The sequence below is a fragment of the Spirillospora sp. NPDC048823 genome (assembly GCF_043198445.1).
In the GTDB taxonomy this organism is placed as follows: domain Bacteria; phylum Actinomycetota; class Actinomycetes; order Streptosporangiales; family Streptosporangiaceae; genus Spirillospora.
The window spans coordinates 447,293-501,531 of the sequence record NZ_JBICUT010000003.1; the positions used below are offsets into that span (position 1 = coordinate 447,293).

Annotated in this window: 61 protein-coding genes, 1 tRNA gene and 1 pseudogene (2 of these 63 running past the window's edge); 23 read left to right on the forward strand and 40 right to left on the reverse strand. The window is 71.1% G+C overall.

Translation table 11 applies throughout. From position 1 onward, the window contains the following. The 15 genes from ACGFK0_RS09600 to ACGFK0_RS09670 all read right to left on the reverse strand — a co-directional run. A protein-coding gene (locus tag ACGFK0_RS09600; protein ID WP_392902280.1) for a hypothetical protein crosses the window boundary here: on the reverse strand, positions 1-472 show its 5' portion. The gene continues 23 nt to the left of window position 1, outside the view; the window shows 472 of its 495 coding nt (coding positions 1-472); its start codon is at positions 470-472; its stop codon lies beyond the left edge, outside the window. A 2-nt stretch (positions 473-474) separates the two neighbouring features. Beyond that, positions 475-633, reverse strand: coding sequence for a hypothetical protein (locus tag ACGFK0_RS09605; protein ID WP_392902282.1), 159 nt, complete (start codon positions 631-633; stop codon positions 475-477). A 172-nt stretch (positions 634-805) separates the two neighbouring features. Further along, complete coding sequence (locus tag ACGFK0_RS09610; protein WP_392902284.1) at positions 806-994, reverse strand: hypothetical protein; 189 nt, start codon at positions 992-994, stop codon at positions 806-808. A gap of 91 nt (positions 995-1,085) precedes the next feature. Then, positions 1,086-2,348 carry a hypothetical protein gene (locus ACGFK0_RS09615; RefSeq protein ID WP_392902286.1) on the reverse strand — a complete coding sequence of 421 codons (1,263 nt, stop codon included), beginning with the start codon at positions 2,346-2,348 and terminating at the stop codon, positions 1,086-1,088. Next, positions 2,332-2,589, reverse strand: coding sequence for a hypothetical protein (locus tag ACGFK0_RS09620; protein WP_392902288.1), 258 nt, complete (start codon positions 2,587-2,589; stop codon positions 2,332-2,334). Before ACGFK0_RS09620 ends, ACGFK0_RS09615 begins: the two co-directional genes overlap by 17 nt. Before the next feature lie 108 nt (positions 2,590-2,697). Next, a complete protein-coding gene (locus tag ACGFK0_RS09625; protein ID WP_392902290.1) occupies positions 2,698-3,021 on the reverse strand; it encodes a WhiB family transcriptional regulator in 324 nt (107 codons plus the stop codon). A 3-nt stretch (positions 3,022-3,024) separates the two neighbouring features. After that, complete coding sequence (locus tag ACGFK0_RS09630) at positions 3,025-3,234, reverse strand: hypothetical protein (RefSeq protein ID WP_392902292.1); 210 nt, start codon at positions 3,232-3,234, stop codon at positions 3,025-3,027. Then, positions 3,231-3,470: a hypothetical protein gene (locus ACGFK0_RS09635; RefSeq protein WP_392902294.1), complete on the reverse strand. Its 240-nt coding sequence runs from the start codon at positions 3,468-3,470 to the stop codon at positions 3,231-3,233. Before ACGFK0_RS09635 ends, ACGFK0_RS09630 begins: the two co-directional genes overlap by 4 nt. Beyond that, positions 3,467-3,772: a hypothetical protein gene (locus tag ACGFK0_RS09640; protein WP_392902296.1), complete on the reverse strand. Its 306-nt coding sequence runs from the start codon at positions 3,770-3,772 to the stop codon at positions 3,467-3,469. Before ACGFK0_RS09640 ends, ACGFK0_RS09635 begins: the two co-directional genes overlap by 4 nt. Positions 3,773-3,849: 77 nt before the next feature. Then, on the reverse strand, positions 3,850-4,230 hold the full coding sequence (locus tag ACGFK0_RS09645) for an RRQRL motif-containing zinc-binding protein (protein WP_392902298.1): 381 nt from the start codon (positions 4,228-4,230) through the stop codon (positions 3,850-3,852). 412 nt (positions 4,231-4,642) lie between these two features. Further along, positions 4,643-4,891, reverse strand: a complete 249-nt coding sequence (locus ACGFK0_RS09650) for a hypothetical protein (protein WP_392902300.1) — start codon at positions 4,889-4,891, stop codon at positions 4,643-4,645. A gap of 73 nt (positions 4,892-4,964) precedes the next feature. Further along, the gene (locus tag ACGFK0_RS09655; protein ID WP_392902302.1) at positions 4,965-5,390 is read right to left on the reverse strand and encodes a hypothetical protein; all 426 of its coding nucleotides are present in this window, start codon (positions 5,388-5,390) and stop codon (positions 4,965-4,967) included. Between the two features lie 45 nt (positions 5,391-5,435). Beyond that, positions 5,436-5,744 (reverse strand): hypothetical protein, encoded by a 309-nt coding sequence (locus ACGFK0_RS09660; RefSeq protein WP_392902304.1) that lies wholly within the window; start codon positions 5,742-5,744, stop codon positions 5,436-5,438. 2 nt (positions 5,745-5,746) lie between these two features. Then, positions 5,747-5,869, reverse strand: coding sequence for a hypothetical protein (locus tag ACGFK0_RS09665; protein ID WP_392902306.1), 123 nt, complete (start codon positions 5,867-5,869; stop codon positions 5,747-5,749). 109 nt (positions 5,870-5,978) lie between these two features. Continuing rightward, positions 5,979-6,248: a hypothetical protein gene (locus ACGFK0_RS09670; RefSeq protein ID WP_392902308.1), complete on the reverse strand. Its 270-nt coding sequence runs from the start codon at positions 6,246-6,248 to the stop codon at positions 5,979-5,981. Between the two features lie 1,019 nt (positions 6,249-7,267). Between ACGFK0_RS09670 and ACGFK0_RS09675 the strand changes: the two genes are divergently transcribed. The 3 genes from ACGFK0_RS09675 to ACGFK0_RS09685 are packed head-to-tail and all read left to right on the forward strand — an operon-like array spanning position 7,268 to position 8,904. After that, on the forward strand, positions 7,268-7,489 hold the full coding sequence (locus tag ACGFK0_RS09675; protein WP_392902310.1) for a hypothetical protein: 222 nt from the start codon (positions 7,268-7,270) through the stop codon (positions 7,487-7,489). After that, the gene (locus ACGFK0_RS09680; RefSeq protein WP_392902312.1) at positions 7,486-8,037 is read left to right on the forward strand and encodes a DUF6879 family protein; all 552 of its coding nucleotides are present in this window, start codon (positions 7,486-7,488) and stop codon (positions 8,035-8,037) included. Before ACGFK0_RS09675 ends, ACGFK0_RS09680 begins: the two co-directional genes overlap by 4 nt. 18 nt (positions 8,038-8,055) lie before the next feature. Then, complete coding sequence (locus tag ACGFK0_RS09685; RefSeq protein WP_392902314.1) at positions 8,056-8,904, forward strand: helix-turn-helix domain-containing protein; 849 nt, start codon at positions 8,056-8,058, stop codon at positions 8,902-8,904. Between the two features lie 29 nt (positions 8,905-8,933). Here the strand turns inward: ACGFK0_RS09685 and ACGFK0_RS09690 are convergent, their stop codons facing one another. Together ACGFK0_RS09690 and ACGFK0_RS09695 are read right to left on the reverse strand one after the other, a co-directional pair. Further along, a complete protein-coding gene (locus ACGFK0_RS09690; protein WP_392902317.1) occupies positions 8,934-9,131 on the reverse strand; it encodes a hypothetical protein in 198 nt (65 codons plus the stop codon). Between the two features lie 18 nt (positions 9,132-9,149). Continuing rightward, a complete protein-coding gene (locus tag ACGFK0_RS09695; RefSeq protein ID WP_392902319.1) occupies positions 9,150-9,659 on the reverse strand; it encodes a hypothetical protein in 510 nt (169 codons plus the stop codon). Positions 9,660-10,139: 480 nt separating this feature from the next. Between ACGFK0_RS09695 and ACGFK0_RS09700 the strand changes: the two genes are divergently transcribed. After that, positions 10,140-11,291 (forward strand): hypothetical protein, encoded by a 1,152-nt coding sequence (locus tag ACGFK0_RS09700; RefSeq protein ID WP_392902321.1) that lies wholly within the window; start codon positions 10,140-10,142, stop codon positions 11,289-11,291. A 41-nt stretch (positions 11,292-11,332) separates the two neighbouring features. On the opposite strand, the gene ACGFK0_RS09705 is transcribed toward ACGFK0_RS09700, so the two are convergent. Both ACGFK0_RS09705 and ACGFK0_RS09710 read right to left on the reverse strand, forming a co-directional pair. Next, positions 11,333-11,863 carry a hypothetical protein gene (locus ACGFK0_RS09705; RefSeq protein WP_392902323.1) on the reverse strand — a complete coding sequence of 177 codons (531 nt, stop codon included), beginning with the start codon at positions 11,861-11,863 and terminating at the stop codon, positions 11,333-11,335. Positions 11,864-12,453: 590 nt separating this feature from the next. After that, positions 12,454-13,440, reverse strand: a complete 987-nt coding sequence (locus ACGFK0_RS09710) for a DUF6994 family protein (RefSeq protein WP_392902325.1) — start codon at positions 13,438-13,440, stop codon at positions 12,454-12,456. A 439-nt stretch (positions 13,441-13,879) separates the two neighbouring features. Here ACGFK0_RS09710 and mbhE point away from each other — a divergent pair, with 439 nt between their 5' ends. From mbhE to ACGFK0_RS09750, 8 genes are all read left to right on the forward strand, one after another. Next, entirely contained in the window at positions 13,880-16,738 is a 2,859-nt protein-coding gene (mbhE, locus tag ACGFK0_RS09715; RefSeq protein ID WP_392902327.1) for a hydrogen gas-evolving membrane-bound hydrogenase subunit E, read from the forward strand. Further along, positions 16,735-17,190 carry a Na(+)/H(+) antiporter subunit C gene (locus ACGFK0_RS09720; RefSeq protein WP_392902329.1) on the forward strand — a complete coding sequence of 152 codons (456 nt, stop codon included), beginning with the start codon at positions 16,735-16,737 and terminating at the stop codon, positions 17,188-17,190. The genes mbhE and ACGFK0_RS09720 overlap by 4 nt, the downstream gene beginning before the upstream one ends. Then, positions 17,187-18,707, forward strand: a complete 1,521-nt coding sequence (locus tag ACGFK0_RS09725; RefSeq protein ID WP_392902331.1) for a Na+/H+ antiporter subunit D — start codon at positions 17,187-17,189, stop codon at positions 18,705-18,707. The genes ACGFK0_RS09720 and ACGFK0_RS09725 overlap by 4 nt, the downstream gene beginning before the upstream one ends. Next, the gene (locus tag ACGFK0_RS09730) at positions 18,704-19,240 is read left to right on the forward strand and encodes a Na+/H+ antiporter subunit E (RefSeq protein WP_392902333.1); all 537 of its coding nucleotides are present in this window, start codon (positions 18,704-18,706) and stop codon (positions 19,238-19,240) included. The genes ACGFK0_RS09725 and ACGFK0_RS09730 overlap by 4 nt, the downstream gene beginning before the upstream one ends. Continuing rightward, positions 19,237-19,503: a monovalent cation/H+ antiporter complex subunit F gene (locus ACGFK0_RS09735; protein WP_392902335.1), complete on the forward strand. Its 267-nt coding sequence runs from the start codon at positions 19,237-19,239 to the stop codon at positions 19,501-19,503. Before ACGFK0_RS09730 ends, ACGFK0_RS09735 begins: the two co-directional genes overlap by 4 nt. Further along, positions 19,500-19,829, forward strand: a complete 330-nt coding sequence (gene mnhG / locus ACGFK0_RS09740) for a monovalent cation/H(+) antiporter subunit G (RefSeq protein WP_392902337.1) — start codon at positions 19,500-19,502, stop codon at positions 19,827-19,829. Before ACGFK0_RS09735 ends, mnhG begins: the two co-directional genes overlap by 4 nt. Positions 19,830-19,982: 153 nt before the next feature. After that, complete coding sequence (locus ACGFK0_RS09745) at positions 19,983-20,810, forward strand: Scr1 family TA system antitoxin-like transcriptional regulator (protein ID WP_392902339.1); 828 nt, start codon at positions 19,983-19,985, stop codon at positions 20,808-20,810. Beyond that, complete coding sequence (locus ACGFK0_RS09750) at positions 20,807-21,016, forward strand: DUF397 domain-containing protein (RefSeq protein WP_392902341.1); 210 nt, start codon at positions 20,807-20,809, stop codon at positions 21,014-21,016. Before ACGFK0_RS09745 ends, ACGFK0_RS09750 begins: the two co-directional genes overlap by 4 nt. Positions 21,017-21,047: 31 nt before the next feature. On the opposite strand, the gene ACGFK0_RS09755 is transcribed toward ACGFK0_RS09750, so the two are convergent. From ACGFK0_RS09755 to ACGFK0_RS09790, 8 genes are all read right to left on the reverse strand, one after another. Further along, positions 21,048-21,914: a siderophore-interacting protein gene (locus ACGFK0_RS09755; RefSeq protein ID WP_392902343.1), complete on the reverse strand. Its 867-nt coding sequence runs from the start codon at positions 21,912-21,914 to the stop codon at positions 21,048-21,050. A 195-nt stretch (positions 21,915-22,109) separates the two neighbouring features. Continuing rightward, positions 22,110-23,378 (reverse strand): ABC transporter substrate-binding protein, encoded by a 1,269-nt coding sequence (locus ACGFK0_RS09760; RefSeq protein WP_392902345.1) that lies wholly within the window; start codon positions 23,376-23,378, stop codon positions 22,110-22,112. Beyond that, complete coding sequence (locus ACGFK0_RS09765) at positions 23,375-24,493, reverse strand: branched-chain amino acid ABC transporter permease (RefSeq protein WP_392902347.1); 1,119 nt, start codon at positions 24,491-24,493, stop codon at positions 23,375-23,377. The genes ACGFK0_RS09760 and ACGFK0_RS09765 overlap by 4 nt, the downstream gene beginning before the upstream one ends. Continuing rightward, positions 24,486-25,376 carry a branched-chain amino acid ABC transporter permease gene (locus tag ACGFK0_RS09770; protein ID WP_392902349.1) on the reverse strand — a complete coding sequence of 297 codons (891 nt, stop codon included), beginning with the start codon at positions 25,374-25,376 and terminating at the stop codon, positions 24,486-24,488. The genes ACGFK0_RS09765 and ACGFK0_RS09770 overlap by 8 nt, the downstream gene beginning before the upstream one ends. Next, positions 25,373-26,233 carry an ABC transporter ATP-binding protein gene (locus tag ACGFK0_RS09775; protein ID WP_392902352.1) on the reverse strand — a complete coding sequence of 287 codons (861 nt, stop codon included), beginning with the start codon at positions 26,231-26,233 and terminating at the stop codon, positions 25,373-25,375. Before ACGFK0_RS09775 ends, ACGFK0_RS09770 begins: the two co-directional genes overlap by 4 nt. Then, positions 26,230-27,045, reverse strand: coding sequence for an ABC transporter ATP-binding protein (locus tag ACGFK0_RS09780; protein WP_392902354.1), 816 nt, complete (start codon positions 27,043-27,045; stop codon positions 26,230-26,232). Before ACGFK0_RS09780 ends, ACGFK0_RS09775 begins: the two co-directional genes overlap by 4 nt. Positions 27,046-27,388: 343 nt before the next feature. Next, on the reverse strand, positions 27,389-27,694 hold the full coding sequence (locus ACGFK0_RS09785; RefSeq protein WP_392902357.1) for an MTH1187 family thiamine-binding protein: 306 nt from the start codon (positions 27,692-27,694) through the stop codon (positions 27,389-27,391). 16 nt (positions 27,695-27,710) lie between these two features. Next, positions 27,711-28,103 (reverse strand): hypothetical protein, encoded by a 393-nt coding sequence (locus ACGFK0_RS09790; protein WP_392902359.1) that lies wholly within the window; start codon positions 28,101-28,103, stop codon positions 27,711-27,713. Positions 28,104-28,167: 64 nt separating this feature from the next. Between ACGFK0_RS09790 and ACGFK0_RS09795 the strand changes: the two genes are divergently transcribed. Beyond that, positions 28,168-28,941, forward strand: a complete 774-nt coding sequence (locus ACGFK0_RS09795) for an enoyl-CoA hydratase-related protein (protein WP_392902361.1) — start codon at positions 28,168-28,170, stop codon at positions 28,939-28,941. A 278-nt stretch (positions 28,942-29,219) separates the two neighbouring features. Here the strand turns inward: ACGFK0_RS09795 and ACGFK0_RS09800 are convergent. Further along, positions 29,220-29,293 (reverse strand) — tRNA-Ile (locus ACGFK0_RS09800). 179 nt (positions 29,294-29,472) lie between these two features. Here ACGFK0_RS09800 and ACGFK0_RS09805 point away from each other — a divergent pair. The 3 genes from ACGFK0_RS09805 to ACGFK0_RS09815 are packed head-to-tail and all read left to right on the forward strand — an operon-like array spanning position 29,473 to position 32,423. Further along, on the forward strand, positions 29,473-30,159 hold the full coding sequence (locus tag ACGFK0_RS09805) for an LppX_LprAFG lipoprotein (protein WP_392902363.1): 687 nt from the start codon (positions 29,473-29,475) through the stop codon (positions 30,157-30,159). Positions 30,160-30,173: 14 nt separating this feature from the next. Beyond that, entirely contained in the window at positions 30,174-31,766 is a 1,593-nt protein-coding gene (locus tag ACGFK0_RS09810; protein ID WP_392902365.1) for an MFS transporter, read from the forward strand. Between the two features lie 42 nt (positions 31,767-31,808). After that, positions 31,809-32,423 (forward strand): hypothetical protein, encoded by a 615-nt coding sequence (locus ACGFK0_RS09815; RefSeq protein ID WP_392902368.1) that lies wholly within the window; start codon positions 31,809-31,811, stop codon positions 32,421-32,423. A 4-nt stretch (positions 32,424-32,427) separates the two neighbouring features. Here ACGFK0_RS09815 and ACGFK0_RS09820 read toward each other — a convergent pair whose 3' ends face one another. The 6 genes from ACGFK0_RS09820 to ACGFK0_RS09845 all read right to left on the reverse strand — a co-directional run bounded on the left by ACGFK0_RS09820 (position 32,428) and on the right by ACGFK0_RS09845 (position 40,820). After that, the gene (locus tag ACGFK0_RS09820) at positions 32,428-34,395 is read right to left on the reverse strand and encodes a hypothetical protein (RefSeq protein ID WP_392902370.1); all 1,968 of its coding nucleotides are present in this window, start codon (positions 34,393-34,395) and stop codon (positions 32,428-32,430) included. A gap of 54 nt (positions 34,396-34,449) precedes the next feature. After that, complete coding sequence (locus ACGFK0_RS09825) at positions 34,450-35,733, reverse strand: adenylosuccinate synthetase (RefSeq protein ID WP_392902373.1); 1,284 nt, start codon at positions 35,731-35,733, stop codon at positions 34,450-34,452. 4 nt (positions 35,734-35,737) lie between these two features. Continuing rightward, positions 35,738-36,709 (reverse strand): hypothetical protein, encoded by a 972-nt coding sequence (locus ACGFK0_RS09830; RefSeq protein WP_392902376.1) that lies wholly within the window; start codon positions 36,707-36,709, stop codon positions 35,738-35,740. 39 nt (positions 36,710-36,748) lie between these two features. After that, complete coding sequence (locus tag ACGFK0_RS09835) at positions 36,749-37,786, reverse strand: molecular chaperone DnaJ (protein WP_392902379.1); 1,038 nt, start codon at positions 37,784-37,786, stop codon at positions 36,749-36,751. After that, entirely contained in the window at positions 37,783-38,616 is an 834-nt protein-coding gene (locus tag ACGFK0_RS09840) for an NUDIX domain-containing protein (RefSeq protein WP_392902381.1), read from the reverse strand. Before ACGFK0_RS09840 ends, ACGFK0_RS09835 begins: the two co-directional genes overlap by 4 nt. A gap of 209 nt (positions 38,617-38,825) precedes the next feature. Continuing rightward, on the reverse strand, positions 38,826-40,820 hold the full coding sequence (locus ACGFK0_RS09845; protein ID WP_392902384.1) for an amino acid permease: 1,995 nt from the start codon (positions 40,818-40,820) through the stop codon (positions 38,826-38,828). A gap of 359 nt (positions 40,821-41,179) precedes the next feature. Between ACGFK0_RS09845 and ggt the strand changes: the two genes are divergently transcribed. From ggt to ACGFK0_RS09860, 3 genes are all read left to right on the forward strand, one after another. Next, a complete protein-coding gene (ggt, locus tag ACGFK0_RS09850) occupies positions 41,180-43,066 on the forward strand; it encodes a gamma-glutamyltransferase (RefSeq protein WP_392902386.1) in 1,887 nt (628 codons plus the stop codon). Between the two features lie 30 nt (positions 43,067-43,096). Next, a complete protein-coding gene (gene cutA / locus ACGFK0_RS09855; protein ID WP_392902389.1) occupies positions 43,097-43,459 on the forward strand; it encodes a divalent-cation tolerance protein CutA in 363 nt (120 codons plus the stop codon). Positions 43,460-43,603: 144 nt separating this feature from the next. Beyond that, positions 43,604-44,488 carry an oxygenase MpaB family protein gene (locus ACGFK0_RS09860; RefSeq protein ID WP_392902391.1) on the forward strand — a complete coding sequence of 295 codons (885 nt, stop codon included), beginning with the start codon at positions 43,604-43,606 and terminating at the stop codon, positions 44,486-44,488. A gap of 19 nt (positions 44,489-44,507) precedes the next feature. Here the strand turns inward: ACGFK0_RS09860 and ACGFK0_RS09865 are convergent, their stop codons facing one another. Then, complete coding sequence (locus ACGFK0_RS09865; RefSeq protein WP_392902393.1) at positions 44,508-46,040, reverse strand: DHA2 family efflux MFS transporter permease subunit; 1,533 nt, start codon at positions 46,038-46,040, stop codon at positions 44,508-44,510. Between the two features lie 116 nt (positions 46,041-46,156). On the opposite strand from ACGFK0_RS09865, the gene ACGFK0_RS09870 reads away from it, so the two are divergent. Continuing rightward, positions 46,157-46,738, forward strand: coding sequence for a MarR family winged helix-turn-helix transcriptional regulator (locus tag ACGFK0_RS09870; RefSeq protein ID WP_392902396.1), 582 nt, complete (start codon positions 46,157-46,159; stop codon positions 46,736-46,738). A 4-nt stretch (positions 46,739-46,742) separates the two neighbouring features. On the opposite strand, the gene ACGFK0_RS09875 is transcribed toward ACGFK0_RS09870, so the two are convergent. From ACGFK0_RS09875 to ACGFK0_RS09895, 5 genes are all read right to left on the reverse strand, one after another. Next, positions 46,743-47,042, reverse strand: a complete 300-nt coding sequence (locus ACGFK0_RS09875; protein ID WP_089312530.1) for a metal-sensitive transcriptional regulator — start codon at positions 47,040-47,042, stop codon at positions 46,743-46,745. 85 nt (positions 47,043-47,127) lie between these two features. Continuing rightward, positions 47,128-48,243 carry an alanine dehydrogenase gene (ald, locus tag ACGFK0_RS09880; protein ID WP_392902399.1) on the reverse strand — a complete coding sequence of 372 codons (1,116 nt, stop codon included), beginning with the start codon at positions 48,241-48,243 and terminating at the stop codon, positions 47,128-47,130. A 200-nt stretch (positions 48,244-48,443) separates the two neighbouring features. After that, the gene (locus ACGFK0_RS09885) at positions 48,444-49,253 is read right to left on the reverse strand and encodes an SAM-dependent methyltransferase (RefSeq protein ID WP_392902401.1); all 810 of its coding nucleotides are present in this window, start codon (positions 49,251-49,253) and stop codon (positions 48,444-48,446) included. A gap of 116 nt (positions 49,254-49,369) precedes the next feature. Beyond that, the gene (locus ACGFK0_RS09890) at positions 49,370-50,542 is read right to left on the reverse strand and encodes a glycerate kinase (protein WP_392902403.1); all 1,173 of its coding nucleotides are present in this window, start codon (positions 50,540-50,542) and stop codon (positions 49,370-49,372) included. 126 nt (positions 50,543-50,668) lie between these two features. After that, complete coding sequence (locus ACGFK0_RS09895; RefSeq protein ID WP_392902405.1) at positions 50,669-52,114, reverse strand: NCS2 family permease; 1,446 nt, start codon at positions 52,112-52,114, stop codon at positions 50,669-50,671. Between the two features lie 221 nt (positions 52,115-52,335). On the opposite strand from ACGFK0_RS09895, the pseudogene ACGFK0_RS09900 reads away from it, so the two are divergent. From ACGFK0_RS09900 to ACGFK0_RS09910, 3 genes and pseudogenes are all read left to right on the forward strand, one after another. Continuing rightward, positions 52,336-52,647: pseudogene (locus ACGFK0_RS09900) on the forward strand (PucR family transcriptional regulator); the annotation flags it as partial. 30 nt (positions 52,648-52,677) lie between these two features. Then, complete coding sequence (locus ACGFK0_RS09905) at positions 52,678-53,973, forward strand: helix-turn-helix domain-containing protein (RefSeq protein ID WP_392902408.1); 1,296 nt, start codon at positions 52,678-52,680, stop codon at positions 53,971-53,973. Positions 53,974-54,072: 99 nt separating this feature from the next. Beyond that, a protein-coding gene (locus ACGFK0_RS09910) for a copper resistance protein CopC (protein ID WP_392902410.1) crosses the window boundary here: on the forward strand, positions 54,073-54,239 show its beginning. Its footprint extends 424 nt past the window's final position; only the first 167 of its 591 coding nucleotides appear in the window; the start codon lies at positions 54,073-54,075; its stop codon lies beyond the right edge, outside the window.

Genomic DNA, 54,239 nt, shown 5'->3' on the forward strand with positions numbered 1-54,239 from the left:
CCATGTTGAGCAGCCACCACCAGACCTGGACCATCAGGAACGGCACGCCGCGCAGAGGGCGCTCCAGCGCCCACGCCTTCCAATAGGCCCACGCGGTGATCGGCAGGCACACCAGCCGGAACCACCAGATCTGCCCGGTGCGCAGCGGCCCGTTCTCGGGTGCGCCGGCGCCGTGCCGGGCGTAGGCGGCCAGCTTGGCCAGCCCGGGCCGGTCGTCCCAGATGTCGGGCGGGTGGGCACCGGCCACCATCCGGGAGAACAGCCTCCCGATCCGGCCACCGGCACCCCTCTGCGAGGTCGCCTCGGCGGCACCGCCCGCGGCCAGTTCCGGCGCGTCACCGGCGGGCATGCCGCCGATCGGCACGCGTCGGGTGTCGCCGGCGCGATGGGAGGTGTCCACGGCGGGCGGGGGCGGGCCGTCCGCAGGATCTGCGGCCCGGCCCGCCCCTTCCACGGTGTGCGGGTTGGCCACCACTACTTGCCGCTTTCCTTGCTGTCGCCGGAGGTCGCCCACAGCGCGGCGGCGGTGCCGGTGGCCAGCGCGACGACCAGGAACACGCCGTTGAGGTTCCACTCGTAGGCGACGATCGCGGCGACGAACCAGAACACCGGCAGCCAAAGCAGCTTGAACATCACAAGATCTCCTTTTCGGGTTGATGGAAGAGACAACTTCGTTTCTGAGCAGCACGAAATGACCGGGCGGGGCACGAACGCCCCGCCCGGTCTTCGGGCTTGGTTGGTGGTTGCGGCACCTCGACGCCGGGTGCATCAAGGCACCCGGCGCCGGTTCAACTCCTGTCGGTGATCAGCGCGGCGGTCTGGGGAGCTGAACCCGCCAGGTCTGCCCGTCGGCGTAGCCGCAGTTTCCCCGGAAGGTTTCGATCCAGGTGCCTTCCGAGTCGTGGTGGACCTCGGTGACCTCATCACCGGAGGCGAGAACATCGCCTTGGCGCAGATCCTGGCCGCGGACGGGCTTTGTCTTGATTTTCTCCATGGGCCTCCAGATGGATTGGCGAGGGTGGCCGGTTCGCTGTTCACCCGGTTCCACGCTCGCCGTCGCTTGGCGAGGGATTGCCGGTGTCGGATTACCGGTGTCGTCCGGTGCCGTTCTCGATGGCTTTCGGTGTGATTTTCCGAATGGCCGCCGCTCTGGCAGTGCTGATGCTCAGCGCGTATGCGATCTCAGAAATCTTCATGGGTTTCCCGGAGGCTTGCTCGACCTCGGCGACGATGCTCGACATCCGCTCGTCGCTGACGTTGTGGCCCCGCTCCAGGATCTTTCCCGCGGTTTCTGTGATCTTTCCCGGATCTTTCCCAGGACCGGCATCGCCCCAGGTCACGTCCAGGACGGTGCTTTCTGGAATCTTTCCCGCCGCTTTCTGGTCGTGCCCGCCGAGCAGTTCGGTCAGGGGGTCGGTCCCGGAAATGGCGTCGTTCGCGGTGCTGGCCATCATCGCCTTGGCGGCATCGACCAACAGACGGCGGGAAGCGTTCTCGTCCAGGCCGGTTTCGCAGGCCCGTTCGATCGCCTCGACGGGCAGGGTGCCGTCCCGGCACGCGCGCATGATCGCCGCCCGCACCTTCTTGGCTTTCGCGCCTTTGTACCCGGCATCCTCTTGGGCGGCTTCCACCACTCGGGAAACCGCCTTGATCTTCTCCGACCGCAGCACCAGGGCGGAGGAGACCGGGGAGCGGTGCCGCAGCCGGTACATGTTCGCCTCACGCCATGCGCCGGGATTGGTCAGGCACAGCACCATCGGGACGCGTTCCACGCCGATGGCGGCGTCGATCCGCGCCCGCAATAGCCAGGCCACACTCTCGGCGAAAACGGCAAGGGTGACTGCCATCAGCGCGTGCGCGGCCACGAACCAATTGATCCAGTCGAACCAACTGCCGCCTTCAGCAGCGCCACTGATCGCGCGGCCGTACCAGGCGCCGATTCCGGCGCTGACCACCACCAGCACGATCCCGTAGACCCGGGTGACCAGCTGGCCGCGGGACTCCTTGACCGCCAGCACCAGCGACAGCGCCACCAGCACCGTGCCGGCGACGTCGAAGCCCACCGGCAGCAACTCCGCCAGATGCCTGGGCTCCCCGGCCTTCAGCAGCGCCGTTCTGGCGTTGGTGTAGGACACCCACATCAGCACCACGTACAGGGCGCCCACCACCACCAGGACGGCCTTACAGGCCCATTCGCCGCGCCTACTTAGGGCGATTCGCCCAACACCGGGCAGCCCGGCCGCCTCGCGGCCGGAGCCTCCCGGCCGGGCATCGCCGCGGCTCTCACCATCAGGGCCGTCCTCGCCGGGGCCGGTCGGCCAGTCGGGTCTCTCATCCATGCTGTCCATCGGGGTCCGGGGCTCCTTCCACGAAGAATCCGGGGGTGAAGGGTTGTGCGGTGCGGGGCGCGGTTCGGGCTGTGCAGGCCCGCCTGGCCAGGGCGCGGTAGCGGCGTGCGGCCCGCGCCGCGATCTCGTAGTCGGGCACCGTGACCGCCATCCCCGCCACCCGGGCGTAGCTGTCGGCCCGCGCATTCAGAGCCCGCGCGATCAGGTCCAGCTCGGCGGCGGTGAACACGGAATCGGTCATGGTCGTCTCCCTGAGGAAAGGGTTCTCGGTGCAGAAGAAAGGCAAAAGGAGGAAAGGAGGAAAGGAGGAAAGGAGGAGGCACCGCCCGGGGGCGGTGGGGCGCGGCGGTCAGGTCTGCTGCCGCTCGCGCTCACGGCGAAGAGCGCGGCGCTGCCCGGGGCCGGCGCCGCCGAAGACCCCGTACTGGTCGTTGCGCAGGCTGAAGCTCAGCGCCCACTCCAGGCACTGGTCCTGCACCGGGCACGCCCGGCAGATCCGCTTGGCCTGGGCGAGCGTGTGTCTATCGGTGGGGTCGCTGAAGAACACCTCGACACCGATCTGGGCGCACAGCGCGTCCTTGGTCCAGGCGGGGACCTCCAGGCGCAGGTCAACCCGGCCAGGGCCATCCCACGGGCTATGGCCGCGCCTTTGGCAGTGGCGCAGGGCAGGCATCGGTCACCTCCTCAACAGGGGAGTTCTCGGCCCGGCGTCGGGCGGCGGTCGATCGGCGGACTGGGGTAGCGGGGGGCTTGAGCCGCCGCCTCTCACACGCCGCTCCTGTTCGCCGATCCGGGCGAGTTCACGGGCCGCGGCGAGACGGGACTGGTGGCTGTGGCCGTTGCGGGCCTGCCACGCGAGCTGCTTCTTGCGGGCCTTGGAGGTCATCGCCGTCTCCACCGGTTGTGAATCTCGGTGACCAGGCTCGCCGGGAGTTTCGTGCCGCCGCTGTGCACGACGCCGGTTCCTGGCTCGAACAGGGCGGTCAGGCCGGACGGGCGGTGGTCAACGCGGGCGCAGCCGTTCTGCAGCAGCTCGACCGTGTCGCCGGCGGGCCGATCGGTGACGACGTGACCGGCGCCTCGCGAATCGGCCTCGTAGCCGAAACCGGCGCTGGGGCTCATGAGATCCGCCCCATCGCCTCAGACAGCGCGGACTCGATCGTGTCGTGGAACCTGACGTTGGCCGGGGCATCCGGCGGGGCGGCGTGCGGGCCGCGGACGTAGAACCGCCGGTCCCGCAGAGGCGTGCAGATCTGCCCGTACTCACCGTCCACGGTGATGTACTCGGCGTGCATGAGGTCTCGGCCCTCGATGTTGAAGTACGGGCACCGCAGAATGTTCAACACACCGGTGTCGTCGTCACGCAACGCCTCGGGCGCGTCGCGAACAGTGCGCGTGATCCTTCCGTTGAAAGTGGTCCCCACTGCTGTCCTCCTTGACATATGGCTGTCGGCTCTCGGGCGTGGTGGTTGAGGGGCGGCGGTGGCCTATGCGGCGGTGGTCAGGCGGCGTCGCGTTCCCAGTCGCTCGCGCAGTCCAGGCAGCAGCCCAGCCGCCGCGGCAGCACGTAACCGGCATCGGTGCGGCAGCGCGGGCAGATGCGCCGCGCCTTGAGGGCTTTGGCCAGCGCGGCGCGCTGCGCCACGGTCGGGACGCGTTTGGGCAGCGCAAGCCGCCGGTCATACAGGTAGGCCACCCCGAGCCCGCGCCGCCGGTGCCACAGCACCTGAGCCACCACGTCCTGGCCGCCGGGACGCAGCCCGGCGGCGGCGAGCTGGCGACGCGTCGCCAGATGCGGCGGCGCCAGCCGCCACGGATAGGTGGGGATGCCGTACCGGTCCCCGCACGGATCCCAGAACCGCGCGGAGCTACGCCGCGCCATCGGCGCGATGCCCGGTCGTGTGCCGGGCGGTTGGGGTCCAGCGGTGTCCGCAGCCGCAGCGATGCCGCCCGTCGGGCAGCACCCGCACACTGCGCACGCTTCCGCAGTTGCCGCACCCACCCGCCCCCACGCCGGTTGCGGCGCCGGTTGCGGCGCCGGCCGGAAAGACGAGAGCCGCCGGGACGGAGTGCGGGCCGGTCACCGCGACCGGCATCGTCATCGGTTTCGTCATCGCGCACAGCGCTCCCTTCTCCCCACGCGGGGATCGGATGACGAAGGGTCCGGGCGTCTGGCACCGGGTGAGACGGCCCCACCCCGGCGCGAACACCTGTCGCGGCGGGGTGGGGACGCCCGGACTCGGGGTCAGCAGTCCCGTTAGCGGCCGCTGCAGGAAAATGCGGCGGCCACTCGGTCAGAGGGTCACGTGCGTGCCGTCAGCGCGCTCGATGGTGATCGGGCAGCTGCAGTTGCCCGCGCACGAGGCGCCGCACCGGTGGCAGGCCACGCAGTACGGCCCCACCACCTCGCAGTCGCAGCAGTGCTCGGGCACCGCCTCACCGGAACCGCCGCACAGCATGCACTCCGGGTCCTCGCCGTAGCAGGAGCACTCCTGCGGCCCGTCCGCACAGACCACACACGGGTCTGTCTGGGCAGAGTCCATCTCGTTCGTCCTCTCAGATAGGCGGCTTGGATGCGGACACGGGGATTGGGTGGCGAGTGGTCGGCTGTGCCGGTCAGTCGTGTGCGGCCTCCAGGCCGCGGACGGTGGACTGGGCCTCGCCGAGCAGGCGGCCCAGCCCGGCCGCGGCAGCGGACGCCTCCCGCGTGACGCTGGCCAGGGCCCGGGCGGCGGCGTCGGCGTCGCCGCCGTACCGTCCGTAGGACGAGTGCTCCCGGGCCTGGCCGCTGGTCACCTGGTCGTTGATGAACTGAGCCATCTGCTGCAGGGCCTGCGGCAGCTTCGCCGCCGCGGCCGACAGCTCACCCAGCACGCTGTAGACGTCGCTGGGGTAGGCCAGCCCATTCGGGCTCATGGTCGTGTAGTTGAGCAGCCGGAACGCGGCATCGATCCCCGCCGCGACCGCGCGTGTGCGCTCGTGGTCGTGCGGGCCGTCGGCGGTGATCGGCCGATCGTGCTCGGCCGCCCTGATCTCGATCATCGGTGGTCGTTGTCCTTTCAGACATGGGGGCGGGGGCGCGGCAGGTCAGCGGCCGTGCCGCGGCCGGTAGGCGCGGCGGCGCAGGGCCGCCCGCAGCCGCGCAACGGCGATGCGCGCACCACCGCCCGGGCGGGCGTGCCGGGGGCCGGCCGGGAACACCTCGGCGAGCAGCCGCTGGGCGGCGCGGCGGGCGCAGCCCGGGCAATAGATCCGGCCGCTGGTGGTCCGGGAGACCAGCCAGTCGTCCACGTCCGACAGCAGGGTCCGCGCGCAGCAGGTGTCGCACAACGCGAACCATTCGCCCAGGCGGGAGTAGTCCAGCTTCCCGTCGGGGAACCGCAGCGGGATGATCACGGCTACTTCTTCCTCCCGGCCTCGTAGGCATCCCGCACGCTCTTGCCGTGCTCGGCGTCGCGGACGCTCTTGGGCTCGCCGTTGGGCCACGTCGAGGACTTGCCCTGGGTGGGGTTGTCGGCCATCGTTTGGACTTCCTTCCTGTTGGGAGGGGCCCGGGACGTCACTGCTTGGTCGTTGGGGCGTCCTGGGTCTGGGGGAACTCTGCAGAGCCCTAGCCTTCGGCCTGGCCGGTCAACACCACGTCGCGGTAGCCGCGCACGCCGCTGCCGCACCGGTTGGGGTAAGGGCCGAGACCTCACCGACCGCGCACCGGTCACCGGGCAGATCGGCCAGCGCCGCCACATCGGCGGCCTCACCGGACAGCCACACCTTGACCAGCCGGGGCCGTGGGCGCTCACCGGTCGCCTCCCGTCCCGTCGTCGCAGGGACCGGTGTCGCCGGTGCCGACGTCGGCTTTGGCGACCGGATCAGCGACATGTCCAGGTAGGCGGTGCTGCCCATCAGACACTCCTTTGCAGAAACGAACTCACGGAACACGTCAGCGCCCCGGCCGGGACCCTGGGGAGGGAAGACCCGGCCGGGGCGCTGAGAACAGAAGAAGTAGAGGGAGCCAGTGGCGCCCCTGGGCAGTCCGGGCTACAGCCGCACAATCGGGGGTCGGGACACCGAACGTCCGGAGAACGGCCGCTGAGCCACACAAGTGCGGCGTGCCGCCAACGCGGCCGCTTCCCGCAGCGAGGCTTGCCAGCGGGCGGGGGAGACGTCCAGCTGGACCCGCTGCCCACTCCCCGGGCACCGGTGCGGTCTGGACGTCGCGTCCAACGGGCCGCGTCGGACCCCACCGGAGCACTCGTCCTGACTGGCCGACTCGTAGCCGTGCGCCACCAGCATTCCTCTCCGCCAGAGCCGCATCCGGCGGCAGTCACCGCACCGAACCAGCGGACGCTGCCCCGGAACCAACGACAACCAGTCGGGACTCAGCGAACTCGCCAGGATCGGCGGACGCCCGTTATGCCTGGTCAACAGACCTCCTACACGCCAGAACCATCACCACGGACTTGCCTTCTCCGCCCACCACGGACGATCACCCGGCCATCGGCCGGGGTCGGCCGTGGCGCGCGGACAGCACAAGTCGCTGTTCGAAACAGTCGCACTGCCCTGACCAGGGACATCCGGGGACTTGAAGGAGCATCGGCCCGGACACGGAAACCGTTGACCCTGGTCACCAGTGCGTTATGGGGGTTGTCAAGAAGCCGTGAGTGTCACGGCGTCCAGTGAGGGCTTCTCTAGGTCCTCGGCTGTCCACCTTGATCTCTGCGTGCTCCAATGCTCTGGCATGATCGCGCATAAGTCAAGCAATGCGCCAATTATGCAGCGAGCATGTAGACTGATGCATGCCAGGTTCCGCGTTCACCGCAGGTGAGCCCCGTCCGATGCAGCAATCAGGACGGGGCTCATTGCGTCAACCGGCGCAAGTTGCGAGCATGAGAAGCGGTGACGCAACCTGAGGAGGAAGCGCTATGGAACGACCGCTGGACCTTGAGTACATGTGGAAGGACAAGGGCTCAGGTGGTGGTGGATGCCCCGCCCTCTACTCCGTGCGGCAAGTCCCTGGTGGCTACGTCGTCCAGGGCAAGAAGATCAACGAGGCGACTCGCGCCCTACTCCGGCAACTCGCCGATGACGAGGACGCCGTCTACGTCCCCGCGAACGTCCTCGACCGTCTCAAGGATCTGGCATGACAGACGGCCGTGTCATCACACCCGAAGAGTTCGGGCAGGTGATCCACGACTTCGAACACACGATGTTCCGACTCGAGCTCCAAGACAGCTACCTCGAGGCCGAGGAGGCCGGAATCTTCGCCGCGTTCCTGCGTGGAGAGCCGGAGCCGCCGACGACGGTCCCCGAGTTGCGGGAGTGGTATCGCCGCGTCGACGACCACGTCCGCCAGGGCAAACGCGTAGAGCGTGTCCGTGTCCACCGCGACCCGCCTACCGACTACCAGCGGTTCGAACGCTGGATGGACCCGTGGAACCGCAAGGCAGGCGAAACCATGCGGTACCTCACCCGGCCCCGCGCACATGAGATCGGGCTACTCCCTGCGGCAGGCAACACAGATTGGTGGCTGCTCGATTCGTACCGCCTCATCGCGATGCGGTTCGACGACGAAGGCCACCGAATCCGAAACGAACTCATCACGGACCCGGAGGTCGTGATCAAGGCGTGCAAGTGGCGGGACCTGGCCGTCCACCACAGCGTCCTGGCCGAGAACCAGGATGTGGCCGCCTAACAGAAGGAAACATCATCCGTGGATTCAGTACGAGAATGGCTGACCCAGCCAGAAGGTCTGGCGACCCGCCTGCACGCCATGCGCGCGCATGCGGGTTTGACCGGAAAAGACCTCGCTGACGCGCAAGGCTGGCAACAGTCCAAGGTCTCCCGAATCGAGAACGGCAAGCAGATGCCGTCCGATGAGGACATCGAAGCATGGGCAGAGACCTGCGATGCTCGGAATGCAGTAGGCGAACTTCTCCGGCTTCGTGACGAAGCACAAGCCGCGCATGTCACGTTCCGAAGCCGGATGCGCCAAGGACAGGAGAAGGTACAGGAGGACTACAACCAGCTGGTCACGGACTCGCGCCTGATCCGCCACTTTGAGACCGCCTACGTGCCTGGCCTGCTCCAGATTCCGGACTACTCCCGGCGAGTGCTCCGCGAGATGATCTCTCTCCACAACCTGGAGATAGACGATGTCGACGCCGCCGTCGCAACTCGGCTCCAGCGACAGCAACTGCTGTACGACACATCGAAGAGCTTCGAGTTCCTGCTCGCGGAGCCGGTGCTCCGGTGGCTGATTTGCCCGCCGGCGGTTATGCGCAGCCAACTCGACCGCCTCCAGACAGTCATCGGGCTGGATCGTGTGCGATTCGGGATCCTGCCGATGGGTGTGGAGTTGGCGACCACCCCGCAGAACAGTTTTCAGATCTACGTCACGGATCAGGCGGTCGTCGCTCTGGAGACGTTCGTCGGTGAGGACTTCGCGCGTGGTGAGGTCGCGGCCCACTATGAGAGAGTGCTGGACCTCCTCTGGGAGGAGGCCGTGACCGGAAACGAGGCACGAGAGCTGATCGTCGCGGCAGCCCAACAGCTCGATTAGCCGATTGAGAAGGATGAGGGGCTCGTGTATCACGCGGGCCCCTCAGTATGTGGCATGCCCAGCCCTGGGGCGATCAGGAGCTGTGCCTCCTGGAGCTTCTTTGCTCGTTCGGTCTCGTTTTTCTCGTATCGGGTGCTTTCGGGGAGGTCTTCAGCCTTCGCATTGCTCTCGCCGTGGTGCTCGTCGCCTGGTACCTGCTGCGCCGACACGGTGGCGAGATCAACCATGATCGATAAAGCGCGGCGTCAGGGCTTCATCTCATTGCGGATGCTGGCCCTGAACCTGTCGTATACCGCGACAAGTTCGTCGACAGGTCCAGCTAGTGCGACCCTCTTCTGGATGGCGGCCCCATCGTCGCTCTTGCCCTCATCGTGAAGCTTCTGGTGGTACGGGACGATGTCCATTACGAGCATCCGGTGGATCTTGTGGATGAGCCGTGACAGGTCGTCAAGGTGCTTCTCGACGTCATCGCTCGCAAGGACCCGCGCCTGGCTGATCAACCGGTCAAGTTCCTCATCTGAAGGCTCTGGAAGATCCGCGAGCGGAGTCGAGGCCCGATTCCTGGCGTTGTCCACCAGTTGGGCGGTTACCCGCAACAGATCACCGTAGAGCGCGAGTTGCTGCGCATAGGTCTGCTCCATGCGGCTGCTCTTTCGTCGCATGCGTTCTGCGAGCCATGGCCCTACGAAGGCCCCTCCCAGCGTGCCGATCAAGGTGGCACCGGTGCCGATCAACGCCACCACAGTCGCGTCCATGTCTTAACCCCTTAATTTTCCTGTGACGGACAGGATCTCACCGGCGAACTTGACCTGTCACGATTTCCCAATCTCTACACGGGCCATACAGGTGCGGATCAGGCGTCTCGCCTCTGGGGGTCTCTGTCCGAGGCGGGCGCGCTGCGGGCCTGGTACATGCACAGCGAATGATCGCCTGATGCTCGGGGCGCCTGGCTTCTACCGGCTGAGGCAACCGGGACCATGCCCGAAGCCCGCGCCGTCCGTGTGACGGACGCGTTGAGGAACGACGGCCCCCTTCACGCGCATCCACGACGGAACCTCCCTAATGCGGTTCGTCCAGTCGACCCGGGTCGCCGTAGCGGTGGGTTTCGGGCAGTGCCTGTCCAGAGGGGGCAGGGGCAGGAACATCTACCGTCCTGGTCGTATGGACGGTCAAAAATCTTCGTGTAAGGCTCGGGGCTGACGACACCTGTCAAGTGAGAGGTTGGTCGGTTTCCCATGACCAGTCCTCAGCACCCCGGTGGCCGTAGGGCTGGTGGCCTCACCCGACCCACGGGGGGAGAAGCGACGGCGGAGTATGTCCCGGTTCTGCAGGCCCGCCAGGGGGAGTTGTTAGCGCTAGGCAAGCTTGATCGTTCTGAGATGCCGCAGGTGCATCCAGTACTCGAAGCGGTTTGCTACAAGGACAACATGCCGTTACGGCAGACCACGATGCGGCTGGCGGAGCTGGTGACGGCAGAGCTACTCAAGGGGACGGTTCCCGCTGTGGACTGCGTTCACCTCGACCGACGGTACGGCCTGAGCGGGGATACGCCGTTGCAGAGTGTTAGCGAAGACCTAGCCCTGATGATGATCCCGATGCGTCCTGTCGTCCGAGTGGCTTCGGGTGGCCTGATCGAACGGGTGTTGCTGGCCGCCGCCGAGGCGGCGGATGTTCATGGGGAAGGCGCTTTGGTCCGGGTCGTGGCAACTAGTCGGCTATCGAGCCAGACCGAAGTGCACAGGCGGTCGAGAGAAGAGGAGTTGGTGGATCGAGTCGCCACGGTGGTCGAACGGTTGGGAGGTCGAGCTGAGCAACTTGATTTGCTCGTTGACTTCGGCGCGATCGGTGGACGCCTTGAGGTGGAGGGGGCTGTGCATAGCCTTCACCAAACGCTGGCCGCGTTGGCCGGCTGGCCGTGGCGCCGGATCGCGGTGGCGGCGGCCGCCTTTCCAGACCGGATCACCAGCGTCCCGCTCGGGCAGTGCGTGGCATTCCCGCGGTTGGATGCCGATCTCTGGCGCCAATCGGTGACGGGAGCGCCCGAGTTGTCGGGCCGCTTGGGGTTCGGAGACTACGGCGTGGCCGGAACCAGCCTCCCACGGGACGGGTTCCCCAAACCCAACCTTCGCTACACCGCCCACACATGCTGGCACACCTACCGTTACCCCTCGGCCCCAAACGGCGGTTTCTCCACCTTCTACGACCTGTGCCGCGATGTAACAGAAGCCCTGTGGTGGTCCGGCGAGGACTACTCGTGGGGCGACGGGCAGATCGCTCTCCGCGCCCGGCGAGTCGGCGGCCCCGGCGGCGCAGCCCAGTGGCGAGCGTTCGCGTTGTCGCATCACGTGTCGATGGTGCTCGCCGAACTCGCCGGCGAGGCCCGATAATCGCAAGGGCGCGAAGCCGGGCGGCCGTTGCCTGAGGCCCGTCAGTTGGTCTCTTCGTGGGCGTGTGTTTCGGTGCCGGGCAGGCCTCGGGCTTGGACAGCCTCCATCCAGCTCACAGCGGTTGCGGCGACTTGTGTCAGGCTCGCATAAAGGTGTTTGGCGGCCTCATCGCGGCATCGGCCGCCCCCATCTGCGACCTCACGTGCGACCTCTCCGACATGCTCGACCAGCATCGCCAGGCGAAGCGGGTCAGGCAGGTATGCCGCCCCAGCCGTCCCCCTCTGATCTGCCGGGCCGCTGGACCGTTGCTGTCGATCCAGCTCCGCGGCGATGTCGCCAGTGGCGCCAGCGAAGCGGCGGCCTGCAGCCTCAGCCCGCGCGGCCGCAGCGACGAACTCAGCAACTCGCCGTGGATACTCGGCGGTGACCTGAAGATAGACGTCGGCTTCCTCGCCGTCACCGGCGACGACAGCCCACGCGCCGAGCTCGTCACCGGACGGGTTGATTTCGGCAGGCACCGCTCGCCAGGTCTCGGTGTCGCTGGTCCCGAGGTGGGTGGAGTCGTGAATCATCAGGTTCTCCTGGATTGGGACGGGCGCGGGGCTCTGGCCGTCACTCAGCCTCGCAGGCGGCGCGCCGATCCCACGCGGCAGATATCAGAAACGTGTGGTTTCGCTTGCGTCACGGTCGTGTAAGGACTCCGGGACGGTGCAGTGCTTTGCCTCCGTCTGCAGTTGGGAAGGCGGATGGCAGCTGTTCTGCTTCGCCGGTGGGGTTCTCGGCGCGGACCGTGCCCGCGCGATTCTCGGGCTCACACTGCTGGGCGACCTAGCCGACACTGTCGTCGCACGTGGCGCGTGGTGCCTGTCCAACTGCCTGACGACGGGTGAGGAAGTGGCTGGACTTCGGTGGACGTCGGTGGGCGTGTAACTCCGGGTCTGTGGGGTCGACAGCCAGTGCGAACGGGTGTTCGACTAGTTCGAGTCCAGTCGCGGGAGCGATTCCTCCCCATACTCGACGAGCTTCGCTCGTCTTCGCTGGATCGCTCCCGTCATGACGCCCGGGGGGCGACCCCCCGGAGCCCCCCGTGGGCCTCCGCCACCCCCCGCCCACCCGCCCCTTTCGGGGCGGGTTTCTTTGCGCCATAGGATGACGGCCCTGCTCACCCCTGAAGGGTCTTTGCGTACGCGGCGATACGGGCGTTCCTGGCGTGGAGGAACTCCGTGCTCGTCTCCATGTAGCGGCGGTACGTCGCCAGGTCCTGCGGCACTGACGGCATGGTGAACTCGTCGAACGGCATCGCGAACCGGACCCGCCCCCCGTCGAGTAGGTCCTGGAGGAGGAAGTGGTTGATGAACCCTTCGAAGGTTCCAAACAGGGCGAAGAAGTCGGTGTACCGAGCGAGGACCTCCCCGAGTGGGCTCCGCCGGCCCGCATAGTGGCGGCGGACGCACTCGACCGTGAGGTCGAACCGGTCGGCGATCCGTGGGTGGAAGCCGCGGGCACCGTTGATCGTCTGCTTATTTCCGATCTTGTCGCCCGGCCAGATCATCATCCCGCCGATCGTGTAGCCCAGGTTCCAGAACGCTTCGGACTCGCCATCATCGAGCATGGCGACGATGGCACTTGCCTTGTGCGGGAACGTGGGTATGACGGCGTCGCTGCTGAGCCAGAACCGTGCTTCGGCTGACTCGTGGACGAGGTAACTCCCCGGCCTTCCATCAGCGAGGTCGAAGGGCGTTCCGCCTGGAAGTTCTTTGCTCCAGAGTGCCCGGTGGTAACGGTGCAGTGTGTCGCTGTGCGTGTCGGGGTCTTTGCCCGGGGGAGTGTCGGTCTGGAAGTCATAACTCGTATCGATCAAGAGGTCGTCGAGCGGGCGCGACCCGCTTGACGGTTGAGTCGCCGGTCCGGATGCGCCGCCTACGACGCGCTCGTTGGCGTGGGCGAAGTGGTTGGGGCAGTAGATCCGTAGATGCCCCTTCGCGTGTCGGGCGTGACGGTGCTTGATGACGGTCAACTGGTCAGCGGGCAGGACGGCCCCGCATGCGGAGCACTTTCGGTGGTCGGGGCCGGCGGCATTCCGGTCGGGGAAGACCTCGCCCAAGATGCGGGGCTCGTCATACGCAATCAGATCTCGCTCGTCGAGCATGTCTGATGCTCCCCCATGTGCTCGGTATCAGTGAAGCGTGGTGGAGGGGGCCGCTGCTGCGAAGGGATCAGTTTCGCACCTCTCGCCCGGATCCTCACCCCCGGACTCCACCAACCGCAATCGCACCGTGTCGGCACTCACCCCGAAGCGCGCCGCCAGTTTCCACCCTGCCGTGACGCTTGAGGATCTTGCTGACCGTTCGACGGGAGATGCCGAAGCGCCGGCCGAGCTGGTACAAGATCAGCCTGCTGGTCGGCTACCCTCAGCAACTGCTGCTTACGCTCGCGATTCACCGAGGTGGCCGCCCAAGGACCTCGCAGAAGCCCTGTGCGATGCGCTAGCCGCACCGCAGCCGGTGCCGGTAGACCGTCTCCGTCCTCATGGGGGGCAGGTCCGCTGATCGTTTGGGGGGCGCTGATCGGGTAGGTCGGCATGCGACGTGCTGACGCTGGTTCTCGCCCATGCCATCGCGGCGGTCGCCGTGCCCTGGGCGTTGGGGCGGTACCGGCGCGTGATGGCGTGCGCGGCGGCGGTGCTACCCGCGGCGACGGCGGCGTGGGCCGCGACTCGGGCGGGCGGGGACGACCTCACGGCGGAGCTCGTGTGGGCCGCCGACCTCGGGCTCGTACTCGACTTCCGGCTGGACGCGCTGTCCATCGTCATGCTGCTGCTGGTCGGTGGCGTGGGCGCCGTCGCGCTCTGCTACGCGGGCTGGTACTTCGAGGGTTCCGAACGACTGATGACCGGGACGCTCGTCGCGTTCGCGGGGGCGATGACCGGTCTGGTGCTCGCCGACAACCTGCTCGTCCTCTACGTGTTCTGGGAGCTGACCACGCTCAGCTCCTTCATCCTGATCGGCACGACCCGCCCGGAACGGGCCGAGGACCGGCGCGCGGCGACCCAGGCGCTGCTGATGACGACCGCGTTCGGGCTGGTGATGCTCGCCGGGTTCGTGGTGCTCGGCCAGGCCGCCGGGACCTACCGGATCTCGGCGCTGCTCGTCGACCCGCCGGGCGGCGCCGCGGCGGAGGCGGGCCTGGTGATGGTGCTGCTGGGCGCGTTCGCCAAGTCGGCGCAGATGCCGCTGCACGCGTGGCTGCCCGCCGCGATGGTGGCGCCCACGCCGGTGAGCGCCTACCTGCACGCCGCCGCCATGGTGAAGGCGGGCGTCTACCTGGTGGCGCGGCTGACGCCCGCGTTCGCCGACACCGGCCTGTGGCGCCCGGCGGTGATCGGCGTCGGGCTGGTGAGCCTGCTCGCCGGCGGCGTCATCGCGCTCCGGCAGGACGACCTGAAAGCGCTGCTCGCCTACGGCACCGTGAGCCAGCTGGGTTTCCTGATGGTCCTCCTCGGGTCCGGGACCCGGACGGCGGCGCTGGCGGGGACCGCGCTGCTGCTGGCCCACGGACTGTTCAAGGCACCGCTGTTCCTGGCCGCCGGCGTCGTCGAGCACGAGGCCGGGACGCGCCGCGCCGGTGAACTGTCCGGGATGGGGCGGCGGCTGCCCGTGACGGCGATCGCCGCGACGGCGGCGGTCGCGTCCATGATCGGCCTGCCGCCGTTCCTGGGGTTCGTGGCGAAGGAGGCCGCCGTCAAGGCCTTCGCGCATGGGGGGCTGGACGCCGTCGTCCTCGCCGGTGTGGTGGCGGGGGCGGCGTTGACCACGGCTTACGGCTTGCGGTTCCTCCATGCCGCCTTCGCCGGTGGCGGGGGCGGGGCGCGGGCGGCGGACCCGTGGGGGATGGCCGTGCCGGTGGCGGTGCCCGCCGCCGCAGGGTTCGCCTTGGGTTTCCTATCAGGCCCGGTGCAGACGATGGTCGCGCCGTACGCGAACACGCTGGGCGGAGATCCCGGCTACAAGCTCGCGCTCTGGCATGGTCTCGGGCTCCCGATCGCGCTGTCCGCGCTCGCCGTCGCGGCCGGTGCCGGGCTGTTCCTCCTCGCCGGACGGTCGTATTCGGCCAAGCCGGTGCGGTGGCCCGTCCCGGACGGTCAGCGGGGGTACAACGGCGTGGTCCGCGCGGTCCTCGTGGGGGCGCACGCGGTCACCAAGCGCCTCCAGGCCGGGTCGCTCCCCGTCTACCTCGGTGTGATCGGGACGACGGTGCTCGTGGTGCCGGGCTCCGCGCTCATCGCGGGGATGACGGACAAGAGGAGCCCCGACGTCGCGGACTACGTCCTGCACGGCTGGGACGATCCGGTGCAGACGGTCCTGGGCCTGATCGTGATCGTGTGCGGGCTCGCGGCGATGCTGGCCCGCCGCAGGCTGTCGGCGGCGCTGCTGATGGCCGGGGTCGGCTACGCGATCGGCGGGCTCTTCGTGGCACAGGGCGCGCCGGACCTCGCGCTCACGCACCTCGTCGTCGAGACGCTCCTGCTGATCACCCTCGTGCTCGTGCTGCGGCGGCTCCCGGAACGGTTCCCGCCGCGCAGGCGCAAGCTCTCCGGCAGGGTCGCGACCAGCCTGATCAGCGTGGGCCTGGGCGCGTTCATCGCGACGTTCCTGGTGGTGGCGGCGCTGAGCCGCCGCAGCACGCCGACCGGTCCCGGCTACGCCGAACTCGCCGCGGAGGAAGGGGCCGACAACGTCGTCAACATGATCCTCGTCGAGGCGCGGGCCCTGGACACCCTCGGCGAGATCACGGTGGTGGCCGTGGCCTCCATGGGCGTCATCGGGCTGGTGCTCAGTGGCCGCCGCCGCATACCGCGCCCGTCCGGCGAGGAGCCCGCCGGCGGCGAGGCGGCAGGGGAGCCCGGCGGAGGGAGAGGCTGGCTCGCGACCTCCGGCCGCCCGGCGCTCGGCGGCGCGCCGATGGTGCCGGCGGCGGCCGCGGCCCGCCTGCTCGGCCCGGCGATCCTGGTGTTCTCCGTCTACCTGCTCGTCGCGGGGCACAACCGTCCCGGCGGCGGGTTCGTGGCCGGTCTCGTCGCGGCCATGGCGTACGTCCTGCGCTACCTGCCGGGCGGGCGGCGCGAACTGGCCGCCGCGATGCCCGTGCGGCCCGGCGTCCTGCTCGGCGGCGGGCTCGGGCTGGCGGCCGCCACGGGTGTGGCCGGGTGGACGTTCGGCGGCATGGCGGACGGCGCCTTCCTGAAGAACGAGGTCCTGCACGCCGAGCTCCCCGTGATCGGCGACGTCAAGATCCCCACGAGCCTGTTCTTCGACGTCGGGGTCTACCTGCTGGTGCTCGGGCTGGTGCTGACGATCCTCACCACACTCGGCGCGAGCCTCGACGAGGACGCCCTGGAAGAGGACGTCCCGGACGAGAACGACACGGCGGAAGGAGCGCGACCGTGACGGGGCCCGCTCTCGTCCTCATCCTGGCCTCCGCGGTGCTGTTCGCGGCGGGCTTCAACATGCTGATGCAGCGGTCCCTGGTCCGGATCGTGATCGGCTTCATGCTGCTCGGGCACGGCGCCAACCTGCTCCTTCTGCTGGCGGGCGGTGCGGCCGGTTCCCCGCCGCTGCTCGGCCGGAAGTCCGAGCGGCCGATGGCCGATCCGCTGCCGCAGGCCATGGTGCTCACCGCGATCGTGATCACCTTCGGGGTGACGGCGTTCCTGCTGGCCTTGGCGTTCCGCAGCCGGATGCTCCTGGGGGAGGACGAGGTTCGCGACGACGTCGAGGACCGCCGGATCCACGCCGAGCGCCCTGACGAGTCTTGGGACGACGACGCCGACCCGTTCGAGGAGGACGCCGAGCAGGAGGCCGCCGGGCGCGGGGACGGCGAGACGGGGGGCGGCGCGTGAGCGTCCTCGTTCCGCTGCCGTTCGTCCTGCTGCTGCTGGGGTCCGCGCTCACGATGGTCAGCCGCCGCCGGGAGAGGTGGCTGCGGGTCCTCGCCCCGCTGACCGTCACGGCGTCGCTGGCCGCCGCGGGCGCGCTGATGGCCGCCGTGGCCCGCGACGGCGTGATCGCCGTCCAGATGGGGGGCTTCGCCGCACCGCTCGGCATCACCCTCGTCGCGGACCGGCTGTCGGCGCTGCTGCTCGTGGTGTCCATCGGCGTGCTGCTGGCGATCATGCTGCACGCCGTGGCCGAGGGCGCCGGAGGCATGGGCGGGCACGAGCCGGGCGTGTTCTATCCGGCGTATCTCACGCTGACCGCCGGAGTCAGCCTGATCTTCCTCGCCGGCGACCTGTTCAACCTCTTCGTCGCGTTCGAGATCATGCTGGCGTCGAGCTACGTGCTGATGACGCTCAGCCCGACGGCGGAACGGCTCCAGGCCGGCATGACCTACACCGTGGTCAGCCTCATGTCGTCGATCCTGTTCCTCGCCGCGATCGGCCTGACCTACGCCGCGACGGGCTCGGTGAACCTCGCCGGCCTGTCCGAGCGCGTCGCCGAACTGCCCGAGGGGACCCGCACGGCGCTCGGGCTGCTGTTCCTCGTCGTGTTCGGGATCAAGGGCGCCATCGCCCCGATGCACCTGTGGCTGCCCGACAGCTACCCGGCCGCCCTCACCAAGGTCACGGCCGTGTTCGCGGCACTGCTCACCAAGGCCGCCATCTACGCCCTCATCCGGGTGGAGACGCTGCTGTTCCCCCGTGACCAGGTGTCGTGGATCATGCTCGTCCTCGCCGCCGCGACGATGCTCGCCGGCACCCTCGGCGCGCTGACCCACGACGACATCCACCGGGTGTTCTCGTTCGTCCTGGTGGGCCACATCGGCTACATGCTGTTCGGCCTCGGGCTGTACAGCGTCGCCGGCCTCACCGGAGCGATCCTCTACCTCGCCCACCACATCGTCGTGCAGGCGGCGCTGTTCCTGGTCAGCGACCTGATGCAGGGGCGCACCGGGGAGACGTCGCTGCGCCGCCTCGGCGGCCTGGCGCGCCTGTCGCCCTTCATCGCCGTGATGTTCTTCATTCCCGCCATGAGCGTGAGCGGGATGCCGCCGACCTCGGGTTTCATCGCCAAGCTCGCGCTGTTCCAGGCGGGCCTGGGGGAGGGACGCCACATCGCCTACGCCGTCACCGGCGTGGCGGTGCTGGCGAGCCTGCTCACGCTGATGGCGATGTCGCGGATTTGGACGCTCGGGTTCTGGCGTCCCCGCCCCGAGGAGGCCGGCGAGCCCCCCGCCGCCGGGTCCTACCCGGAGGGAAGCACGCGGCTCATGGGGACCGTGGCGGCCGTCCTGGTCGTCGGCGGCCTGCTCATCGCCGTGTTCGCCGGGCCGCTGGCGTCCTGGAGCCACCGCGCCGCGGCCGACCTGCTGGACCCGGCGGTGTACCGGAACGCCGTGCTGGAGGGGGGAGGGTCTTGAACGGCTCCCGCCGCGTCGCCTCCCGCCTGTTCATGGGCGTGTGGCTGCTCGGGATCTGGTTGCTGCTGTGGGGACGGGTCGACGCGCTCACCGTGGCCGGCGGCGCCGTCGTCGTCGTCGGCGTGTACGCGACGAGCCGGCTGCCCGCGGTACCGCTCGTCCGGCGCATACGGCCGCTGCGCCTCGCCATGGCCGTCGCCGAGTTCGCCTGGGACCTGCTGGCGTCGAGCGTGGTCATCGGATGGCACGCGCTGTACAGGCCCCGGCAGGTGCGCAGCGCCCTCATCGACGTGGACCTGCGGTCCCGCTCGGACATCATCCTGCTGGGAGTCACGACCAGCATCTCCCTGCGTCCCGGCACGATCCTGATCGACCTGGATCTGGACCGGGCCATCCTGCGCATCCACGCCATGCCGGTCCACGGCCCGTGGGAGGCCGACTCGGCTCGGGCCGGCGTGATCCGCACGGAGGAGCGACTGATGCGCGCATTCGTGACATGGGAGGACGCACCACCACAGGAGGAGCCTCGATGAACACCGTCTACATCCTGACCATGGCGCTGCTGGGCGCCGCGTTCCTGATGACGGCCGCGCGGCTGGTACGCGGCCCGTCCAGTTTCGACCGCATCATGTCACTGGACGTCATGGCCGTCCTGCTGGTCAGCGGCATCGCCGTCCACTCGGCCTACTGGGGCGAACCCGCGTACGCGACGCTTCTGCTGGTCGTGTCGATGCTCGGCTTCGTGGGCTCGGTCAGCGCCGCCCGCCTGGCGGGGGCCTGGGGGGAGAGCCCATGAGCGCCGGGGACGTCGTCACCGCCGTCCTGCTGCCCGCGGGCGCCGTCTTCTCCGCCCTCGGCGCCCTGGGTGCCCTCCGGTTCCCCGACCTGCACTCCCGGCTGCACGCGGCAACGAAGCCGCAGACGATCGGGCTGCTGCTGATCCTCGCCGGGGTTGCGGCCCAGACCGGCTCCGTCTCGGCCGCCACCCCGCTGATCCTGGTCGCGTTCTTCCAACTGCTCACCGCGCCGATCACCGCCCAGACGATCGGCGGCGCCGCCTACCGCGCCGGCGTGATCGACCGAACCACCCTCACCGTCGACGACGCCGGTCAGAGCAGCTGAATCCCGCGTCGTCCGAAAGGCATGCGGCTTCTTTGGGTAATCGCTTCACGGCTCACCGTGATCGCCCTATCGTCCGAAAGAGCGAGATGAGCATGTCGAGAATGCCGTCTGGCGCAATCGAGAACCGGCAGAGCTTTCCCCCTGGAGGCAATGATGCCCCGCCGTGCCCGTACCATCGAAATACCGAAGACACCCGTCGAATTCTTCGGTACAGAACTGCGTGCATGCCGCGAAACGGCTGAACTCGGACGTCCCCAGCTCGCCGCGAAGCTCGGCTACTCACCTCAGTGGATCGGCCTGCTGGAGCGAGGCGAGAGCGCCCCGTCCGAGAACTTCGCGACGGACTGCGACACGTTCTTCGAGACGAAAGGTGCATTCCACCGCATCTGGGAATGGATCCAGCGTCTCGGACACCTCCAGCTCCTCCCGCCCGGCTTCGCCGAATTCCTCCAGCGTGAGGCCATGGCACGCGTGATTCATACCTTCGAAGCCATGGCTGTAACGGGCCTCTTTCAGACGCGGGAGTACGCGTACGAGCAACTGAAGGCCGGCCGGACTCCCGGTGAGGCCGAGGAGTTGGTGGCGACGAGGCTCTCCCGCCAGGCGATCCTCGAAGGGGAGGACCCCTGCCATGTCGTCGTGGTCTTCGACGAGTACGCCATCAGGAGGCCGGTCGGAGGCCCAGAGGTCATGCGCGGTCAGGTGCAGCACCTGATCGATCTGGCCGATCGGCTGAACGTCACGCTGCAGATCGTGCCGAGCGCCAAGGGATCGTACCCGGGGGTCATGGGGGCGTTCATGATCCTCGGCTTCGACGAGGGGCCCGATGCCGCGTACGTTGAAGGTCATGTGGGCGGCCAGTTGATCGAGCAAGGACGCGTGGTTCGGGCGTATGCGCTACGTTTCGATTTGATCAGGGGTGCGGCATTGTCGACGGATGAGTCCCTGAAGCTCCTTCATACGATCTTGGAGGGTCTGTGAGCATCGGTAGCGCGTCGAAGATCGAGTGGCGGAAGAGTAGCCGCAGTGGCGACACCGGCGGCGCCTGCGTCGAGGTGGCGAGCCTTTCGGCGGAGGTCGGGGTGCGGGACTCGAAGGATTCGGATGGGCCCAGGCTCTTTTTCGCGTCCGCCGAATGGCGTGCGTTCGCGCAGCGTGTGAAGAGCGGCGGGCTCGACCTGCGCTGATTCCGCACCCCGGGTGGCGTCAGCGAGGGCCTTACTCTTCGGTGTTGGTGGTCTCGGCGACGGACTCGGCGAGGAGGTCCTCCTCGGTGGCGCCGCGGCGCCAGTAGCCGGAGAAGGTGACGGTGCGGCGGTTCAGGCCGCGTTCGCGGACCAGGTGTCGGCGGAGCGCCTTGACCAGGGCGGATTCGCCTGCGATCCAGGCGTAGGCGTCGGCGGGGACGTCGGCGGTGCGGACCGCGTCCAGCAGGCCGCCGGGGGCGACCCAGGTGATCTCCGCGTCGGCCGCGGTGGGCAGGTGCTGCCGGTCGCCGGGATGCGGGACGTCGATCCAGACCTGGGCGGACGTTCCTGAGGGCAGCCAGGCGAGGTTCCCCGCGATGGCGGGCAGCGCGGTCAGGTCGCCCGCGATCAGCACCGGGCTCCCGGGCGGCGGGCGGAAGTCGTAGCCGCCGTTGTCGGAGCCGGTCGGGCCGAGGATGGTGACGCGGTCGCCGGGGCGGGCCGCCGCGGCCCAGGTGGCGGCCGGGCCGGAGGAGCCCTCGACGTGCAGGGCGAAGTCGACGTCGAGTTCGCCGGGGCGGTGGTCGCGGACGGTGTAGGAGCGCATGATGCCGCGTTCGGCCGGGTCCAGGGCCTTCCAGTCGGCGAACCAGGTTTCGCCGTCGTTGTCGTCCGGCATGACGGGCGCGTCCTGGTGCGGGTGCGGGAGGAACACCTTGATGCGCTGGTCACGCCCGGCGGAGACGAACGCCGTTTCGGCGGATCCGTTCAGCGACTCGCCGCCGAAGGTGACCCGGACCATGGACGGGCCGAGGCGCTCGGCCCGCAGGACGTCCAGGTCGAAGAACGCGTAGGGGGGGGGACGGTTTCGGCATGCCGGGCGTACTCCATGAATCAACGGCGGTAACCCTGTTGCGGGCTTGATCGTTACTTAGGTTAACCTAACCTAATCTCTGATCAAAGGGCGGAGCCGGGACGCCGGCGCCCGGCCGCGCCCTCGCCGAGGTCCCCGCATTGACCTGCGGCGTGCCACTCCCTGAAGGATTTGCTCCTTCGGGGTGACACGCCGCAGATCAGCGATGAGCGGGGCGGGTCACTTGCCGGCCGGGACCTTGTACGCCTCGGCCTCCTTGGAGGCGGTGGCCTCCCGCTCGACGACCATGCCGCCGAGCGCCTTGGCGTCCGTCCGCAGGATGTAGGTCTTGCGGGTGCCCGGCTCGTCCACCTTCGAGAAGTCCATCGGCGTCCCGTAGCCGCCGTCGTAGGTGGTGGTGGACCGGTGCGCCTTGATCAGCCCGTCCCTGGTGAGGTCCTTGGCCTCGCACGCCTTCTTCAGCGCGTCCGCGAAGATGACCGCGCTGGTGTGGCCGTTGACGACCGCGCTGTCCAGCGGCTGCCCCGGGTACTTCTTCGCGTAGTCGTCCGCCAGCTTCTTGATCGGCGCCAGGTCGGACGCGATCGGCGCGCCGGCGCTGGCGAGGTAGAAGCCCTTGAGCAGCGCGGGCGCCGCGGGGGTCTTCAGCAGCTGCGGGGAGAACCCGGAGTTGCTCGCCACGATCGGCACCATCAGGCCCTTGGACCGGGCGACGCCCGCGAGCGACGCCGACTGCTTGGGGCCCGCGCTCATCAGGATCGCCGTCACCCCGGCGCTCTGCAGCGCCGAGACCTGCGCGGTCATGTCGTTGTCGGTCGCCTTGATCTTCTGCTCGACGATCGTCAGGCCGAGCTCGCCGGCCGCGTACTTCGACCCGGCGAGCGCGCTCTCGCCGTAGTCGCCCTCGAAGTACACGTGCCCGATCTTGTCGCCCTTCTCGACCCCCTTCTCCTTGGTCAGGAAGTCCAGGGCGTTGATCATGTCGACGTCGTAGGTGGTGCCGGTGACCTGGATGTACTGGTTGCCGAGCAGCGTCGTCGCCCACGCGTTCGGGATGACGAACATCTTGTCGGCCGTGATGCGGTCGCCGAGCGCCGTCACCATCGGCGACCCGACGAACTGCGTGAGGCCGATGACGCTCGTCTTCAGCTCGCTGTAGGCGGCCACGGCCTTCTGCACGTCGTACCCGTGGTCGCGGACGACGAGCTCGACCGTACGCCCGCAGATGCCGCCCTGCGCGTTCACCTGCTCGAAGTACAGCTGCTGCGCCTGGGTGAGGCTCTTGCCGAGCGGCGCGTACACCCCGGTCATGTCGGTCTCGATCCCGACGCTGATCTTCTTGTCGGTGACGCCGGTGCCCTGCTTCACGCCGTCGGCACCGGCCTCTCCCGGGCCGCCGGTCGACTTTTTGCTGCAGCCGGACGCCATGCTCAGCGGCAATGCCAGCGCCAGGGCGGCGACCGCCGTGACGCGCGCCATTCGCTTCATACCAGTTGCTCCTCTTTCTCGAGTCGGGTGAGGGGTCGGGCGGCCCGGCGCCGCGACGCCGTGGCGCGCAGCCACGGCCATATCCCGGCCAGGCCGCGGGGAAGGAACAGGACGACGGCGACGACGGCGGCGCCGTACAGGATCCGGGCCGCCTCGGCGGGGGAGACCCCGCCCGAGCCCGGGGTCGCGACGAGCGGCAGGTCGTCGCCGAAGCGCGTGAGGAGCTGGGGCAGGACGGAGACGAACACCGCGCCCGCGACGGCCCCGGCGACGCTGCCCAGCCCGCCGATGACGATCATGGCGAGGTAGTCCAGGGCCAGGAACATCCCGAAGTAGTCGGGGACGGTCCGCTGGAACGCCAGCGCCAGCAGCCCCCCGGCGGCGCCCGCGTACATCGACGACAGCACGAACACGCCGGCCCGGTAGCGCGCCACCGGCACCCCCATGACGGCCGCCGCCACCTCGTGGTCGCGGATCGTGTTCATCGCCCGCCCGGGACGGCCGCGCAGGATGCCGCGCGCGATCCACACCGCCGGGACCAGCAGCGCGAGGCCGAGGAACCACAGCCGCTCCACCGCGCCGAGCGGCACGTTGAACAGCACCACCCCGGGGGAGTCGTCGAACCGGAACCCGGCGATCTCCAGCGGCGGGACGTCGCGGCCGTTGAAGCCGCCGGTGACGCTCTCGGCGTTGAACAGCACATGCTGGCCGACGAAGATCAGCGCGAGGGAGGCGATGCCGAGGTAGACGCCGCGCAGCCGCCCGGCGATGGGGCTGAACAGGCCGCCCGCGACACCGGCGAGGACCACCGCGCCGACGAACGCCAGCGGCGTCGGCAGCCCGAGGCCCACCATGCCGTCCTCCGAGCCGGACGCCAGGTACACGTACCCGTAGGCGCCGACGGCCAGGAAGAACGCGTGCCCCATCGAGAGCTGCCCGGTGGACCCCGTCAGCAGGTTCAGGCCGATCGCGCCGATCGCCGCGGACATCGCGAACAGGCCCGTCAGCAGCCAGAACGCGTCCAGGTAGAACGGAGGGAGAAGCATGACCAGGATGGCCGCGGTGATGATCCACCGCCGCCCGAGGAAGCGGAGGACGGACGGACGTTCAGACACGCGACAGCTCCCTCGTCCCGAACAGCCCGGCGGGCCGGACCAGCAGCACGGCGAGCATCACCAGGAACGGCGCCACGCCGCCGATGCCGCGGCCCAGGAACGTCAGGTCGCCCTGGTAGCCGGTCACGAGCGACTCGGTGAGCCCGACGATGAGCCCGCCGACCAGCGCCCCGGTCGTGGAGTCGAGCCCGCCGAGGATCGCGGCGGGGAACGCCTTCATCGCGGCGAACGACGTGCTGCGGTCCAGCCCCGGCGTGGGGAACACCGTCAGGAACAGCGCCGCGACGGCCGCCAGCGCGCCCGCGATCGCCCACGCCGCCAGCGAGACCCGCGTCAGCCTGATGCCCATCAGCGACGCCGTCTCGCCGTCCTCGGCCGCCGCCCGCATCGCCACGCCCCACGACGTGAAGCGGAACGCCAGCAGGAACGCCGCGATGATGACCGCCGCGACGACGAACGCGGCGATGCGCGTCTGGGCGATGCCCACCCCGCCCACGTACACGATCTTGTTCTGCCACGGGTCGCCGAGCGAGAGGACCTGCGTGCCGATCCGCCGCGTCAGCTCGGTCGTCAGCACGATGTCGATGCCGATCGTCACGATCGCCAGCACCGCATGGTTCTCCACCCGCGCGTGCCGCAGGATCAGCACCTCCACCAGCACGCCCAGGACCGCCGCCGCGGCGATGCCCGCGGCGAGCGCCGGCAGGAAGCCGATGTCGTCGTGCAGCACGGCCGTCACGAAGCCGCCGGCCAGCAGCAGCGACGCGTGCGCGAAGTTGACCACCTCGGTGGCCTTGAAGATGATCACGAAGCCGAGGGCGATGAGCGCGTACACCGCTCCCGCCGAGACCCCGTTGACCACCAGCTCGATGAACGTGCTCAAGGATTTCCTTCCGGGTCCGCGTGGGAGGGCGCCGCCGGGACGTGGGCGGCACCGAGATAGGCGCGGATCACGGCCGGGTCGCGCTGCACCCGCGCCGGGTCGCCGCCCGCGATGCGCCTGCCGAAGTCGAGGACGGTGACCTCGTCGGCCAGCCGCATGACCATCCCCATGTCGTGCTCGACCAGCAGGATCGAGACGCCGAGGTCGGCGCGGGCGCGGGAGATGACCTCGGTCATCCGCCGCCGCTCACCGCCGTTCATCCCGGCCACCGGCTCGTCCAGGAGCAGCAGCCGGGGCTCCATCGCCAGCGCGCGGGCCAGCTCGACCCGCTTCTGGACGCCGTAGGGCAGCATCCCGACGGGGGCGCCGAGATGCTCGTCCACGCCCACGAACCGGGCGATGTCGCGGACCCGCGCCCGGTGCCGCGCGTCCTCGCGGCGCGCCCACGGCATCCGCAGGCCCGCGGACGCGAACCCGGCGCGGGTGAGGCGGTGCCGCCCGAGCATCAGGTTGTCCTCGGCGGACTGGAACCGCGACAGCGCGATGTTCTGGAACGTGCGGGCGACGCCCAGGGCCGCGATCCGGTGCGGCGCCAGCGAGGTCAGCTCCGCCCCGCCGAACCGGACGCTGCCCTCACTCGCCCGGTACACCCCGGACAGGACGTTGAAGCACGTCGACTTGCCCGCACCGTTCGGCCCGATGATCGCGTGGACGCTCCCGGGCGCGACCGTGAAGCCGACGTCGTCCAACGCCGTCAGCCCGGCGAACCGCACCGTGAGCCCGCTGACGACCAGCTCGCCCGTCCCTGCGTCCTGTGTGGGGACGACCTCCTGCGTCCCCTGGTCCGCTCCGCTCATCCGGTCCACCTCTCCAACGCGGGCGGCGGAACGTCCTTATCGGTGGCCTCGCCGTCCGCGTCGTCGGCGATCTCCTCACCGACGCCGAGGTAGCGGCGCCTGATCTCGTCGCTGCCGGCCAGCTCCGCCGACGGGCCGTGCAGGGCGACCGCACCGACCTCCAGCACGTGCGCCGCCGACGACAGCTCCAGCGCCAAGGCGGCGTTCTGCTCGATCAGCAGGATCGCCGTGCCCTGCAGGTTGATCTCCCGGACGGTGTCGGCGATCCGCTCGGCCATCAGCGGCGCGAGGCCGAGCGTCGGCTCGTCCAGCAGCAGCACCGACGGGCACGCCATGAGGGCCCGCCCGATCGCGAGCATCTGCTGTTCCCCGCCCGACAGGAGCCCGGCGCGCTGCCGCGCCCGTTCCGCCAGCACCGGGAACAGCTCCAGCACCCGCCCGTGCGCCTTCGCGGCCTCGGCCCGGCTGGGCGCGCCGAGCGCGCCGGCGCGCAGGTTCTCCTCGACGCTGAGCCGGCCGAACACCCGCCGCCCCTCCGGCACCTGCACCACCCCTGCCGCCACCACCGTGGCCGGGTGCAGACCGATCAGGGACCGGTCGCCCAGCCGCACGGTGCCCGCGTCCACCGCGCCGCGGTGGAACGGGAGCGTCCCCGAGATCGCCCGGAGAAGCGTCGACTTGCCCGCCCCGTTCGCGCCGAGCACCGCCGTGACCGATCCCGCCGGGACGTCCAGCGACACCCCGCGCAGGGCCCGCACGGCCCGGCCGTAGCTCACCGACAGATCACGGACCGCGAGGGTCCCGTTCGCCATGCACGCCTCCACATTCTCGTGTGGCTGGCACCCCAACACGGGCCGCCGACCTGCGTCCATGGGGCGCGGGCAAGACGTGGCGGGCGTCCAATCGAACGCCGTTCGGGTTGTGTGGCGAGCACAGTGGGGGCCGCCCCGCCGGGGGATTCGGGCGCCGTTTCGCCCTCCCCGTTGTGCGCGGTGAGCGATTGTTCACCGGCACTGCCGCCCACCCCCGCGACGTGCCCTGCGCAACCGCGCATGCAGAGCATGGGCATGCGTCGCCATGCCCTGAAGCCCGCCGGCGAGTGTGTCGTGGACTCAGCGGCGCACGAGCGACCGGCGGTGGTCGTCCAGCAGGCTTCTAGGGTCCGGTGGTCGAGCCCAGGTGGCGTTCGACCGACTCGACCTTGGCGTCGAGGGCACCGGTCACGCCGGGGCGGATGTCGGCCTTGACGACCAGGCCCACCCGCGGCGCACGCGCCGCGACCGCGTCGGTGGCGGCCTTCACCACGGCCATCACCTCGTCCCACTCGCCCTCGATCGTGGTGAACATCGCGTCGGTGCGGTTGGGCAGGCCGCTCTCGCGCACCACCCGGACCGCTTCCGCGACGAGTTCACCGACCTCCTCGCCCACGCCGAGCGGGGTCACCGAGAACGCGACGAGCATCGTGCACCTCCCATGGTCAGGGCTGCAGGACCTGCCGCACCACGATCTCATCCAGCCGCCGCTCGACGATCACGCCCACCGGCCAGTCGCGCACCAGGCACCGCAGCAGCGCCGCCTCGTGCTCGGCGAACGCGGGGTCGCAGCCCTGCTGCTCAAGGCTGGACCTGATCGCCAGCACATAGTCGTCGCTCGTGAACCCCGGAACCTCCCTGACCATCGCGGTCGTCGTGGCGCGGTGCGAGTTGAGCCCGGCGAATGAGCGGCCGCAGCCGCATCCGCCGTCCGGGTCGTCGCGGTCACGGGCGCACACCATCCCGATGTGGACCAGTTCCCCTTCGACGCACCAGTCGAAGTCGTTGTCGCGGAATCCCTGGCTGGAGTTGGTGGCGGTGAGCAGCTTCAAGGCCATACCCCCTCGGCGCGTCAGCGGACCCGCCCACCGTACGACGAGGGTCTGACGTAACGTCTGGACCATGAGCGAAGACAACGACGTCCTGCTCCACCGCGACGGAGCCTTCACCACGATCACGATGAACCGGCCGCGCCGCCGTAACGCGCTGTCCCGCGCCTTCCTGCTCGCGTTGACGGACGCGTTCCGCGAGGCCGGCGGCACCGACACCCGCGGCCTGATCCTTGCCGCGAACGGCCCGGTCTTCTCCGCCGGCCACGACTTCGCCGACATGGCGGGGGCGTCCCACGCCGACGTCCGCGACCTGCTCCAGGTGTGCGCCGAGCTGATGCGGACGATCCAGTCCGTCCCGCAAGTGGTGGTCGCCCGCGTGCACGGCCTCGCCACCGCAGCCGGCTGCCAGCTCGTGGCGAGCTGCGACCTCGCCGTCGCCGCCGAGAGCGCCGGTTTCGCCGCGCCGGGCGGCAAGGGCGGCTGGTTCTGCCACACGCCCCTGGTCGCGATCGCCCACAACGTCGGACGCAAACGCGCCGCCGAGATGGCCCTCACCGGCGAGGTCTTCGACGCCGCCACCGCCGCCGACTGGGGCCTGATCAACTACGCGGTGCCCGACGACGAGCTGGACAAGGCCACCCACGAGTTGCTGCTGCGCGCCACCCAGGGCAGCCCACGCAGCAAGGCCCTGGGCAAGCAGGCGATGTATGCGCAGTTCGACCGCCCCGAGCAGGACGCCTACGCCTACGCGATCGAGGTGATGGCCGCCTCCAGCCAGACCCCCGAGGCCCAGGAGGGCATGACGGCATTCCTAGAGAAACGCCACCCCACCTGGCCCGCCTGACCCAGAAGCCCACCCAGCAGAGGGGCGAGGGGCGGAGCCCCATCGACCGGTCCCCGGGCTGACGCTCACGTGTGCAGTGACCTCAAGCCGACGGGGGCGAGGGGCGGAGCCCCAAGGACCGGTCCCCGAGCCGACCGTGCCGGTGCAACAACCTGAGCCGACAGGGGGCGTGGGGGCGGAGCCCCCACATCGGGGGTCCGGGGGTCGCCCCCCCGGGTCGGCATGACGGAAGAGTCCCGGTCCGCGCCCCCCAGCGGACACGGTTCGCCCAGACTCTGTAGGGCGGGCGGGACTCGAACCCGCGACTGGGAGATTATGAGTCTCCTGCTCTGACCAGCTGAGCTACCGCCCCGAGGCGTCCCCCGGTAGACGGTGGGGGCGTGGCCCGGGTGTCATCTTAGCGGCGCGGAAACCGCGGCTGCCACAGGAAAAGTGAGGTGCCGTGTCACCGGCGGGTCGTACTTCGGGTGGGAGGATGTCATACCTCCTACCGAGTGACGGGTGCGGGTACCCGTCGGTAAGGTCCCGCGTATGTCCAGACGCATCCTCGTCCTCGTTTCCGTGTTGCTGGCGCTGGTTTCGACCGGTGCGTGCAGCGGGGGCGGATCGGACGAGCCCGCCGGGAAGGCGGATTTCGATGCCGCGCAGACGCTGCGGCAGGCCGCGCAGGCGATGGGAAATCTGAAGAGCGTGGCGTTCACCGTGGAGTCGGAGGGGGAGACTCCGGTCATCGTGAAGGGCGGCGACATGAAGCTGCTCCGGGCGGGTGACGCGGAGGGGACGCTGACGGTCGAGCAGCAGGGCCAGAACGTCGAAATGAAGGTCGTCGCGGTCGGGGAGAGCATTTACCTGGACGCGGGGACGGGTGGCTGGCGCAAGGTGCCGAAGGCGCTGGCGGCGAGCATGTACGACCCGTCGGCGGTGCTGGATCCGGAGCGGGGGATCTCGAAGCTGCTGACGTCGGCGGCGTCGCCGGAGCCGCAGGCCGAGGAGAAGGTGGCCGGGAAGGAGACCTACCGGGTGGGGGCGAAGCTCCCGAAGGCCCAGATCTCGGGCCTCATCCCGGGGATCAACGCGGATCTGGAGGGTCAGGTCTGGGTGAGCAAGGCCGACCATCGCCTGGTGAAGGTCCGCGGTGCGTTCCCTGAGAACAAGGGTGCGGTGGTGATCTCGTTCACCGAGTTCGACGCCCCGTACGAGATCCGCGCCCCGAAGTGAGGCGGCGTCGCCGGGTGGCGATCGGGGCCGGCGGCGCGGTGGTGCTGCTGGCCGCGCTGGACGCCTATGTCGTCACGACGATCCTGGTGCCGGTGGTCGAGGACCTCAAGATCCCGATCAACCGGCTGGAGCGGGTGACGCCCGTCCTGACGGGGTTCCTGCTGGGGTACGTGGCGGCGATGCCGCTGCTCGGGCAGTTGTCGGACCGGTTCGGGCGGCGGCCGCTGCTGCAGGCGTGCCTGGTGTTCTTCGCGGTGGGTTCGGCCGTCACGGCGCTGGCGGGGGGTGTGCCGCTGCTGACGGCGGGACGGGTGGTTCAGGGCGTCGCGGGCGGCGCGCTCCTGCCGGTGACGATGGCGCTGGCCGGTGACCTGTGGGAGGAGCGGCAGCGGCCGGTGGTCCTGGGCGCGGTGGGGGCGGCGCAGGAGCTGGGCAGCGTGCTGGGGCCGCTGTACGGGGCGGGTGTCGCGGCGGTCCTGGAGTGGCGGGCGATCTTCTGGATCAATCTTCCGCTGGTGCTGGTGGCGATGGTCGCCGTTCAGTTCGCGGTGCCGGGCGGGCGCGGGGAGGGGCCGAGGCCCGGCGTTGACGTGGTGGGCGGGCTGCTGCTGGCGCTGGGGCTGGGGCTGCTGGTCGCCGGTGTCTACAACCCGGAGCCGCAGGAGTCGGCGCTGCCGCCGTGGGGTCCGCCGGTGCTGATCGCGGGTGCCGCCGTCCTCGTGGTGTTCGTGTTCTGGGAGGTCAAGGCGAGGACGCGGCTGCTGGACCTGTCGGGTGTGCGGCGCGGGCCGCTGCTGGCGACGCTGGGTGTGAGCCTGCTGTCGGGTGCGGCGCTGATGGTGACGCTCGTGGACGTCGTCCTGGTGGCGCAGACCGTGCTGGACAAGGACGCGACGGAGGGCGCTCTGCTGCTGACCCGGTTCCTGGTCGCGCTGCCGGTCGCGGCGGTGGCCGGGGGCGTGATCGCCAGGCGGTTCGGTGAGCGGTGGCCGATGGCGGCGGGCATGGCGGTGTCCGCGGTGGGTTATCTGCTGATCGCGGCGTGGCCGGCGGATCTGGCGGACGCCTCGTACGGGCCGCTGCCGCGGATGGACGTCGATCTCGTGGTCACGGGCCTCGGCCTCGGCCTGGTGATCGCGCCGGTGTCGTCGGCGGTGCTGAGGTTCGTTCCCGCGGGCAGGCATGGTGTCGCGTCGGCGGCGGTGGTCGTGGCGCGGATGATGGGGATGCTGCTCGGGATCTCCGCGCTGTCGGCGTGGGGGTTCTACCGCTTCCACGCGCTGACCGCCGATCTGAAGCCGCCGCTGCCGTTCCTGATGTCGGACGGCGAGTTCGCGCGGCAGATGAAGATCTACAACGCGGCCTTGGACGAGGCGCTGCGCACCGAGTACCAGGAGATCTTCTGGATCACCGCCGGGATGTGCGTTCTCGGTGCTCTTCTCGCGCTGGCCGCGGGTGGCGGGGGCCACCGGGACTCGGACGACGATCCGGGCGATGGCGAAATTCGGTCACCATTCGGGCATACCGGGCGCGAAGCGGGAAAGGATTCGGCCACAGGCCACGTGCCGATCAGCGGACTCGGGAATATCCTGGGCGAAGAAGGCTGAAGGCCTCTTGCCGGGAGGGCACTCCCCGGGGAGGTGACGCAGATGCGCAGGTCCGGTATCGGCCGGGGAGGCACGCCGCTCACCAGGCTGCGCCGGCGGCTCGGACTGGAGCGCAGCGAGCTGCGGCGCCGGGTGGACCGCGTCCAGCGGGTGATCGCCCTCGCCCTGCTCGTGCTGCTTCTCGGCACCGCGCCGCCACTGGCCGCCTGGGCCGCGACCTGGTCCTACGAGGCCGGTGTCCGCGCCGAGGACGCCGAGCGGGCGAACCGCCGGCAGGTCGTCGCCACGGTGACCGCGACCGGCGGCATCGGCGCGTCCGGCGACCGCTACGTCCATGAGACCGTCCATGCCACCTGGGCGGGGGTGAACGGCGAGAACCGCGTCGGGACGCTGCCGAGCTGGAAGGGCGCCAAGGTCGGCGCGCAGCGGAGGATCTGGGTCGACCGCGACGGGAACCCGGCGGTCCGGCCCCGCCCGCACAGCCGCACGGTGACCGACGCCGCCTACGCGGGGACGGCGGCCGTCCTCGGCTGCGGGCTGCCGGTCCTGGTGATGTACATCGTCGTCCGCCGCCGCTGCGACCGGCACCGCGACCGCATGTGGGAGGCCGACTGGGCCCGGATGGACGCCGACGCGGGCCACAATCCCCGCTCCTGACCGGTCAGGGCGTGATCACGCAGGGGCCGCCGCCGCACACGTCCCTGACCGTGCCGGTCTTGAGGAAGATCGCCTTCTGCCTGCGGGCGTCGGCGTTGTTGCGGGGGTCGGAGTGCGGGTCGCGGCCCTCGGTAGGCGGCGTGTTGCTGAGCGGCGGGTGCGGGGAGCCGCTGTCCCAGACGACCATCGCGGACCCGTCGTGGGACGCGCCGAACGCCGGGATGCCCCAGTAGGGGACCTTGTCGGGTTTGCGGCCGGGCCGGACGGCCGGGGCGTGGATCCGGGCGCCGATCGTGCGCGCCTGGACCTCGGCGGCCACGGGCGCGACCTGGTGGTCGCCGAACGCGACGTGCATGAGGACGCGGTGCCCCGGCGTGCCCGGCAGCGGATCGCCGGTCATGTGCCAGGCGTATCCGTTGGCCTCGCCGCGGTCCCACAGCATCTGGATCAGCGCGATGCCGATCTGCTGGTCGAGCCTGTCGGGGTAGAACAGGTCGAGGACCCGCCCGTACTGGGGGAAGTCGGAGCTGCGGTTGAGCATCGTGCTGTAGTTCATCGCGGGGACGCCGAGGACGGCGCGGCGGATGTCGGGCGACACGGCGGTGAGGGCGCCGCCCATGATGCCGCCCTGGCTGTTCCCGTCGAAGGTCAGCTCGGCGTCCGCGTCGATCAGCGACGTGCCCGCGTCGTCCTGGAACGCCTTGTGGCCGGCGAAGCCGCGGGTCATGGCGCGGCCGAGGAAGATGAAGTTCAGGAAGCTCTGCTGGGTGCGGTCCGCGACCGTCCGGAAGCGGGTGAGGTCGGCGAGCGCCGAGACGACGTTCGGGACGTCCTCCTCGGACATGCCGATCCATCTGGTCGCGCAGAACACGAACCCGTGCTCGGAGGCCATGGACGTGACGTTGCCGGCGTCGACCTCGTCCTCGCCGCCGAGCAGGCCGTGCCCGTAGAGGGCGGGACGGGCCGGTTCCGTGAACGCCGATCTCGGGATCTCGCACTGGAACGGGACGGCCTGGGAGTTGCCGGGCAGCCGCTCCGGTTTCCCGTCCCGGCCGCGGTGCAGCGACGCCCCGGGCAGGCCGCCGTACTGGTCGAGGTAGCTCGGCGCCCAGACGACCCCCCTGACCTCGCGGGCGATCTTGTCGTCGACGTCGTCGGTCACCTGCGTCACGAGGAACGACGGGGAGCGGTCGCCGAGCCTCCCGAGCGCCTCGTCGCGCATGTGGAGCACGGGTCCGGCGAGGCTCTGCCGGCTCGCGACGGTGAAGTCCCATGCGAGGTACAGGCCGTCGCGGCCCACGCCGTGGCGTTCGAGGGCCGCGAGGACCTTCCGCGTGTCCCGCTGCCGCTCGTGGAGCGGGTCGGAGGACGGCAGCGCCGGCCCGAGGATCTCGGTGAACGCGTCGTTCGGCCCGATCGGGTTCCCGGACGCGTCGCGCAGGTTCCGGAGCGCGACGGCGTAGTGGTGGCCCTCGCGGAAGTTCCGGGCCGGGCGGATGATCAGCGCCCTGCGGTCGTCCGGCGCGTTGGCGTCCAGTTCCGCCCAGTACGGCTGGCGCTCGCCGGTCGCGGTGTCCACGATGACGATGGGGGCGTCGTCGCGGAGCGAGGCGCCGATGTCGGTGACCGGCGCCGCGCCGGTGCGGGTGAGGTCGAGGCCGGGGACGCGGCTGAGCAGCATCGACCCGGGGGAGAAGCCGTCCGCCCGGTTCCACTCGTCCGGCGACACCGGGATGCCGAGCGCGTTCGTCAGCGTGGTGCGCATGTGGACGCGGCGGCCCGTCGGGGTCGCGGCGTCGGGCACCGTGTACCAGTCGTTCGGGAACGGCAGCAGGCACGCCGCCGGGTCGATGGGATCGCAGCCGGGCCCGGTCTCGGCCGCGGCGGACGTCACCGCGGGCGGGACGGTCAGGAGCGCGAGGGACGCGGCGAGCGCCGCGACGGCCGAGAGAGTGCGCTGGGGGAGACGCAACGTCCACCTCCGGAGGATCCGCGACGTTCAGCCGATCTTGATTTCACCGGAGGCTCAGGTCAAGAGGCGTCCGGAGTCGGCCAGGTTCCGGGTGGGCAACGGAACGGTCACGCGCTTGTCCGCCGCGGCCGGGCCGTACGAGCGGAGGACGACCGGGGCCCGCAGCGCGTCCTCGATCGTCTCCACCGGACGGCCGAGCGGCGCGTAGACGGGACGCGCCGCGAACAGGCGGCGGGTGAGACCGGCCTGGCGGTCCAGGTCGGGCGGCCCGGTCGCCAGCCGCCCGACCCGTTCGCCGTCCATGTCGTAGGCCAGGCAGGCCCGCAGGTCTGGACGTGCCCCCGCCACGTCCAGATGTGTGACCGCCAGGCCGTCCACGCCGCCCGCCACGTCCAGCGCGTACCGGAGCGCGACGGCGTCGAGGTGGCCGACGCGGAACGCGCCCTGCCAGCGGCCGGTGCCGTTGTGCGGGTCGGGCAGGTCCGCCGTGAGCGCCGGGTCCTCGGTGACGAACGGGCCGGGGCCGTGGCGGGTCGCGTACGCGCGCAGCACCCCGAGCCGCGCGGCGGACTCGCCCGCCTCGGCCAGCAGCGTCTCGGCGTTGGCGAACGTGGTCGTCGACCAGGTCGTGTACGGGTGGAAGCCGTGCCACTCGTCCAGCAGGACGCCCTGGGCGCCCTCGAACACCACGTTCCCGGTGCGGAGCAGGCCGTGCAGGTGGCCCGCGTCCACGATCGCGACCCTCTCGCCGAACGCGGTGAACGCGGCGGCGCAGGCATCGGCGCCCGGGACGTCCTCGCCCGACGGGAAGGTGTCGCGATACCAGTCGTGCACGGCGGTCAGCCGGCGCCGCAGCCGCGCGGGCGACAGGCAGTCGCCCGCGCGCGGCGCGTCGTCGTGCGCCAGGGCGTAGGACGCAGTCTCGCCGATGCCCATCCCGCACGACCCGTGCCGGGCCGCGCCGCGCGCCGACTCCCGCGCGCGGTTGGCGGCCCGGTGGTACGGCGTCGTCAGCAGGGCGTCCCGGTCGACGGTCAGCCGGTCGAGCGCGTCGCGCACGCCCAGCCCCCGCAGATGGTCCGCCTCGGCGGCGAGGGACAGCGGGTCGACGAGCATGAACCGCGACAGGTGCGTCCGGACGCCCGGCGTGAACGTCCCCGAGCCGAGCTGGGCGAACGTGTGGTGCCGCCCGTCCGCCGTGACGACGTTGTGCGCCGCCTGCGCCCCGCCGTTGAACCGGACGACCGCCGCGACGGGGGACGCGGAGCAGAGGTGGTCGACGACCGTGCCCTTGCCCGCGTCCCCGAACCCGAGGTCGACGACGATCACGTGCCCCATCGGGTCAGAGCCGGGTCGTCGCGGACGGGCCGGCGGCGTCCAGGCCGGGCGGCGTGGACGACACCGCGACCGGCGCGCGGGACGCGTCCAGCCGGGCCAGCGCCCGCGACACCGACGCGCCCGCGTCCGAGCCCGCCTCCGCCAGGTGCCCCAGGCCCTCGTCGAGGTCGATGGCGTCCTCGGCGAGCCCGACGGTCAGCGCGATCGTCTCGCAGACCGCGTCGAGATCGTCCAGGTGCAGGACGTTCTGGCCGAGCAGCCCGCGCCAGAAGTCCCTCAGCTCGCGGCTGCCGGCGTGGTGGGCGCCCTCCGGGATGATGAAGTACACCTCGTACCTGCGCTGCAGCTCGCGGACGATCGCCTCGACCGGGACGTCCTCGTCCAGGTCGTCCCCGATGACCTTCGCGACCTCGCCGCGCTTGACCTTCGGGTAGGCCAGCTCGTCACCGATCATGAACAGGTAGCCGCGCCTGCCGCGCTTGTCGAAGCAGTCGATCGAGGTGTGGCGGGCCATGAAGTACATGGCCAGTTCGTACGACTCGCGCATCTGGCCGCCGCCCCCGCCTTCGAGCAGGATCTTGCCGAGGTCGTCGTCCATCCGGTTGTCGGCCTCGAACTGGCCGATCTGCAGCGGCGCCCGGTCGCAGGTCGCGTCGCCGACCGCGCCGAACAGGATGTGCGGGTGCTCGGCGTATCCCTTGCGCAGCAGCAGCCCGAGCAGGTCGGGGAGCTTGGTCTGCAGCGTCCGCGGGACGTGTCCCATCGAACCGGTCACGTCGAACAGGACGCCGATCGCGAGCGGCTCCGGGTGGTCGTCCGAGTCGCGGCTCTCCCGGGCGGTCACGCCGCGCGGGTCGAGGTCGGGGTGGACGGTGGTGGCGCCGCCGTCGGAGTAGGCGAACGCGCTGGCGCCGGTGGACGCGCGGTAGCTCGCCCGCGCGGCGTAGACGTCGGTGGACCAGTTTCCGCTTCCCATGATCGTCTCCTTCGGTGTGGGAGGGGTCTTCGAGGGGTGTCAGCGGGCGAGGGGCAGGTGGAACGGGCGGAAGCGCCGCGGGCCGTAGAGCCCGTCCAGCAGCTCGTCCAGCTCGGCCAGCAGCCGCCAGGCGTCGGACGGGCGCCGGTTCTGCGCGGGCAGCAGGCAGCCGCGGGCGAACGCGCGCATCGCCTTGGGCGCCTTGCCGCCCATCAGGCCGGTCATGCACCGGGTGGCCATGAAGATGTCGGTGGCCGGGCTCGCCGGCCGCCGTCCCGGAACCTCCGGCGGGTACAGGTCCGCGTGGCGGTCCACCATCGCCGGCACGCGGCCGGCCGGGCCGGTGGCCGCGTCGCGGCCCGGAACGGAGTAGCACCAGTCGACCAGGACCAGGCCGTGCCTCTCCGGGTGGATCATCACGTGGTCGGGGAGGACCGCGCCGTGCAGGACGCCCGCGCGGTGCGCGAACCCCAGGCCGACCAGCAGCCGCCGCCACATCCATGCCGCGTCGCGCGGGTCGACGCCGCCGGGGAACGCCTTCCCGACCGCGGTCAGGGTGTGGAACCCGTCCAGCGCGGCGACCACGTTGACCCGCCGCTCCGCGCCGGTGGACGCGTCCCGGTGCCGGAACGACTCGACCAGCCGCGGGACGTACGGCAGGAACCTCCCATCGCCGTCCCTGGGGAGCCGGCGGAGCGCCACGGCCTCGCGTTCGAGCAGGTCCCCGTCACGGGGGTCGCGCGGCATCTTCAGCAGCACCGCCCGTCCGCCGCCGTCCGGGCGCGCCCCGTACAGTTCGGCGAGGTCGCCGCCGATCTGGGCGCCGGCGAGCCGGTACGCGTGGCGGCGCGTGGTGATCAGGGTCGCGTCGTCCCGGTTGTAGCCGCGCCAGAGCGCGTTCAGCCTGATGAAGGCGTCGCGGGTCCGCCCGCCGGTCGCGTCCGGGTGGACGAGCCGCGCCAGCCGCCGGTAGCGCCGCGCCGCCTCCGCGGCGTCGCCGCCGAACAGGTCCGCGGGGACGCGCGCCCGGTCGAGCCGCGCCAGCGCGTCGTCCAGGTCCGTTCCCCGGCCGCTCATCTGATGTCCTCCTCCCTGCTCGGCCGCAGCAGCGCGGGGTGCAGGAGGCGGGCGTCGCCCGGCCGGTAGAGCCGGGGCCGGGGTCCGCCGCGGCGGCCGCCCCGGTCGGACGTCGCGCCCGTGCTCTCCACGAACCCGGGCACCGACAGCACCTTCCGGTGGAAGTTGCCGGCGTGCAGCTCCTCGCCCCACACCGCCTCGTACACCGAGCGCAGCTCGGGGATGGTGAACTCGCCCCCGCAGAAGGCAGTGGCGAGCGGGGTGTACTCCAGCTTCCCGCGCGCCCGCTCCAGCCCGTCCGACAGGATCCGCGCGTGGTCGAACGCCAGGCGGCGGGTGGTGCCCGGACGCTGGTCGCCGGACTCGGACAGGCCGAGCGCGTCCACCGGGACCCACGCCGCGTCGGCCGCGTCGCCGCCCGCCTCGGGGTCCGGCAGCTCCGGCGCGAACGCGAGGTGGGCGACGGAGATGACGCGCATGCGCGGGTCGCGCCCGGGGGAGCCGTACGTGCCGAGCTGCTCCAGGTGGACGCGGCCGAGCACGCCGCCCTTGGCGCTGAGGCCGGTCTCCTCGGCGAGTTCCCGGACGGCGGCGTCGGGCAGGTCTTCGGCGCCGGTGCCCTGGAGCGGCCCGCCCGCCTGGACGAATCCGCCGGGCAGCGCCCACATCCCCTCGTACGGGGCGACTCCGCGCCGCACCAGCAGGACGTGCAGCGCGCCGTCGCGGATGGTGAGGGCGACCACGTCCACCGTCACGGCGACCGGGTCGTAGTCGCGAGGGTCGTAGTTCGCGAGGAACTCGCTTTCGTCGCGCCTCGGTTCCGGGGACATCCGCGCCTCTCCCAGCTGATCTCGTTCCGAGTAAGTCTCAATATGAGTCAATCTCATGCTGAGAGTAACCTAGCTCAGGCGGTGGCCGTTGTCCAGCCGGTCGCCCGGCCCGTCCCGGACGCGACGAGGGCGCCGCCCCCGGGAAACGGGTGCGGCGCCCTCGTCGTTCGGCGGAACTCTACAAATCGAAAGTTTCGGTAGTCGGCCCGTCAGCGGCGGTGCCGTCCGCCGCCGGGAGGCGGTTCCTGGTGCTCCCCGTCGTGGGGCGGCCGGCCCTCGGGCGGGCCGTATCCGTACGGATCGGAGCCGTACGGGTCAGACCCGTAGGGATCGGAACCGTAGGGATCGGAACCGTACGGGCCCGATGGGTACGGATCGGAGACGCCCGGGTCGATGCCGTACGGGTCGGCTGGCGGGCCGGGCGGCTCGGGCCGGCCCGGCTCCCGGGCGAACTGGCCGGTCGGCTGCCGTCCCGTCGAGTAGCGGCCCGTCGGGTAGGGGCTCTCCGGGGCCAACGGCCCGGGACGCATGTCGCCCGGCCACGATCCCGTCCCCTGGCCCGGGTACCCGCCCGCCGGCACTCCGCCGGGCGGGTAGGGGGCGACCGCGGCGCCACCGGGGGGAGGCGGGCCCGGGAACGGGCCGCCTCCCGGCGGCGGCGCGGCCAGCCGGGCGGCCACGGGACGTTCGGGCGGAGGCTCGTCCAGCAGGAGCTTCATCTGGCTCTTCCGGCGCCCGTAGACGAGGTACAGCAGCAGTCCGGCGACCATCCAGATCGCGAAGTAGCCCCATGTCTGGACCTTCAGGTTCACCATCAGCCAGCCGACCGCGAACATCGTCACCACGGCGGTGAGCGGCGCCACCGGCACGCGGAACGGGCGGTGCAGGTCGGGCTGGGAGTGGCGCAGCGCCATCACGGCGGCGGGGACGAACAGGAACGCGAACAGCGTCCCCATCACCACGAGCTGCTCCAGTGTGAGCACGTCGATCGTCTGCGAGGTCACCACGGCCGCGCCGCCCGCAAGCAGCGTGGCGCGGGACGGCACCTTGTAGCGGCTCATGGAGGCCAGCGGCCGCGGCAGCAGCCCGTCGCGCGACATCGAGAAGATCACCCGGGTCAGGCTGACCAGCACGACCAGGATGACGGTCGTCAGGGAGAGCACCACGCCCACGTCGACGAGCTTGCCCATCGCGCCCGCGCCGACCGAGTCGAACGCCGCGGCGATCAGCAGCTTGTCCGGATCGAGCTTGGCGAAGCCGTCCATCCCGACCATGCCGACCAGTGCGACCGCCACGGCGGCGTACAGCACGACGGCGGCGAGCAGGGCCGTGATGATGCCGCGCGGCACCTTGCGGGGGGCGTCCTCGGTCTCCTCGGACGCGGTCGCGATGAGGTCGAATCCGATGTAGGCGAACGCGATGGCCGGCGCCGCCGCGAAGAGCCCCCAGATCCCGAACACCTCCGGGGTCCCGCCGCCGACCGCGCCGAGCATGGCGTCCAGCACCGTCTGGTCGGCCTCGGGCGCCGGTCGCGCGGGCGGCAGGACCGGGGTGAGGTTGCCGCCGCTGAAGAACTTCAGCCCGGTGGCGATGACGAGCCCGATCACGATGACCTTGGCCATCACCATGAACCACAGGGTCTTCAGGCTCATCCGGCTGCCGGTGGCGAGCATCAGCACGACCAGCAGCAGGATGAGGAGGGCGAAGAGGTCGGGGCCCTTCTGCTGGCCGATCAGGTCGCCGAGCCATCCGGGGACCTGTACCCCGAAGTCGTTCAGCGCCTGCGCCGCGTACAGCGACCAGACCCGGGCCAGCACCGACGCGGCCAGCAGCAGCTCCATCACCAGTGCCCAGCCGACGATCCACGCCCACACCTCGCCGAACGCGACATAGCTGAAGGAGTAGGCGCTGCCCGCCACCGGGATGATCGAGGAAAGCTCGGCGAACGCGAGCGCGACCAGCAGGCAGACGCCCCCCGCGATGAGGAACGACACGAGTACGCCCGGCCCGGCGGTCGCGGCGGCCTGCTCACCGGCGATCTTGAATATGCCGGAGCCGATCATGACGCCGAGGCCGAGCACGACGAGATCGCGGGTCCGGTAGACCACGCGGAGCCGGTGCCGGCCGCCGTAGAGCCTTCCGGTCGCCCGCTCCACCGGCAGCCGCCGGAACATGTTGTTGCGCATGCGCATGTCCCAGGTCATAGATTTCTCCCCCCAGGCCGGGGGGCCGGGGACGCTGAACCCGCGCCGCTGATCGCGAGATGATGGTCTGCTGAAGTCCCTAAGAATTAACCAGGTATGACCATAATCGCAACGTTTCCGGGCGGATCGGTGCCAACGATCTGTTGGCGGATAATGCTAAACCGCCTGGTAGCCGCCGGGCGGCGACGTGGCGCAGCGCCGTCCTCACGCTGGGCGAACACCGAATCCGTTTCCAATGGATCGTTCCGGCCGAAATACCCGGGACGGCCAATAAAGAAAGCGCTTTACGATCTTTGATCGGGTGGCGCCGGACGAAGATCGATGACACCGTGGGGACGCCGCGTTCAACTGGAGGTCCGGTGTCCCGCTCCCCATCGCCCTCGAAGCCGCCCGCGCCCCGAGCCCCGCGCCGCACGGCCCTGGTGGCCGCGATCGCCACCGCCGCGTCCCTGACCGTCCCCGCCGCCGCGGCCGCCGCGCCGATCGCGCCTCCCGCCGCACCTGTACACCCGCGGCCCCCGGCCAAGCAGCCCGTCGCGACCGGATACGGCGGCGCGGTGTCGACGGTCGACCCGGACGCCAGCCGGACGGCGCTGGAGGTGCTCAGGCGCGGCGGCAACGCGATGGACGCGGCCGTCGCGGCCGGGGCCACGCTCGGCGTCACCGAGCCGTACGTGGCGGCGATCGGCGGCGGAGGCTACATCACCTACTACGACGCGGAGGAGCGCCGCGTCCACGCCCTGGACGGCCGCGAGATCGCGCCGGAGAGGATGCGGGAGGACGCCTTCATCGACCCCGCCACCGGCGAGCCGCTCCCGTTCGACCAGGCCGTCACCAGCGGGCTCGGCGTCGGCGTGCCCGGCACGCTCGCGCAGTGGGACCTCGCCCTGCGCCGCTTCGGCACCCGCGACCTCGGCCGCCTGCTGCGCCCGGCGATCAAGGTCGCCGACCGGGGCTTCGTCGTCGACCGGGAGTTCCACGACCAGACCGCGATGAACGCGGCGCGCTTCCGCGACATCGTCCCGACCCGCGAGCTGTTCCTGCCGGACGGGCGGGTCCCCGCCGTCGGGTCCGTTTTCCGCAACCCCGACCTCGCCGACACCTACCGCGAGCTGGCCAGGCGCGGCACCGGCTGGTTCTACGAGGGACGGCTCGGCCGGGAGATCGCGCGGACGGTCGCCCGCCCGCCGGTCGACCCGGACGCGACCCGCGACGTCCGCCCCGGCCTGATGAGCCCCCGCGACCTGGCCGCCTACCGCGCCCTGGTGCGCGAGCCCACGCACGTCTCCTACCGGGGGATGGACGTCTACGGCATGCCGCCGTCGTCGTCCGGAGGGACGACGATCGGCGAGACCCTCAACATCCTGGGCAACTTCCGGCTCGATGAGCGCGACCCGGCCGCGGCCCTGCACCACTACCTGGAGGCGACCAAGCTCGCCTACGCCGACCGCGGCCGCTACCTGGGCGACGCCGACAAGGTGGACGTGCCCGTGGACGAGCTCCTGTCGTCCGGATTCGCCGGCGAGCGCGCCTGCCTGATCGACCCGGGCCGGGCCGCCGCCGCGCCCGTCGCCGCCGGTTCGCCCGACGGCGACTACCGGCCGTGCGTCCCGCCGGGCACCCGGACCCGGGCGCTGGCGCCCGAGGGCCCGCAGACCACCCACCTCGTCGTCGCGGACAAGTGGGGCAACGTCGCGTCCTACACGCTGTCCATCGAGCAGTTCGGCGGCAGCGGCATCACCGTTCCCGGACGCGGGTTCCTGCTCAACAACCAGCTGACCGACTTCTCCTTCCGGCCGCCCGCGCCCGGGCAGGCGCCCGACCCGAACGTGCCCGGCCCCCACAAGCGTCCGCGCAGCAGCATGTCCCCGACGCTCGTGCTCAAGGACGGGCGCCCGAAGCTGGCCCTCGGCACGCCCGGCGGGTCGACCATCATCACGACCGTCCTGCAGATCCTGATCAACCGCATCGACCTCGGCATGGACCTGCCGGCCGCGCTCAACGCCCCGCGCGCGACGCAGCGCAACACCCCGCAGGTGTTCGCCGAGCAGCCGTTCATCGACGCCTACGGCGCGGACCTGGCCGCACGCGGACACCGCCTGGAGGTCTTCGCCGGCCCGCCGGCGGGCGTGATCGGCGCCGCCACCGGACTGGAGATCCTGCGGCCCGGGCTCGTCCAGGCGGTGGCGGAGCCGACGCGGCGCGGCGGCGGCAGCGCCCTCGTCGTCCGTCCGGCCCGGCGGTAGCCGGTGCGAGGAGAGGGAAGGAGTCGTGCCATGGCCCACTCTTACGTGCAGGTGACGACGACGACCGACTCGCGCGCCGAGGCGGCCGAGCTTGCCAAGGCCGCGGTCGCCGAGCGGCTCGCGGCGTGCGCCCAGCTGGTCGGCCCGATCGCCAGCACCTACTGGTGGGAGGGGGAGATCGAGTCGGCGGAGGAGTGGATGGTGCTCTTCAAGACCTCCGCCGACCGCTTCGACGAGCTGGCCTCCCTCATCACCGAGGGACACTCCTACGACACCCCGGAGATCATCGCGACGCCGGTGGTCGCCGGCAGCATGGACTACCTCGCCTGGGTCACCGAGCAGACCGAGCCGGACGAACGCGACGAGGCCATCGCCGACGACGACCAGGACTGACGGCGGCAGGTCCGGCGGGAAGGACCGGCGGGAAGGACCGGCGATGAGCAGGGCCGATCGTGTGATGTGCGTCAAATCAGGGTAAGTTTCCGGTTACCCCGGCCGGGGTGCTGTACCGGCCGCGGCGACGGAAGGCGGTACGACGTGCACGACGAGTTGGGCCGATCGCCCCTCACGCAGGAGCGCACGGACCACGGGCTGTTCGGGCCCGGCTCGGTGACCTGGCGCGTGATGGGCGAACCCGTGCTGATCATCGGCGGGATCCGGGCGCTGCTGCTGCAGGGCCTGCATCCGAGGTCGATGTGGGGCACCGCGCAGAACTCCGAGCTCATGGACCCGGCCGCGGCCTGGGCGCGGCTCGGCCGGACGGTCGAGTTCGTCCGCGTCCGCACCTACGGGACGGAGGCGGAGGTCGAGCGGGTGGGCCGCCGCGTCCGCAAGCTGCACTCCAAGCTGACCGGCCTCGACATGCGCACCGGTGAGACGTTCGCGGTCGACGACCCGGAGAACCTGCTCTGGGTCCACCTGGGCGAGGTCGACTCGTACCTGGACGTGGCGCGCCGCGCCGGTGTGCCGCTGACCGCGGCCGACGCCGACGCGTTCGTGGACGAGCAGCGCCGCGCGGCCGCCGTCGTCGGGCTCGACCCCGCGGACGTGCCCGGCACGGTCGCGGAGATGAAGGAGTACTACGAGGAGATGCGCCGGCGGATCTGGGCGTGCCGGGAGGCCCGCGACGGAATGCGCCGCATGTTCAACCCGGCCGTCCCGCGCAAGATGCTGCCGCTGAAGCTCGCCGCCCCGGGCATCGGGACGCTGGTCGTCTCGACCCTGCCGCGCTGGGCCCGCCGCATGTACGGGCTGCCGGGGCTGCCCACGTCCGACCTGGCCGCCACACTGACGCTCAAGGGCCTGTACCGGACGTCGCAGGTCGTCCCCGAGCGCTTCCGGTACTCCCCGGACGCCCAGCGGGCCAGGCGCCTCACGCGCCGGCACGAGGCGGACCTGGCCACCTGGTCGATCGCGTCCTGACCGTCCGGGACCGCGCGGGTCACCCCATCGGCGGCGCGTCCGGCGCTTCGTCGGCGCGCGCGCCGTGCCGGGGGAGCAGCAGCGCCGGGACGATCAGCACGGCGGTGAGGGCGAGCGCGACCCAGAACGTGTACCCGAACGCGTCCGCCAGTTGCGGCGCGACCTGTTCGCGGGCCCGTTCCGGGATCTGGCCGATGGCGCCCGCACCGCCGCCGGCCGCCTGCGGGATCCGGTCGCCGATCTCGCGGGACAGGACGACGGCCAGCAGCGCCGTCCCGACCGATCCGCCGAGCTGGACGATGATGTTCAGGGTGCTGCTGGCCCGCGACACCACCGCGCGGCGCAGCGTCGTCAGCGCGGCCGACATCGTCGGCATCATCGTGCAGCCGAACCCGAGGCCCCGCACCCAGAGCGCGATGCCGAGCACCCAGTAGGACGTGTCCGCTTCCACGACGGCGAACGGGACGGTGCCGAGCACCAGCAGCGCGATGCCGACCGGGACGATCCGCCCGGCGCCGAACTTGTCGGTGATCACGCCGGCGAGCGGCATCGCCATCGCGGCCCCGAGGCCCTGCGGCGCCAGCAGCAGGCCCGCGGCGAGGGCGCCCTCGCCGCGTCCGATCTGGAAGTACAGCGGGATCAGCAGCATCGAGCCCATCAGTGCGATGCCGACGAAGAACACCGCCGCCGCCGCCGTCGCGAACGTCCGGTCGGTGAACAGCCGCACGTCGATCAGGGAGCGTTCCCGCGACCGCAGGCTGTGCAGCGCGAACAGACCCACCATGACGACGCCGCCGGTCAGCCAGGCGATCGTGGCCGGTTCCCCGAATCCGCCGCTGCTGGACGCCGTCGACAGGCCGTAGATCAGCAGCACGAACCCGGGCGGCAGCAGGATCAGGCCGCGCCAGTCGAGCGCCGGTGCGGTGTGCTCGCCGCGGCCGCGCGGCACCTTCCACCAGGCCAGCGCGAGGGCGAGCACGCCGACCGGCAGGTTGACGAAGAAGATCCAGCGCCAGTCGACGTCCTCGATCAGCCAGCCGCCGAGCACCGGGCCGAGGACGGGCCCGAGCAGCATCGGGACGCCGATGATGCTCATGATCCGGCCCAGCCGGTGCGCTCCGGCCGCCATCGTCAGGATGGCCATGCCGGTCGGCATCAGCATGCCGCCGCCGAGGCCCTGCAGCACCCGGAAGACGATCAGGGACTCGATGTTCCAGGCGGCGCCGGACAGGCCGGAGCCGAGGACGAACAGCACGATCGAGGTCATCCACACGCGCCGTCCGCCGAACCTGTCGATGGCCCAGCCGGTGAGGGGGATGACGGTGGCCATGGCGAGCATGTAGCCGGTGATGACCCACTGGATCGTCGACAGGCCGGTGGAGAAGTCGCGCCCGAGCGTCTCCAGCGCGACGTTGACGATCGTGGTGTCCAGGATGGCCATCACGTTGCCCGACACGATCACCAGGCCGAGCAGGATGACCTGCCGGTCGAGGCGGTCGCCGCGGGAGGCGTCGCCGGACGGCGCCACCTTGGTGGACGGTCCTTCGGTCATGTCGCCCCCTTGCCCCGAGGTTCCGGTTGCCCCGTGTCCCCGATCGTGAAAATCTGAAACGCCTTGAAGTTCAAGGTATTTTGCAGTGCACCACGAAATATGTTGAACTTCAAGGTATGTCCGAGAATTTGCGTCCCGCCGATGCGTCGATCGACGCCGACCTGGAGACGATGCTCCAGCTCATGGGGCGGTTGTTCCGCGGCATGAAGGGACCGGGCGCACACGGAGAGGGCGGGGAAGGAGAGGGCGGGGAACTCGTCGGCCGGGTGAAGGCGGTCGGACTGGGCCCCCGGCACATGACCGCGCTGATGGCGCTCGTCCTGCACGGCCCGGCACCCGTCGGCGTCCTCGCCCGGCACATGGCCCTCAACCCCGCCACGGTCAGCCAGCTCGTCGGCGAACTGCAGCGCGGCGGGTTCGTCGAGCGGCGCCCGGACGAACGGGACCGCCGGCGCATGATCGTCAGCCTGGGCGAGGCGCACCGCGAGGCGATCGAGCGGTTCGCCTGGCGCCGGCTGCGCCCCCTGCGGATGACCCTGGAGGCGCTCGGCCCCGCCGAGCGAGCGCACTTCCTGCACGGCTGGCGGACCCTGGTCGACTGCATCGAGGCCACCGGCTCGCATGACCCGTTCAGCGGGCACCACCCGCACGACCCGGGGGACGCGCACGGCCGGGGGGACGCGCCGGCCGGCGCGTGACCCGTCAGCCGCGGCGCATCAGCCGGCCCACGGCCGCCATCAGCTCGGTGGACATCGCCTCGCCCTTGCCCTCCTCGGCGCCCTCGGCCACGCAGTGCCGCACATGCCCGTCCAGCAGGCCGAGCGCCACCTTGTCCAGCGCGGCCTGGACGGCGCTGATCTGCGTGAGGATGTCGATGCAGTAGCGGTCCTCCTCGACCATCCGGTCGATGCCGCGCACCTGCCCCTCGATCCGGGCCAGCCGGGTCTGCAGCTGGTCCTTGGTGGCGGTGTACCCGCGGGTGGGGGTCTCGCTGGTCGCCATCTCCGTCCTCACAATCTCCCGAGGGCGCACGCCCGGGTACCCCTGGGGGGACTTCCCCTCATGGGTACCCTATGCGCTCGCGCGGTCAGTCCAGGATCGAGGCGAGCGGGGTGTGCGGGAGGCCGTGGGCGGCGGCGACATGGTCGTAGACGAGGTCGCCCGCGTGGGTGTTGAGGCCGCGGGCGAGGGCGCCGTTGCTCTCCAGGGCGCGGCGCCAGCCCTTGTCGGCGATCTGGACGGCGTAGGGCAGCGTGACCCCCGTGAGGGCGTGCGTGGAGGTGTTGGGGACGGAACCGGGCATGTTCGCCACGCAGTAGAACGTCGAGTCGTGCACCCGGTAGGTCGGGTCGGCGTGCGTGGTGGCGCGGGAGTCCTCGAAGCAGCCGCCCTGATCGATCGCGATGTCCACCAGGACCGAACCGGGCTTCATGCCCGCGACCAGATCGCCGGAGACGAGCTTGGGCGCCCTGGCGCCGGGGATCAGCACCGCACCGATGACCAGGTCGGCGGCGCGGGCCTCCTGCTCGACGGTGTAGGCGCTGGACACGAGGGTGCGGAGGCGGCCCTGGTAGATGGCGTCGATGTGGCGCAGACGCTCGATGTCCACGTCCAGGACCGTCACGTCCGCGCCCATGCCGACGGCGATCTGCGCCGCGTTCAGGCCGGACACGCCGCCGCCGATGACGACGACCTTGGCCGGGGCGACGCCGGGGACACCGCCCGGCAGGACACCGCGGCCGCCGTTGGAGGCCATCAGGTTGTAGGCGCCGACCTGCGGGGCGAGCCGCCCGGCGACTTCGGACATGGGGGCCAGCAGTGGCAGGGAGCGGTCGGGCAGCTGGACGGTCTCGTACGCGATCGCGGTGACGCCGGCGGCCAGCAGAGCATCGGTGCACTCGCGGGAGGCGGCCAGATGCAGGTAGGCGAACAGGACCTGGCCGGCGCGCATCCGATGGTACTCGGACGCGACCGGCTCCTTGACCTTGAGGATCAGCTCCCCCTCGGCCCAGACCTCGTCCGGGCCGTCCACGATCTTCGCGCCCGCGGCGGCGTACTCGTCGCCGGGGATCGCCGATCCCAGCCCGGCGCCCCGCTCGACGAACACCTCGTGGCCGTGGCGGGTGAACTCGTGCACTCCCGCCGGGGCGATGGCCACCCGGTACTCGTGGTTCTTGACCTCGCGCGGGACGCCGATCTTCACGGGAGCTCCTCCGCCAACGCCGACGGGTCTACTCCTCCAGCGTGCGGCGCGAGGCCCCCTCCGGCCATGCTCACAATGTCAAGGCATCGGCCTTCTCGATGACATGGTGTAAGAGGGCCCAGTACGGCTGCCCTGTGTGTACGGCGGCCCCGGGTACGGCGCACAGGGCGAGAGGTGCCGGGAAGCCCGGATCCCGCGCGCTACGGCTTGCGGGCGATGCCCCCGTACATGAGGCGCTGCCCGACGGTCAGCTCGTCCGCGACGTCCCCATCGGGCCGCCAGAGCGGCAGCGGGACGAGACCGGGTTCGAGGAGTTCCAGCCCGTCGAAGTAGCGGATGATCTCCTCGGGCGTGCGGAACCGTCCCGTGCCGAGCAGCCCCTGGTACTGCGCCTCGGCGTCCACCGCCTCCTGGCTGGACGCGCAGAAGGCCGTGACGAACAGGTGGCTGCCGGACGGCACGGCGTCCATCAGCGTCTCCACGATCCGCTGCGGGCCCTCGTCGTCGTGCAGGTGGTGCAGGATGCCGACCAGCATCACCCCGACGGGCTCGTCGAAGTCGATCAGCCGGCGCACGTCCTCGTGCGCGAGGATCTCCGCCGGCCGCCGGACGTCCGCGGTGACGACCGTCGTGAGCGCGTTCTCGGCGAGCAGCGCCCGCCCGTGCGCGAGGACGATCGGGTCGTTGTCGATGTACACCACCCGTGCGCCGGGTGCGGTGGCCTGCGCGACCTGGTGGGTGTTCTGCACGGTCGGCAGGCCGGAGCCGAGGTCGAGGAACTGGCGCAGGCCCGCCTCCCCGGCCAGGTACCGCACTCCGCGGCCGAGGATCTCGCGGTTGTAGGTGGCGACGTCGTAGATCTCCGGGATGATCTTGACGATCTCCGCCACGAAGGCGCGGTCGACCTCGAAGTTGTCCTTGCCCCTGAGCACCACGTCGTACGTCCGGGCGATGCTCGGCTTGGTGGTGTCGATTCCCAGTGAAGCCCAGTCGTACTGCTCTTCGGCCATGCCGTGTCCGCCTCGCGCCGCTGTTGAGTTCTCAGGTTCCGCCGCCACCCCAGATCGTAAACGGCTGACCGGTTCGCCGTCATGGAAGTGGCGATTGTTCGTTGGAGCGATCCGAATCAGGGGCGTGCCGGGGGGAGCCACTCGTCGGCGATCGCGACCGTCAGCTGCTCCAGCAGCGGACCGGCACGGCGGACACGGCGCTCGGCGTCGGGCTCGATGTCGGCCAGCGCGTACGCCGCCTGGATGCGCGCCTTCCTGAGCTGCTCGCCGGTGAGGCCGCGCCGCCCGGCGACCGCGACGACGGGCGCGCCCGCGCGGGCGGCGGCGCGGGCGACGCCGATCGGCGCGGTGCCGCGCAGCGAGCGGGTGTCGAGCGAGCCCTCGCCGGTGACGACCAGGTGCGCGCCCCGCGCCTTCTCGGCGAAGCCCAGCAGGTCGAGGATCAGCGCGGCGCCGGGCTCGATCGTCGCGCCGAGGAAGGCGAGCGCGGCGAACCCGACGCCGCCCGCCGTCCCGGCGCCGGGCAGGTCGCGGGCCGCCGTGCGGGACGCCGCCTCCGCCAGGTCGGCCCAGCGACGCAGCCCCGCGTCCAGCAGCCGCACCTCGTCGCGGCCGGCGCCGCGCCGCGGCCCGTCCACGGCGGCGGCCCCGGTCCGGCCGAGCAGCGGCCCCGCGGAGTCGCCCGCGACCACCACCTCGATGCCCGACATGTCCGGAAGCCCGCGCAGGTCGAGGGCGTGCAGGGAGCGCAGCGCCGCCCCGCCGGGCGGCAGGTCCTTGCCGAGGGCGTCCAGCAGCCGCCCGCCGAGCCCCTGCACCAGGCCCGCGCCGCCGTCGGTGCAGGCGCCGCCGCCGAGGCCGAGGACGATCCGGCGGGCGCCGAGCCGCACCGCGTGCGCGAGCAGCTGCCCCGTCCCGAGGCTGGAGGCGACGAGCGGGCGCGGCTTGCCGCCGGGCAGCCGGCGCAGACCGGACGCCTCGGCGAGCTCGACCACCGCGCTGCGGCCGTCCACCGCCAGCCGCGCGGTGACGGGACGGCCCGTCGGCCCGCACACCTCGGCCTCGACCGGCCGCCATCCGGCCGCCAGGGCCGCGTCGACGGTGCCCTCCCCGCCGTCGGCCACCGGCAGCTCCACCAGCGGGACGCCGGGGCGGGCGCGGCGCAGCCCGGCCGCGAGGTGCCGTGCCGCCTGCGCCGCGGTCAGTGCTCCCGGGAACCTGTCGGGCGCCAGCAGGACGTGACCTGGCGGAGACGGGTGGGGGGGAGAGTCCGCGGACACCACAGCCACGCCTTTCACGCCGGGGGTAAGGCACTACCTTCTGCTTACGCCATGACGGCACTTTTTAACACCCGCACGCGTGTCCGAAACTTTCAAATGCGGGAGATTCGGGCGTTTTGGCGGTGCGCGACGGGGTCAGCGCACGCCCAGCGCCTGTTCGATGGGGTCGATCAGGAAGAAGACCAGGAACAGCGCCACCACGGGCCACAGCCAGATCGACACCTCGCGCCACTTGCCGCGGGCCAGCTTGATCAGCGCGTAGCTGACCATGCCGGCGCCGATCCCGATCGTGATCGAGAAGGTGAACGGCATCAGCACGATGGTCAGGAACGCCGGGATGGTGATGTCCAGGTCGTCCCAGTTCACCTTGGCGACCTGCGTCATCATCAGCGCACCGACGACGACCAGCGCGGGCGCGGCGGCCTGCGCGGGCACCGTCGCGGCGAGCGGGGTGAGGAACAGCGTCACGGCGAACAGCGCGCCGGTGGCGATGTTGGCCAGGCCCGTCCGGGCGCCCTCGCCGACGCCGGCCGCCGACTCCACGAACACCGTGTTGGCGGACGAGCTGGTGATGCCGCCGAACGCGGCGGACACGCCGTCCACCGACAGGATCCGGCCGAGCTTCGGCACCTCGCCCTTCTCGTTCAGCAGGCCCGCCTCGTCGCTGACCCCGAGGATCGTGCCCATCGCGTCGAAGAACCCCGACAGCACCAGGGTGAACAGCACGACCAGCGCGGTGATGACCCCGGCCTCGGCGAAGCCGCCGAACAGGTCGAACTCACCGAAGAGCCCGAAGTCGGGCATCGCGAACAGGCTGTCGGGCATGTTCGGGGTGACCACGCCCCAGCCGCCCTCCTTGACGGCCTCGCGCTCCTGGATGACCACGGCGCCGATCGTCCCGACGATGATGCTGATCAGGATCGCGCCGGGCACCCGCCGCACGTACAGGATGATCATCAGCAGCAGGGTGAGCCCGAACACCAGCGCCGGCCAGGTCTCCAGCCGGCCGCCGGTGCCGAGCGACAGCGGCGGGCTCGTGGCGCTGGAGGTGACGAAGCCCGCGTCGTACAGCCCGACGAGCGCGATGAACAGCCCGATGCCGACCGCGATCGCGTGCTTGAGCGCCAGCGGGATCGAGTTCATGATCCGCTCGCGGATCCCGGTGAGCGCCAGCACCACGATGACCGCCCCCTCGATCACCACCAGGCCCATCGCCTGCGGCCAGGTCATCACCGGGGCCGCCTGGAACGCCACGACCGCGTTGATGCCGAGGCCCGCGGCGAGCGCCAGCGGCGCGTTCCCGACCAGGCCCATGATCACCGTTGCGATCGCCGCGGACAGCGCCGTCATCGTGGTCAGCTGCGGGATCGACAGCGTCGCCCCGGTGACGTCCTTCGCCCCGCCGAGGATGATCGGGTTCAGCAGGATGATGTAGGCCATCGCGAAGAACGTGGTGACGCCGCCGCGCAGTTCGCGGGACACGGTCGTCCCGCGCCCGGTGAGGTCGAACAGCCGCTCCAGCGGCCCGCGCCCGCCCGCCGGCGGCGAATCGTCGGTCGTGGCGGCGTTGGTCTCGGACATGACGGGTGCTCCGCATTCAGCAGCATGGTCTCGGAAATGGCGTGCACAGGTTAACCGTCCCGGTCCCGGACGTGCTGCACCGGCACCGCCGCAGGCGCGATGTCGGCACCGCCGCGGCGCGGTACCGAGACGTGATTCCCGGCTTCCGCAGCGTGACGGCGATAAGGGGTCCGCTATAGCCTGCCCTGGTGCGAATGCGAGACTCGGCCGAGACGGACGGCCTCGACTCCTATGCGCGGCTGCTGGCATCGGTTCCGGAGCGGACGCGCTCGTCGTTCCGCGCCCGGATGCTCGGGCCGCTGGAGGAGTACGACAGCAGCCGGCAGGCCGAGCTCCTGCACACGCTGGAGGTCTTCCTCGCCTGCTCGGGGTCCTGGAGCCGCAGCGCGACGCGGCTGCACGTCCATGTGAACACACTTCGGTACCGAATCCGGCGAATCGAGGACCTTACCGGCCGGGACCTCGGCACACTTGAGGACCGAGTCGATTTCTTCCTCGCCCTGCGCGCGACGCAGCCGGCGAGCACCCTTTAGCGGGAAAACTCTGTGGGCGGTGGTCACACGATGGATCGGGAGACACTGGGGCAGCGCATCCGCGCCCTGCGGATCCGGCAGGGCGTGAGCCAGGCGCAGCTCGCCTTCCCCGAGCTGTCCGACAGCTATATCTCGCTGATCGAGAGCGATAAGCGGGTGCCGGCGCCGAGCGTGGTCGAGCTGCTCGCGGCGAAGCTGAACTGCTCGGCGACCTATCTCGTCAGCGGCGTCAGCGAGGACGTCGTGGACGAGCTGCGCGTCACGCTCGACTACGCCGAGATCGCGCTGAGCAACGGCGCGGCGGCCGAGGCGCGGGCCCGGTTCGCCGAAGTGCTGGCCAGCGCCGACGCGGTGGCGCTGCCGGAGATGCTGCACCAGGCGCGGTGGGGGCACGCCCTCGCGCTGGAGGCCGCGGGCGAGCTGGAGGAGGCGATCGCCGGGCTGTCGGAGCTGACCGAGCAGGCGTCCGCCGAGACCGACCTCGACCACTGGGCGAAGGTGCACGTCGCGCTGAGCCGCTGCCTGCGCGAGCGCGGCGACATCAGCGCCGGTGTGCAGGCGGCCGAGAACGCGCTGCGGCATCTGATCGCGACGGGCGCCGACTCCACCGACGCCGCCGTGCATCTCGGTGCGGCGCTGCTCGCCGCGTTCATCGAGCGCGGCGACCTCGTCCGCGCCCGCCAGCTCGCCGCTCAGCTCGTGGAGCGGGCGGAGCGGATCGGCAGCTCCCGCGCCCGGATGGTGGCCTACTGGGAGGCGGCCTACGTCGCCGAGATCCGCGGCGAGTACGAGGACGGCGTCGCTCTCGCCGAGCGGGCGCTGATGCTGGCCGGCGACGGCGAGGACCCGCGCGACCTCAACCGGCTCCGCGTCAGCTACGCGGGGCTGCTGCTGCGCGCCAGGCCCGACCAGGCCGGCCGGTCCCGTGAGCTGCTCACCCGGGTCCGCGACGAGATCAACGCCAGCTCGTCCGGGGAGATCGACGTCGCCTGGTGCCTGACCGAGCTGGCCCGCGCCGAGACCGTCCTCGGCCGTCCCGCCGAGGCGGTGCGGCTCGCGGAGGAGGCTCTCGACCTGCTGGGGGACGCGCCGCGCCGCGCCACCGCCGGTGCGCTGACCGTGCTGGGCGAGGCGTCGGTGCGGCTCGGCCGCCGCGACCGCGCCGTCGAGGTGCTGACCAGGGCCGCCACCTGCCTGGAGGAGATGGAGTCCTCCCGGGGGGCCGCGCAGGCGTGGTTCGACCTCGCCGAGGTGCTGGCCGAGACGGGCACCGAGGAGCCCCGGATGGCCGCCTACCGCCGCGCCCTGACGTGCGTCGGAGTGTAGGCGGACCGTCTCGGGCCCGGTGAACCCGGGGTGTGCCACTCTCACGGCCTCAGTAGGGTGGGGGGAGCTCCTCCGACCCTCTAGAGAACCCGGCCATTCATGAAACTCCGCACGCTTCGCCGGCCCCTGCGCGGTCTCGGACTCGCCGCCGTCCTCGCCGTGCTGTTCGCCGTCGCCGCGGCGCCGCCGGCGCTGGCCCACCCGCGGCTGGCCGGCAGCACGCCCGCCAAGGGCGCGACGGCGGAATCGGTCACCGAGGTGAAGCT

Bases quoted from the DNA above. Each gene is read 5' to 3' on its own strand.
- ACGFK0_RS09605 (WP_392902282.1), bottom strand. From the start codon at position 633: ATGTTCAAGCTGCTTTGGCTGCCGGTGTTCTGGTTCGTCGCCGCGATC.
- ACGFK0_RS09610 (WP_392902284.1), bottom strand. From the start codon at position 994: ATGGAGAAAATCAAGACAAAGCCCGTCCGCGGCCAGGATCTGCGCCAA.
- ACGFK0_RS09615 (WP_392902286.1), bottom strand. From the start codon at position 2,348: ATGGACAGCATGGATGAGAGACCCGACTGGCCGACCGGCCCCGGCGAG.
- ACGFK0_RS09620 (WP_392902288.1), bottom strand. From the start codon at position 2,589: ATGACCGATTCCGTGTTCACCGCCGCCGAGCTGGACCTGATCGCGCGG.
- ACGFK0_RS09625 (WP_392902290.1), bottom strand. From the start codon at position 3,021: ATGCCTGCCCTGCGCCACTGCCAAAGGCGCGGCCATAGCCCGTGGGAT.
- ACGFK0_RS09630 (WP_392902292.1), bottom strand. From the start codon at position 3,234: ATGACCTCCAAGGCCCGCAAGAAGCAGCTCGCGTGGCAGGCCCGCAAC.
- ACGFK0_RS09635 (WP_392902294.1), bottom strand. From the start codon at position 3,470: ATGAGCCCCAGCGCCGGTTTCGGCTACGAGGCCGATTCGCGAGGCGCC.
- ACGFK0_RS09645 (WP_392902298.1), bottom strand. From the start codon at position 4,230: ATGGCGCGGCGTAGCTCCGCGCGGTTCTGGGATCCGTGCGGGGACCGG.
- ACGFK0_RS09650 (WP_392902300.1), bottom strand. From the start codon at position 4,891: ATGGACTCTGCCCAGACAGACCCGTGTGTGGTCTGTGCGGACGGGCCG.
- ACGFK0_RS09655 (WP_392902302.1), bottom strand. From the start codon at position 5,390: ATGATCGAGATCAGGGCGGCCGAGCACGATCGGCCGATCACCGCCGAC.
- ACGFK0_RS09665 (WP_392902306.1), bottom strand. From the start codon at position 5,869: ATGGCCGACAACCCCACCCAGGGCAAGTCCTCGACGTGGCCCAACGGC.
- ACGFK0_RS09670 (WP_392902308.1), bottom strand. From the start codon at position 6,248: ATGGGCAGCACCGCCTACCTGGACATGTCGCTGATCCGGTCGCCAAAG.
- ACGFK0_RS09675 (WP_392902310.1), top strand. From the start codon at position 7,268: ATGGAACGACCGCTGGACCTTGAGTACATGTGGAAGGACAAGGGCTCA.
- ACGFK0_RS09680 (WP_392902312.1), top strand. From the start codon at position 7,486: ATGACAGACGGCCGTGTCATCACACCCGAAGAGTTCGGGCAGGTGATC.
- ACGFK0_RS09690 (WP_392902317.1), bottom strand. From the start codon at position 9,131: ATGGTTGATCTCGCCACCGTGTCGGCGCAGCAGGTACCAGGCGACGAG.
- ACGFK0_RS09695 (WP_392902319.1), bottom strand. From the start codon at position 9,659: ATGGACGCGACTGTGGTGGCGTTGATCGGCACCGGTGCCACCTTGATC.
- ACGFK0_RS09700 (WP_392902321.1), top strand. From the start codon at position 10,140: ATGACCAGTCCTCAGCACCCCGGTGGCCGTAGGGCTGGTGGCCTCACC.
- ACGFK0_RS09705 (WP_392902323.1), bottom strand. From the start codon at position 11,863: ATGATTCACGACTCCACCCACCTCGGGACCAGCGACACCGAGACCTGG.
- ACGFK0_RS09710 (WP_392902325.1), bottom strand. From the start codon at position 13,440: ATGCTCGACGAGCGAGATCTGATTGCGTATGACGAGCCCCGCATCTTG.
- ACGFK0_RS09735 (WP_392902335.1), top strand. From the start codon at position 19,237: ATGAACACCGTCTACATCCTGACCATGGCGCTGCTGGGCGCCGCGTTC.
- mnhG (WP_392902337.1), top strand. From the start codon at position 19,500: ATGAGCGCCGGGGACGTCGTCACCGCCGTCCTGCTGCCCGCGGGCGCC.
- ACGFK0_RS09745 (WP_392902339.1), top strand. From the start codon at position 19,983: ATGCCCCGCCGTGCCCGTACCATCGAAATACCGAAGACACCCGTCGAA.
- ACGFK0_RS09760 (WP_392902345.1), bottom strand. From the start codon at position 23,378: ATGAAGCGAATGGCGCGCGTCACGGCGGTCGCCGCCCTGGCGCTGGCA.
- ACGFK0_RS09775 (WP_392902352.1), bottom strand. From the start codon at position 26,233: ATGAGCGGAGCGGACCAGGGGACGCAGGAGGTCGTCCCCACACAGGAC.
- ACGFK0_RS09780 (WP_392902354.1), bottom strand. From the start codon at position 27,045: ATGGCGAACGGGACCCTCGCGGTCCGTGATCTGTCGGTGAGCTACGGC.
- ACGFK0_RS09785 (WP_392902357.1), bottom strand. From the start codon at position 27,694: ATGCTCGTCGCGTTCTCGGTGACCCCGCTCGGCGTGGGCGAGGAGGTC.
- ACGFK0_RS09790 (WP_392902359.1), bottom strand. From the start codon at position 28,103: ATGGCCTTGAAGCTGCTCACCGCCACCAACTCCAGCCAGGGATTCCGC.
- ACGFK0_RS09795 (WP_392902361.1), top strand. From the start codon at position 28,168: ATGAGCGAAGACAACGACGTCCTGCTCCACCGCGACGGAGCCTTCACC.
- ACGFK0_RS09805 (WP_392902363.1), top strand. From the start codon at position 29,473: ATGTCCAGACGCATCCTCGTCCTCGTTTCCGTGTTGCTGGCGCTGGTT.
- ACGFK0_RS09815 (WP_392902368.1), top strand. From the start codon at position 31,809: ATGCGCAGGTCCGGTATCGGCCGGGGAGGCACGCCGCTCACCAGGCTG.
- ACGFK0_RS09825 (WP_392902373.1), bottom strand. From the start codon at position 35,733: ATGGGGCACGTGATCGTCGTCGACCTCGGGTTCGGGGACGCGGGCAAG.
- ACGFK0_RS09830 (WP_392902376.1), bottom strand. From the start codon at position 36,709: ATGGGAAGCGGAAACTGGTCCACCGACGTCTACGCCGCGCGGGCGAGC.
- ACGFK0_RS09835 (WP_392902379.1), bottom strand. From the start codon at position 37,786: ATGAGCGGCCGGGGAACGGACCTGGACGACGCGCTGGCGCGGCTCGAC.
- ACGFK0_RS09840 (WP_392902381.1), bottom strand. From the start codon at position 38,616: ATGTCCCCGGAACCGAGGCGCGACGAAAGCGAGTTCCTCGCGAACTAC.
- ACGFK0_RS09845 (WP_392902384.1), bottom strand. From the start codon at position 40,820: ATGACCTGGGACATGCGCATGCGCAACAACATGTTCCGGCGGCTGCCG.
- cutA (WP_392902389.1), top strand. From the start codon at position 43,097: ATGGCCCACTCTTACGTGCAGGTGACGACGACGACCGACTCGCGCGCC.
- ACGFK0_RS09865 (WP_392902393.1), bottom strand. From the start codon at position 46,040: ATGACCGAAGGACCGTCCACCAAGGTGGCGCCGTCCGGCGACGCCTCC.
- ACGFK0_RS09870 (WP_392902396.1), top strand. From the start codon at position 46,157: ATGTCCGAGAATTTGCGTCCCGCCGATGCGTCGATCGACGCCGACCTG.
- ACGFK0_RS09875 (WP_089312530.1), bottom strand. From the start codon at position 47,042: ATGGCGACCAGCGAGACCCCCACCCGCGGGTACACCGCCACCAAGGAC.
- ACGFK0_RS09885 (WP_392902401.1), bottom strand. From the start codon at position 49,253: ATGGCCGAAGAGCAGTACGACTGGGCTTCACTGGGAATCGACACCACC.
- ACGFK0_RS09895 (WP_392902405.1), bottom strand. From the start codon at position 52,114: ATGTCCGAGACCAACGCCGCCACGACCGACGATTCGCCGCCGGCGGGC.
- ACGFK0_RS09905 (WP_392902408.1), top strand. From the start codon at position 52,678: ATGGATCGGGAGACACTGGGGCAGCGCATCCGCGCCCTGCGGATCCGG.